This is a genomic window from Qipengyuania sp. (assembly GCF_048550555.1).
Classification (GTDB): Bacteria; Pseudomonadota; Alphaproteobacteria; order Sphingomonadales; family Sphingomonadaceae; genus Qipengyuania.
This window is the reverse complement of the sequence record NZ_JBLYYF010000009.1, coordinates 1-56,846: the sequence shown is the minus strand read 5'-3', so window position 1 is coordinate 56,846 and position 56,846 is coordinate 1. Positions and strand designations below refer to the sequence as shown.

The following is a 56,846-nucleotide window of genomic DNA, read 5'->3' as shown; positions in this document are numbered from 1 at the left end:
TCGACGGGTTCGAGACGGCTTCCGCTGCCGTTCTCGGGATGGCTCAGATTCTCGAAGAGGCGCCCGAATTCATCGCTCCCCTGATTACTCCGCGCGCCGAGCCTGCGCGGGTCGCTGAGTTGCTTGAAGTCGAGGCCCACGTCACCGCTGCGATCGAACTTATCGGGCCGCTGTGCGGGATACTCATTTCGCGATCTGCTATCGGATCGTCCTCGGGCCTGGTCAAAATCGTCGAGGAAGTCGAGGAAGGCAACTTCTTCGCCGCCGATCCCGCGATCGCTTTGCTGGGCGCCTATGGAACGGCCTTGGTCGCCGTGATCGCGCACATGAAGGACGGCGCCGCGCCCGAAGTCTGAGGCCGATCCATGGCCCGAACGGACAGCGTTGCGGGCGCTGGCCACAGGCCTCGCCCCTCGATCGCAACACGGCGCACATTGTCATCGTCAAGGACGAGAAACTTCGCCATTCTCGCAACCCCGAAGAGGTTGCGATCTGCTGGCGCCATTCGCACCGCGCCAAGTCTATTTTTCAAATACAGCACGTACGTCGCAACACCGGAGGCCGTGCGATATTCGTCTCCTCCCGGCGAATTTGCCGCTCTCCGTCTCGGAGAACCGTGCTGGAATATCAGGCCGCCGCGGCGGCGAGTTTCGCGGCGCGGAATGCCGCGGCGATTTCGCGCAGGTCACCGCGCAATTGCGTGATTTTCTGAAGGTCGATGGCGCGGATCGAATCCAGCAACAGGCCCTTCGCCGCACCATAGAACTGCATCAGGCTCGTTGCCAGTTCGGCCTCGCGGTCGATGCCCATCTCCAATGCGGTCAACGCCGTGACGCAGCGCGTCAGCGTGCGGCTGCGCGACGCGCGATCGCCCCGCGATTCGGTGATCTGAAGCACGCCCAGGTTTTCGATGAGATCGTCGAGGCAGATCAGCACAAGATCGTCGCGACCGCTGGCCTTCAGGCGCACATCGAAGTTGCTTTCCCGGTAGGCTTCGCCGGGTCGGGCTCGGGCTAGCATGTCAGTTCTTCTGCGCGTTCCAGATGTCGATCTGGGACTGGAGGAAGGACAGGGTCGACTTCGATGCGGCAACCTGGCTGTCGGCCTTGGCGAAGCGGGCGACCATGGTGGCACGCAGCGTCTCCTGCTGTTCGGCGAGTTTTTCCAACTCTTCCGTCACCTGCTGCGACTGCGTCTGGTAACGGGCGATCGAACCGGCCAGCGAGCCCGGATCGCTCGAAAGACTGTTCGAACGCGCCATCTTGTCGATCGTCGCATACACACCGTTGAGGCCAGTGGTGAACATCGCCGCGACGGCCGAGGGATCGCGCTCCATCACGGCGGTGAGCTTGGCGGCGTCGAAACTGAAACTGCCGTCGCGCCCGATGGCGAGGCCGAGTTCGGCCAGCGTCCGTGGTGCGCCAGGAGCCGCATTGGGCATGATCACCATCGACCCCAGTCCGGAGAGCTTGCGGCTGAGCGAACGGGCGCCGCTGTCTCTCGCGAGATCGCCGGTCATCGGGTCGATGGCACTGCGCAGTTCGCCGATGATCTCGTTGAGCGCGCCGGTGATGTCCTGCATGACGCTGGCGATCGCGCTGCCGGGGTTGCCGAAGGTAATCGTCGCGGGCGCGCCGACATTGGTCCCGGTAAGGTTCAGCGAAAGGCCGGGGACGACCTTGTCGATCTTGTTCGACGCGCTGGTGCGGGCAATGCCGTCGAGCGAATATTCGGCATCGGCGGACGTCTTGACCAGCCGCGCGGGATCGTCGCCGGCCTGCCAAGCGAGCGCCGAGAGCCCGGGATTCGCGCCATCCTCGACCGCCTCGATGACGAAGCCGTTCTGGAGCCCTTCGGCCCCCTTCACCACCAGCTGGGCACCGCTTCCCGTCTGCGCGACATAGGCACTGAGCCCCGCGTTCTTGGCGTTGATGGCCGTGGCAACGTCGCTCAGCGTTGCCCCTGCCGGGATGTCGATGCTGAGCGCCGCATGACCGGTGTCCTCGGTAAAGCCGGAATTGGTGGATTCGCCGAAGCGGATGGTCAGCGTGCCGGCACCGACCGTGTCGGAAGCGCTGGCATAGGTGGGGCCGCTCAGAACCTGGTTGCTCGCCAGCTTGGAAATCTCGAGCGTGTAGCTGCCCTTCCCGACCGAGCCCAGAGGAGAGCTCACGGCGGCAACCGTCGCATTGCTTATCGAGGGCAACGGCGCGAGGTCGCCCGTGCGCAGGCGGTCTCCCATTGCGCTGGCGAAGGCCGCGAAGGTGCTGCGGATCGAACCGGCGAGCGAGATGCGCCGCTCGAGCGTTTCCGACTTGGCAGTCAGGCGCTCGTTGCGCCCGGCGAACTGCGCCTCGGCGAGCTGCTCGGCAATGCCGGTCATGTCCACGCCGCTGCCAATGCCCAGCGAAGTGGCGATCGAGGAGGCGGAAATACTCATCGCTCTGATAACGGCCCGGACGCCGCAGGATTAACCGGCAAGCGCCCATCGACGTCGAACTGAAGTGCAGCGGGCACCTGGACGCTGGGCAACGGCGGGGTTTCGCCGCGCTTGAGCGAGAAGACGTAGGCGAGCACCGCGGCGACGGCACCGTAGAGATCTTCGCAGATCACCTGCCGTTCGCGCGTCGTGTAGTAGAGCGAACGCGCGAGCTGCGGGATCTCGAGCATCGGCAGGTCGTTCTCGCGTGCCAGCTCCTTCATCGCCATGGCCTTGTCGCCGCGCCCCTTGGCAAGGACGATCGGCGCCGAGGCCTTGGCCGGGTCGTAAGTCATGGCGACGGCGAAATGGGTCGGGTTGGTGACGACGAACTGCGCCTCGCGCATCGCGCCGGCGACCGATCCGGTGGCGATATCGCGCTGCCGCTGGCGCCGCGCGGCCTTCATCTCGGGCGAGCCCTCGCTTTCCTTGTTCTCGTCGCGCATTTCCTGATGGCTCATCTTCAGCCGCTTCTGCTGCCGCAGCCACTGGATCGGGAAATCGACGAAGGCGATGATCACGAGCCCGGCGGCCAGGGCGAAGATCAGCGAGATGATGGCGTGCCAGGCAGCGGTTAGCTGGGCCGAGAGGTTGCCCCGGCCGAGCCCGACGATGGTCTCCATACTGTTCCACCACCAGACCAGGGCAATGCTGCCGAGCAAAGTGACCTTGAGCAGGCCCTTGCCCATTTCGACCAGCCCCTGCGGACCGAACATGCGCTTGAGACCCGACAGCGGGTTGATGCGCTGGCCCTTGGCCTTGAGATTCTCGGCCACCCAGCGGCCGCGCCCGAAACCCAGCTGGGTGACCAGCGTGACGATGATCACCGGCACGGCAAGCGTGAGGATTGCGGGGACCCCCAGTAGCAGACCCTGCATCAGCAGGTCGTCGACCCCGAAATCGCGAATGTCGCGCGTATCGAAGCGGAAGGCTTCGCGCGTCAGATTTGCCAGGCCCTCGAGCAACCACGGCCCGGCGAAGGCCAGCCATGCTCCGCCGAACAGCATGACCGCGGCCGTCCCAGCATCCTTCGAGCGGAGGACGTCGCCCTTCTTGGCGGCATCGGCCATCCGCTTTTCGGTTGGCGCGAAGTTCTTTTCACCGGCGTCCTCGCTCATCGTGCCAGCACGCTTTCGCTCTGGTCGAGCGCCACGCCAACGATCCCCGCGAACTGGTCGTAGATCAGCGGGGCGGAAATGATCAGCGCGGCCATGCCCGCCAGGACGCCCGCCGGCAGGCCGAGCGCGAAGAGGTTGAGCGAAGGCGCCGAACGGCTGAGGATCCCGGTCAGCACCTGCACCAGCAGCAGGATGACGGTCACCGGCAGGGCGATCCGCACCGCCGTTTCGAACATGAAACTGCCGAAGCCGACGATCTCGGCCAGCCGCTCCGCGCCGAGCCAGGTCTGGCCCGGCGGGAAGGCGCGGTAGCTTTCGGTGACCAGCGCGATCCAGTGGAGATGCGCGCCGGTGGCGAGGAAGATCAGCGTCAGGACGATCACGAAATACTGGCCGAAGGACGTCGTGGTCCCTCCCCCCATGGCGTCCTGCGAGACGGCCATGCTCATGCCCATGCCCCCGCCGATGACTTCGGCGGCCACGGTCGGCGCGGCAAAGGCCAGCTGCAGCACGAAGCCGAGCGCGAGCCCAACGAGCACTTCGCCGGCGACGGCGAGGAGCCCGGCCAGCGAAAGCAGCGCGTCCGGCGTCTGGATCGCCGGCATCCAGATCGACACGAAGATCGCCAGCGCGCCGGTGATCGACACGCGCACTGACATGGGCACGGCGGTCGCCCCGAAGAAAGGCGCGGCGAGCAGCGCGGCACCGAGCCGGGTCATCAGGAAGACGACCCGCCACATGTCCTGCTCCAGCGCACCGAAACCGAGATCGAGCCCGTTCACCGCGCGTCCCTCAGTGGCCGATCCGCGCAATCTCGGCGAAGATGTCCTGCGAGAAGTCGACCACCAGCGCCATCATCGATGCGCCGAGGATGACCAGCACGAAGGCCACTGCCGCCAGCTTGGGGACGAAGGTCAGCGTCTGTTCGTTGACCGAGGTTGCTGCCTGCACGAGGCCGACGACGAGGCCGATGGCGAGACTGGCGATGAGGATCGGCGCCGCGACCAGCGCGGCGATCCACAGCATGCGGTCGGCCATGGAAAGAAGGATGGCGCTTTCGTCCATGAGATTATCCGAAGCTTGAGGCGAGCGAACCCATCAGCAGCGCCCAGCCGTCCACCAGGACGAACAGCAGCAGCTTGAAGGGGAGCGAGACGATCATCGGGCTCATCATCATCATGCCGAGACTCATCAGCACGCTGGAGACGACCAGGTCGATGACCAGGAACGGCAGGAACAGCATGAAGCCGATCTGGAAGGCGGTCTTCAGCTCGCTGGTGACGAAGGCCGGCAGCAGGATCGAGAAAGGCACGTCCTGCGGGCTGGCGAACTTGCCTGCCTTGGCGATGTCGGCGAACATTTCGAGATCGTATTCGCGCGTCTGGCGGATCATGAAGCCATGGAACTGGTCGCCGGCGCGTTCGATCGCGACTTCGGCCCCGATCGTTCCCGCCGAATAGGGCGCGATGGCGGTTTCGTTCACCTTCTCCAGCGTCGGCGCCATGATGAAGAGCGAGAGGAACAGGCTGATCCCGATCAGCACCTGGTTTGGCGGCGACTGTTGCAGCCCCAGGGCCTGGCGTAGGATCGCGAGCACCACGATGATACGGGTGAAGCTGGTCATCATCAGCAGCAATGCGGGCAGGATGGTCAGCAGGCCCATCACCAGCAGCAGCTGGAGCGACAGGCTCAACGGCTCGCCACCGGCGCCCGCCATCTGGCCAAAGGCGCGGTCGAGCGCGCCCGAGACCGCGGCATCGCCGGTCTGTGCGGCGGCCAGGGCGGGATAGGTCAGCGCGGCCAGCGTGGCCGCAAGCTTGGTCAGGCGTGCGATCACTGGACGGGTTCCTCGATCTGCGGGCGCGCGGGAGCCTCGGCCAGCCGCGTAAGGCCGTTGCGCGAGGTCGAAACGAGGATTTCGCGACCGTGGAATTCGATCACGGCAAGGCGCAGGGTGGGCGACAGCATCGTCGTCTCGACGATTCGCACCGCCTTGCTGCCACCTGCCGGGGCGCCGAACTGACCCTGCATCTTCTTGGCCAGCTTGAGGCTGCCCCAGATCATCGCGCCGATCAGCGGCAGCAGGATCAGCAGTTTGAGAACGTACCAGAACATCAGGCGAGCTCACCTGCGCCGGTCGAGGACACGGTGAGCGGCGGCGCGCGGCGATCGAGCGATGCGTCGCTCGAGGTGGCACCGACGATCTCGAGGACGCGGATGGCGAAGCGACTGCCTTGGGCGATCACCTCGCCACGCGCGATCAGCTTGCCGTTGACGAACATGTCGAGCGGTTCGTCGGTCAGCCGGTCGAGCTCGATGACGCTCGATTCGCCGAGCGCGAGAACATCGCGCAGGCGCATCGACTTGCGTCCGAGCTCGACGGTGAGGCGGACATCGATGTCCTGGATGAGGCCGAAGCCGTCTGCATGCGAAGCCATTGGTATTACTCCGAAAGGAAAGTCTGGGTGAGTTCGAGAGCGACGCGGTCGTCGAGTTCGCCGACGCAACCATGCGCAAGAGTGAGATTGCCGGTCAAAAGCGGAACGTTGCGGTTCACCGCGACGGGGATGACCGATCCCGGTGCGAGGCTGGCGAGCTGCGCGATCGACATCGGCACGTCGACCAGCACCGCGCGCAGCGGCAGGTCGACATCGGCGATCGCCGAACCGTCGAGACCGCGTGCGCCGATGGTGCGGCCCGTCGCGGGGGAAACCGCGCGCGTACCGACGATTTCGGCAATCATCGGACGGCAGACCGCAAGGCGGACCGTCCAGGAGCACGCAGCCTTGATGCTGCTGACTTCGAGCGTGATGGTCCACACGCGATCGCCGGCAGCGAAGGGTGCGACCTGCTCGACCTCTTCACCATTGGCACTCGTCGCGATCTCGCGCCGATCGCTCGTGCGGCGCAGGGCCTCGGCCATGCGATCCTCGAACTGCTGGGCGAAGCGCTTGGCCGATGCCGGCAGGACGGTGCAACCTTCGTCGACTTCGCCCGTACCGCCGAGGATGCGCTCGAACTGCGCGACCAGTTCCCCGATCCGCACGGACACCAGAATGCCGCGACTTTCCTGACCCATGGAATAATAGCTGTGGCGGTTCGCCGTGCCGACCTTGGCGTACCAGTCGCTGACCGGCAGCAGTTCGGTCTCGACGATTTCGGTCAGGAGACCGCGATCGTCACACAGTGCCGACAGCTGCGTGCGGGCCTGGTCGGCAAAGCCACGGGCGAAGCGCGCGAACTCGAGGTCGAGATCGGGCGGTGTCGCCGCACGGCTCAGCAGTTCGTCGCAGTGACGTGCTGCCCGGCCGCTGGGTTCGGGGAGGGACGAAGAGATCATTGGACGATGAACGACCGGAAGTAGACGTTGTCGACGCCGCCGAAGCCCTCGCGCTCCTCGAGCGTCTGGTTGATCGCCTTGGTCAGGCGCTTCTGCAGCTCTTCCTTGCCCTTGATGCTGGCGAGGTCGGCTTCGCTCGTCGCCGCGAGTTCGGCGAGAATGCGCGAGCGAATGGCGGTTTCATGCTCGTCGAGCCACATCAGCACGCGACCGTCGTAATGGGTCGAGGCGGCAAGGCTGACCTGGACCAGCGCGGCACCATCGGCGAGGTTCGAGGTGAACTCGTCGGTGAAGTCGTAATAGGCGGTGCGATACTCGCCGCCGCCGCCACCGTGAACCATCGGTGTCCCTTGGCCTTCCTTTTCCTCGCCGCCCACGGGATAGGGATCTTCCTCGCCCTTGCGGACAAGCTTGGGGTTCTTGTCTTCCTTCTGGGTGCTGTGCGCGCCCAGCATACCGCTGGCGAATGCCGCATAGGTGCCGCCGCCGCCGGCGCCGAGAAGAACAAGGGAAAGGAGCAGCAGCTTGAGCTTGCCGCCTTTCTTCTTCGTCGGCTGGGGTTCGGTAGTGGGTTCTTCGTTCGACATCGTATTATCCTGGCTGGACCTTGAAATTATCGCTTAGGCGTAGAGCGCATCGTCGGACGACGAGGGCTTGCCGTGCTGGGGAGCGGTGTTCGACTGAGCGCTGGCGCGGCCGCGCTGCTCGCCCTGCTGCTGGCGCTGCTCGCCGGTCGCCCCGCCCTGGCCGAAGCCGGTACCCGTCTGGCCCGAATTCGCCCCACGTTCCGCACCCGCCTGGGCGGTCTGGGTCGAAGCGGGGTGCGCTTGGCTGACCGTCTCCTGCTGGCGAACCGGCCCGCGATCCTGCGCCATCGCCGCCGCGAGCGCGCGATGGGATTCGCTGTCTTCGGCGGCGATGCGGACGTTCATGCCGTCGTTCGAGGAATCAAACGTGACCGTCAGGTCACCGAAGTCCTTGTGCGCGACGGCGATCGTCGCCGCCTTGGCGAAATCGACGTGGCGCGCGGCCATGATCTGGTCGACGATGCGTTCGACCTGGGCGAACTGGTCGTTGACGACCGGCCGCGCCGTCGTGGGAACCGCACCCGCGACGGTCGTTCCGTCGTCGATCCGCCCTGCGGCGTGGATCGGGCTCTTCGCTCCATCGAGCGGTGATGCCATGCGCGATACGCTTTCGGCAGTTTCCGAACCGGCGGGCTTAAGCTTGCCCTCGCGGTCGGAAGCCGCCGCCAGTTCTCCGGCTCGCTCGACCCGTGCGCCATGCGTGGCGGGACGCGAATTGTCCTCCATCGAGGTAGTGGCCGCCCGTGCAGTGGGCACGCGCTCGGCCTTGGGCGCAGCATCGGCTTCGCCCGTCGCCAGCTTGGCCGCGATCACCGCCTCACCCTCGGCGAGCGGCTTGGCCGACGCGGCTGTAGTGCGATCGCCCGACAGGTCCTTGCGGAGTTCGCCAACCGTGCGGATCGGACGCGCCCCATCGGGGCGTGCGAGAGCCTCGCCGATGGCGGAAGGGTCTTGCGACTTGCCCGCCGCCGCAGCGGGGGTATCCGACACGGGAAGCTCCATCCTGGCCTTGCCGCCTACCGCCTCCGCGGTCATCGCCGGGGCCTTCGGCGTGCTGGGGTCCCCGGCGGCAGCGATGCGCACCTCGAGCCTCTTGCTCTTCGGTTCGCTCGCAGCCTGGGCGCCGATCGGCAGTTCGGCTGCCTTGCCGGGTGCAAGCGCGGCAGGCATGGCGATCTTGGGGAGATCGGTTGCGGGCATCGGGTCGACACTGGTGCGGCTTGCCGAAACGCCTCCGGCGGGTGCTTTGAGCGCCAGCACCGGCGCGGCGATCGGCGACGCCATGAAGGGTACGATGCCGGAGACAGGAGACGCTTCGTCCGCTTCATCGGAGTCCGGCATTTCCGGCAGCATGAGCGGCAGCCCAGGGTCGGCAACCGGCAAGGAATTGCCGGTCGGCAAATCACCGGCTTGCCGGTCGATCGCTGCCTTGTCTCCGGCGGCTCCCTCTCCGCGCGCGGGAGGGATAACGGACGCCAACTGATTGAGCAGCTCGGCAAAGCCGTCACCACCCTGCGAAGTCGCGGATTTCCGACCGTTCTCGCCCTCGAATGCGGCGACGGGAAGGAGGCTATCCAGCGATTTCGGCAGAGCGAGTGAAAAAGTCATGGCAAGTCCGCTTGTTGTTTGCGGACTTACTATCAAGAAGCGTGCCAAAACGCGTTCCGGGTCAAGCCTTTCCCAAGCCCGCGACGATGGTGCGAACGAGGTCGCGCGTCCCTTCCTCCGCCTTGCGGAGGCGCAGGTCCGATTGAGCGAAGTCTTCACGCCGCGCCTGCGACTGCAGTTCGGCCTCCTGCGCCTGTCGTTCGCTCAGCTCGGAGAGCTTCTGCAATTGATCTTGCATCGCCTTGCCGCTGCGCAGGTCGGCGCCGACGAGATCGTCGTCCCGGCGGGCATAATGGGCAGCAAGGCTGCGCGTCCGTTCGGCCACGCCGGAAAGGCGCATGCGGTTGGCCTCGGCCTCGCTGGCCGCGACCGCCGATTGCATCCGCTCGACCGTCCTGATCCGCTGGATCAGCTGGGCGCGTTTGAGCTTCTTGCGCTCAGGCGCCATTGCCGACCAGCTCGGTCATCTGGGCGAAGGCAGTGGCGACATCGATGCGTTCGGCCCAGCCCTGAGAAAGGAACGCGGACATGCGCGGGTGCAGCGCGATCGCCTCGTCGAGCAGCGGATCGGCGCCCTGGCGATAGGCGCCCATCATGACCAGATCGCGATTGGCCTCGTAGATCGCGCTCAGCGCCCGGAACCGGCGCGCCGTGGCGGCGCATTCGGGCGGGACGATGTCGTTCATCACGCGGCTGAGCGAGGCCCCCACGTCTACGGCCGGATACTGGCCGCGCTGGGCGATCTCTCGCGACAGCACGATATGCCCGTCGAGGATTGCGCGAGCCGTGTCGACCACGGGATCGTTCTGGTCGTCGCCATCGGCGAGCACGGTGTAGATGCCGGTAATGGCGCCGCCCGATTCCTGTGAATTGCCCGCCCTCTCGATCAGCTTGGTAATAGTCGCCAGCGCCGAGGGCGGATAGCCGCGCGCGGCGCCCGGCTCCCCCAGAAGGATACCGATCTCGCGCGCCGCATGGGCCACGCGGGTGAGGCTGTCGAGGATCAGCAGGACGCGCTTGCCCTGCGAACGCAGATGCTCGGCAATCGAGGTCGCGAGCATCGCCCCGCGCAGACGCAGATTGGCGGCGTGGTCGGCGGGCACGGCGACGATCGCGGTATTGGCGGCGCGTTCGCCCGCCATGTGGCGGGTGACGAAATCGGACACTTCGCGCGCCCGTTCGCCGATCAATCCGACGACGACGGCATCGGCCTGGGCCCCGTCGACGATCATGTCCATCAGCACCGACTTGCCGACACCCGAACCGGCCATGATGCCGATACGCTGGCCGATGCCGAAAGTCGTGAGCGCGTTGAGCGAGCGAATGCCGCTGTCGAAGACCTGGGTGACCCGCGAACGGTCGAGTGCGCCGACGCGGTAGCCGCCTGCAGGCCAGCTTGTGGTCGCCCCTATCGGCCCTCGCCCGTCGATCGGTTCGCCCGAACCGTCGACCGCGCGGCCGAGGAATTCGGAGCCGACATGCAGCATGCCGGGGCGCCCTTCGGGGCGGACGATAGCGCCGGGTCGCAACAGCACGGTGTCGCCGAGCATCATCATCATCGTATGGCCGTTGCGGAAGCCGATGGTCTCCGCACGGTGTTCCGTCGACGCGCCCTGGGCGATGCCGCAGATCGTGCCGATCGGCACCCCGAGGCCGGAGACCTCGATCAAGCCGCCATCGCAGGCAACCACGCGACCGAAGCGGCGCGGCGCCAGATCGAGCGAGGCCGACGCGAATCCCGCCAGCGTCCTGTCGATCAGGTCCTGCATGTGTCGAAGATTTCCGCGAGCGCGCGGTGCCACTGCTGCGGGCCGTCCTCGACGCCGCCGTCCTCGGTTTCGACGCGCAAGCCGCCCCGTTCGACGCTGCCATCGGGCACCAGTTCGAGATCGGCGGCGACACTGTCGCGAACCAGTTCGAGATCGTCGGGATGGATATGGATGATGCGGCGATCGTGCTTGCGCTTGAGCATCGCGGCGGCCGCATCGACCCGTCGGGCAAGCCCTTCGGCGTCGAGCGCGAGCGGCAGCAGAGCCTCCTCGCACAGCGCATGCACCGTGGCGAGCAGGCCGTCGCGCAGATTGCGTTCGCTTTCGGCATCGAAACGCGCAAAGGCCAGTTCGATAGCCGCGCGCGCAGCCCGTTCCGCCTTCAGCTGCGCGTCGAAATCGGCGCGTGCCGAAATCTGCCCGTCTTCATAGCCGGCCCTGTAAGCCTTTTCGGCCGCGTCCTCGATTTCCGCAGGCGGTGCCGAGGGAGCTTCGGGCGTGGTGAAGCGGCTGTTGCGCGAGAAACTCCCACGCCGCCCCAATGCAGAGTAGGCGACTCTAGACATAGTCTTCGTCGCCCTCGCCCATGATCAGGTCGCCCTGCGCGATCAGGCGCTTGGCAATCGCAACGACTTCCTTCTGCGCGGTTTCGACATCGGCCTTCTTGACCCTGCCGCGCATCTCGATCTCGTCGCGCAGGCCATCGGCGGCACGCGAAGACATCGCGTCGAAGAACTGGTCGCGCTGATCTTCCTCGATGCCCTTGAGCGCGAGGATGAGCGTATCGCTTTCGACTTCGCGCAGCAGCACCCCGGTCATCTTCGTATCGAGCGCGAAGAGATGCTCGAACTTGAACATCTCGTTCTCGAGTTCCTTGGCGAGCTTCTTGTCGATCTTGTTGATCGTCGGCATCACGCGCTTCTCGAGGCTGCGATGCGAACGGTTGATGATATCCGCCGCATGCTTGATCCCACCCATGGTCAGAGGGATCGTCCCGTGTAATTTCTCGATCTTGGCATTGAGCGTGTGCTCGAGGATCTCGATCGCCTGGCGCGAAACGGGGCCCAGACGGGCGACCCGGTGCAGGACCGGCGTGTGCAGATCCTCGGGCAGCGCCGCCAGCGCGGCCGCGGCGACATCGGTATCGAGCTGCAGCAGCAGGACGGCAATCGCCTGCGGATGCTCGTCGGCAAGGATTTCGCCGATGATCTTGGGATCGAGCCAGCGCAGCAGCCCCAGTGCGGGCAGGTTCGCCTCTTCATGCTCGGGCGCGACCTGACGCATCAGGTTCTCGGTCTTGACCTCGCCCACTGCGCCGCTGAGAATCTTGCGCACGCTGTCGACCCGGCCGTGACCGGAAAGCCCGTTCTGCTGGGTCGAACGCGAAAAGCCGGCAATCGCATCGGCGATCGCATGCGGCTGGACATCGCCGATGCTGCACATGGTGCCTGCGAGCTGGCGCAATTCGTCGGGCGTCAGCTGGCCAAGGATGCGCGAGGCATCCTCTTCGGCCAGCAGCATGACCATGATGGCCGCCTTGTCGGTGCCGCCGAGCAGCTGGCTGGCGGGCGCGGTCATGCCGATGCTCCCTGATGGGCGTCTTCGGCGAGCAGGCGGCGCAAGGCCAGCACGGCGTCGTCGGGATTTTCGCGCGCGATGCGCTGGGCCAGTTCGATCTGCCCGTCGAGCGCCTCTCGGTCATAGGGCGATACGGCGCCGTAGGACGGACCGCCGAGCGCGGGTGTTCCCCCGTCCCCCTGCATATCCGCGCGACTGGCACCTTTCAGCCCGTTGCGCAGGGCATTGACCGCCGGGCGCACCGCAAGCAGCAGCACCAGCAGCACGCCGAGGATCGCCACACCGTTGCGGACGGCCATGCCGAACCAGCTGGTTTCGTAGAAGGGCACGCCTTCGGCCTCGACCTTCTCGAACGCGCGCATCACCACGGTCACCTGATCGCCGCGATCGGCGCGCGCGCCGACGGCTGCGGATACGAGTTCCTTGACCTTGGTGATGTCGGCGGCGCTGGCCTTGGCGAGCGCTGCCTGGTCGATCGCGACCGCGACCGAAAGATATTTGATCGATCCGGGCGAGAGGTTCGAGACCGAAACCTCGCGGCCCAGTTCGTAGACGCGCGTTGCGCTGCTTTCGCCCGCCCCGCCGTTCGCCGACGCATTCTCTGTATCCTGCGGTGCGCCTGGCCGCGCCGTCGGATCGGCCGGAGGCGTATTGGCCAGCACGCCGGGAATTCCGCCAACCGGTGCGGTACTGGTCTGCGACTGCTGGGTCGTCTCGCGGCGGACGGTGCCGTCCTTGTCGTAGCTTTCCCGTGCCGAGGTCACTTCATTCATGTCGAGCTCGACCTGCACCTGGGCGGTAAAGGCATCGGTCCCGAACATGGGCGCGAGAAGATGGTCGACCTGGGCGTTGAGCTTGGCTTCCATCTGCGCCTGCAGGTCGATGAGGCCGCTCTTGGGATCGCGCTCCTGCGTGAGCAGCTTGCCGTGCTGGTCGACGACCTTGACCGCGTCGATCCCCAGTCCCGGCACCGAACCGGCGACGAGGTTGGCGATCGCCATGACCTGGCCATCGCTCAGCTGGCGGCCACGCGCCATGCGCACCATGATCGATGCCGTCGGCGCGATGTTCTCGCGCACGAAGACCGAGCGTTCGGCCTTGGCGATATGGACCCGGACGGCTTCGACGCCGTCGATCTCCATGATCGTCAGCATCAGCTCGCGCTCCTGCGCGGCGCGCAGGCGGTCACCTTCGAGCGTCCGGCTCGCCCCCATCGGAAGGTTCTCGATCAGGTCGGTTCCGCTTTCGGGAGCCGCCAGCGAGCCGTCGGACGCCACCAGCATTCGGGCGCGATAGACATCGTCCTCGCCCACGGTCAGTGTGCCGGTGTTGTTGTCGATCGCATAATCGATGCCCGCCTGGTCGAGCGTCGCGGCGACGCTAGCGCGCTCCGCATCACCGAGCGAGGAATAGAGAGTACGCTGCGGTGCCGGGGACAGCGTCGCCCAGGTCAGGGCCAGCAGGCCGAGACCGGCCGTACCGGCAAACCAGGGTAAGACCTTCTTGACCGGCGGCTGTACGACGAACGCACTCAGCCGCTGGCCGAACGAACCCGACCCGCTCGTGAGCGGGGCCAGCACCCCCTGCGGGGCGCTATTGGCAGGAACCAGACCGCTCATGGATTAGACCCCCATCCGCATGGTCTCTTGATACGCAGCAAGCAGCTTGTTGCGGACCTGAAGTGTGGCTTCGAAGGCGACCCCGGCTTCCTGCCGGGCAAGCATCACCTTGGCGATATCGGTTTCCTCGCCGCGTTCGTAGGCGGCGGTGATACGACCGGATTCGGCCTGGACCGAGTTGACGTTGTCGAGCGCCGTTCGCAGCGAATCGCCGAAGTTCGGCGCGGTCGTCGTCGCTTCCGTCGGCGCAGCCGGCTTGGGCTGATGAAGCTCCTGGAGGACCTTGGAGCGATCGATGATCTGCTGGCGCAGGGCGATGATCTGTTCGATCGAACCGCCGCCCCCGATGCCGCCTACGGGGTTCATCGGCCCGCTCCCACGGCAATACCGGCTTCACGGAAAGATGCCAGTCGATAGCGCAGCGTGCGCTCGCTGATCCCCAGCGCACGGGCCGCGTTGGCACGGTGGCCGCCGACGGCGTCGAGCGCTTCCATGATCGCACGCGCTTCGGAGATCTGGACGATCTTCGACAGCTTGGCGGGCCCCTTGCTTTCACCGATCTGCACGACTTCGGCAGGTTTCTCGACCGCGCGGGCGGTCATGTCGAAGATGATGTGTTCGGCCTCGATCACGCTCTTGCCCTGCGAGAGCAGCAGCGCGCGGCGCATGACGTTTTCCAGCTCGCGGACGTTGCCGGGCCAGGCGTAGTCGATCAGTTCGGCCATCGCGGCATCGCTGATCCACGGCACGTTGGCGCCCTTCGCTGCGTGGCGCAGCAGCATGGCGAAGGCCAGCGGCGCGATGTCCGCGCGACGCTCGCGCAGCGCCAGCATTTCGATCGGGAAGACGTTGAGGCGATAATAGAGGTCGGCGCGGAAACGGCCCTCGGCCACTTCATGCGGAAGGTCGCGGTTGGCGCAAGCGATGATGCGGACGTCGACCTTGACCGGGCGGGTCGCACCGATCGGCACGACCTCGCCTTCCTGCAGCGCGCGCAGCAGCTTCGCCTGCAGCGAAAGCGGCATCTCGGCGATTTCGTCGAGCAGCAGCGTTCCGCCGTGGGCGGCGCGGAAGAAACCTTCGCCCGCGGCATTGGCGCCGGTAAACGAGCCCTTCTCATGACCGAACAGCATGGCTTCGAGCATGGTTTCGGGGATCGCGGCGCAGTTCACCGCGATGAAGGGCTTGTCCGCACGCTCGCTGCGACGATGGATGAAATTGGAGAGGACTTCCTTGCCGGTACCCGTCGGGCCGTTGATCAGCACGGGAATGTCGGTCCGTGCGAGACGGTCGGCCAGTGCAATGATCGAGAGCGACGCGGGATCGGCGGCAACCGGACCCTGGCCGGCATAGGTCAGCGCGACCAGCGCGGCGATGCTGCTTTCGGCAATCGGGTCGCTATAGATCAGCGTTCCGCCAGTGCCGCTCGGCACGATCGCCGGCTCATCGCCCCGCGCGAGAGTGATGGTACGCGCGTCGCGGTTCGCCGCGATATCGCTTCCGTCAGCCAGCGTGACCGGCCGTTCCATAAACAGAGACGACGCGATTCCCGCCAACCGGGCCTCGATGGTCCCGTGTGCACGCGAAAAATTCGCAGTCTTTGTAATCCCGTCCATTTGTGCCCCCACATGGCAAGTCTTATCGACAGACCCGGAAATGCCACCCCCACGTCCAAAGATTGGATAATTTTAGGGTTGGTAGATTTACGAGGTTGGTTAACGGGCCGGCAGCGAACTTTCGGCGACCCACTTAATCCCGGAACATTTCTGCCGGTCTGGTTCTCGGCTGCCGCATCCTGACCGGGGGGCAGTGATCGTAGACCAAAGGGAACTGAGCCATGAACGTCATCAACACCAATATCAGCGCCATGAAGGCGTCGAACGCATCGAACGTCGCCGGCAAAGCGCTCGGCACCGCGATGGAACGCCTGTCGACCGGCAAGCGCATCAACTCCGCCAAGGACGATGCAGCCGGCCTCGCCATCGCCACCTCCATGACCTCGCAGGTCAAGGGCATGAACCAGGGCATCCGCAACGCCAACGACGGCATTTCGATGGCGCAGACCGCTGAAGGCGCGCTCAACGAAGTCACCAACATGCTGCAGCGCCAGCGTGAACTGACCGTCCAGGCTTCGAACGGCACCTACTCGGCCGACGACCTCGCCAACCTGCAGTCGGAAATGACCGCACTGAACACGCAGATCAGCAGCGTCCTGACCAACAGTGAATTCAACGGCCAGAAGCTGTTCGACGGCACCGCAGGCCCGGCTGGCGACGGTTCGGTCACGGTGCAGGCCGGTGCGAATGCTTCGGACACCGTCACCATCGACCTGTCGACCGACCTCACGGCCGACGCCACCATCACCGCCGCTGCTGCGGTCGACGTGACGGCGCTGGCCGGCGACGGCAGCGAACTCGCCGTGTTCGACGATGCGATCAAGACCATCTCGACCTCGCGCGCCAGCCTCGGTGCATCGCAGAACCAGCTCGAATCGGCTGTCAACAACCTCGCCAACAACATCACCAACCTGACCGACGCGCGTTCGCGGATCGAAGACACCGACTATTCGGCTGAAACGACCGCCCTCGCCAAGGCCCAGATCCTGAGCCAGGCTTCGGGTGCGATGCTGGCGCAGGCCAACCAGAGCCAGCAGAACGTCCTCTCGCTGCTCCGCTAAGCCTCCACAAGCCTAGCAACGAGAAGATGGCCCGTCGCTCGCAAGAGCGGCGGGCCTCACTCGTTCGGGCCCCGGTCGGCGCGCGCCGCAACGGGCGGGCCTACCTCGTACATTTACCTAGCCGGGCGATGAGGCAATCTTGCCGAAGATCGGGCATGCAGGCTATTGGAATTCGACATGTTCACAACAGCGTACGATACACCGGAAGCCTTTCCCGATTGCGCCCGTTCGGAGCCGCGAACCAACATGTTCGTCATGGCCGCACTGGTGACCAACACCTCGCGCGAAACGGCCAAGGTCCGCAACATGTCGAGCGGCGGCGCACTGGTCGAGGCTGCACATCTCCCGACTCCGGGCACGGCCTGCCTTCTCCATCGCGGCGAGATCTCGCTCGATGCGACGGTCGTCTGGAAGGGTGACGGCAAGGCGGGTATCCGCTTTCACCACCCCGCCGACGTCGGTCTGTGGCTACCGTCGGGCCGGCGCACCCAGTCAGAAGTCGACGTGGCGATCAAGATGGCCAGGGCCGAACTGGTCGCAGCCCCCGTGGCCAAGGTCGCGGCCCCGCTGTTCTCGACCGAATTGAGCCGCGAGGACATCATCCATACGGCTGCGGCCATGGAGGCGCTGTCCGACGAGCTGGCCGACGATCCGGCCGTCGTCGCGCGCTTCATGACCAAGCTCCAGACGCTGGACATCGCGGCCCAGACGCTCCGCAAGCTCGCCGGGCAGATGCCCTGATCCCGCGTCGACGCGCTGGGCGAAGATGGCGAGCGTCCGGCGATCCGTACCGTGGGTCGCGATAGGCAGGACCTGGCGTTGCGATCGCCGGCCATCTCTCCGTTCACCTTCAGGGTCGCAAGGGCCTCGGCGCTAGCGTGGTGGCTTTTGCATCGCTCGGTCAGGAGTCGGACTGCCTTGAGGCAGCTTGCCCAGCGCGACTGCTATTCCCGGAGCGCAAGCGGCCGCCCGTGGGCGGCATTGGTGTGTGTTGTGGTGGTGGTTGCGGGGCTCGATTGGACCTTTGCAGAACTCGGTTTCGCCTAACCGACCGCTCGGCTGTAGGGAACCGAAGTTGCTAGGCCAATATCGATCTGAATGACCGTCGCTTATGACTGCTATGGGGCCGGTAGCGGATCGTCAGATTCGGGGCGAGCGGGCAACGAATGCAGACGTTCGGATCGGACTGCTTTCTATCGGGATTGCCGCAGCTTGCTCAACCTGGGGAGGTTATCGCACAATCGACCGACACCATATGCGATCAGTGTTCGTAGCGCTCGAGCGCAGTCGCGCGGTCGTAGGGCTTGAGTTCGTCGATCCGCCGCTGCTCGATCTTTTCCAGCCAGTCTGGGTCGGCGAGAAGGACGCGGCCCAGTGCGACGAGATCGAACTCGCCTCGGTCGAACATGTCCACCAGATCGACCAGCCGGTTGAGCATGGGCGAGGAAATGCCCTCGACGAAATCCTCCATCAGATCACGGTTCATGCCGATGGATCCGACGGTGATCACCGGCTTGCCGGTTACCTCCTTGATCCAACCGCCGAAGTTCTTCGTGTCGCCGACGAATTCGGGCTCCCAGAACCGGCGTTGCGATGCGTGGAAGATATCCACTCCGGCACGAACGAGCGGGTCGAGCCAGCGTTGCATCTCGTCGGGATCGTTCGCGAGTTTCACCTCGTAGTCGTAGGTCTTCCATTGCGAAATGCGCAGGATGATCGCGAAATCATCGCCCACCGCCTCGCGACATGCGGCCACGACTTCGGCCGCGAAAGTCGCCCGGTCGGCAATGTCCGGTCCGCCATAGCGATCCTTACGCAAATTGGTCTTGTCCCAGAAGAACTGGTCGAAGATGTAGCCGTGCGCGCCGTGGAGTTCGATCGCGTCGCAACCCATGTCCTTCGCCGCGCGCGCGGATTCGGCGAATGCCGCCACGGTATCGGCAATGTCCTCGTCGCTCATGGCACGGCCACCGGGCACGTCGGGTCCGGCGAAACCCGACGGGCTGACCAGCGGGGCGTGGGGTGAATCGGGGAAATTGAAATCGGAGCAGCCACCCACATGCCACAGTTGCGGTACGAACGTTCCGCCTTCGGCATGAACCGCGTCCACCGCTCTCTTCCACGCAGCCAGCGCTTCGTCGCCGGCGAACAGCGGCACCGAATCCGCGGCAACGCTGTGATCGATTGCAACGCCGGTGCCCTCGGTGATGATCGTGCCGATACCCGCCGCTGCGCGAAGGCGATAATATTCGGCTCCGTCCTCGGTCAGGATGCCGCCGGGCGCGAAATAGCGCGACATCGGCGCCATGCAGAAGCGGTTCGGCGCCTTCAAGGACTTGCATTCGAAGGGTGCCCGCAAGGGTGCGAGTAAAGCGGCGAGGTCGTCGACCACGGAGGAGATCATGCGAGCTTCCTCATAAATTCTATCAGGACGTTGTTGTAGGCTGTGGGGGTCTCGAGCTGGGGCGAATGGCCCGTGTTCAGTGTCACCAGCGTCCCGTGCTGCGCACAGTCGGCCGCGAATCCCGCGATGGCCGGATCGGCGATGGCATCATTCGCCCCCCCGATCGAGAGCACCGGGAAGGGAAAGGACGAGAGCAACACGCGCTGGTCGAGCGTGGCGAGTCCGGCAAGCGTTTCGCTTGCGCGTGGACCGGAGGCGAGGAAGCCGCGCTCGACCCAGCCGATCAGCGCCTCGCTCGCGCCTTCGCCCGCCGCGCCTTCGGCGAGCGTGCGGAAGAAGCCGGGTCGGTCGGCGGTAATCGCGCTGCAAATGCCGAGCACATCCTCGGCGGTTCCGCCATGGGGGAAGCCCTCTCCCTGAACGTAGCGCGGCGAGGCACCGCAGGTCAGGATCAGCCCCGCCACCCGGTCGCCGAGGATCTCGGCGGCCGCGACGACCACGGCCGCGCCGAGCGACCAGCCGTTGAGCACGACACGCTCCGGGCCGCACTGACGGACGATCGCGGCCACGTCGCCGGCGATCGCGCCGATCGACATATCGGCGAAGTCGCGATCCGATCGTCCACATCCACGATGGTCCACGATGATCGCGCCATGGCCTTCCGCCTGCAGCGCCTCGATTGCGGATGCCCAGTATTCGCCCGACATGCCCCAGCCATGGACCAGGACGACGGGAAATTTTTCGCCGCGAAAATGCTCGTAATAGACGTGGCCGCCGCCTTCGGTTTCGAAATAGGCCATAGTTGCTCCTATGCAGGCGGCGTCAGCGTGACGCCAGGCAATGGATTGAAGTGGTACATCTTCACCTTGCGAGTGGCGATTTTCCAGATCCCTCCGCGCCTTTCGAACCGGTCGAAATAGCTCGCACTGACGGTCTGCGCCTGTTTGTCGGAGGTAGTGCCGATGCAGTCGACGTCGCACAGGCCGTTTGCCGCATCCCTGCCATCGAAGGTGATGACCAGATTGGTGGTGAAATGGCTCGAGGCGAGCCAGGCGTCCCACAGGATGTCCTTGGTGACATCCGTGATCTCCTCGATCCCCTGAAACGTGCCGAAAGGCGGGCCGATGTCCCAGATCGCGTCGGGCCACCAGATCGCGGCGAACCGGTCCCAGTCGCGCTTGTCGAAACCGTGGCAGTAGTCGCTCACGAGCTCGTGCATCGCGAACCTGCTCTCGATCCGGTCGAGGCGATGTTCCAACTCCGTACCGTCAGACATGTTCCGCTCCCACGCACTCCAGCCTAGTGTTCGATGAAATCCGCGAATTTTCGCCGTGCCGCCGCCAGGCGGGTCGGCACGTGATAGCTGGGAAAGGGGCCGTCGGCGGGCGCGACTCCGCGTAGGATGTCCTTCGCCACGGCTACCTTGTGCACTTCGGTCGGGCCGTCGACGATCCCCATTTCGGGAACGTACTGCCACATGTCCATCAGCGGCGTTTCGTTCGACATACCCAGCGAACCGTGGAGGTGCAGCGCCCGATAGACCACGTCCTTGAGCACACCCGGCATGGCCGCCTTGATTGCGCCGATTTCGCGTCGGACCCTGCGCGTATAGGCCCGGTCCTGGTCGAGCAGCCAGGCTGCGTAAAGCACGTGAAGCCGGAACTGGAGGATCTGCGTGTAGCTGTCCGCGATCTTCTCCTGAACCATCTGTTTGTCGGCCAGCCGCTCGCCCTTGGTCGTACGGCTGACAACGCGCTCGGTCATGTATTCCATCGCCTTGTTGAGCATGCCGACGGTGCGCATCGCGTGGTGGATGCGCCCGCCGCCGAGCCGCGACTGGGCGACCTTGAAGCCTTCCCCCACCGGACCTAGGCGGCTGGCCTCCGGCACCCGGCAATTCGTGAAGCGCAGATAGCCGTGGACCCCGCTGCCGATCTCGTCCTTCGGCCCGACCGCCGTGTTGCGCACGATCTCCAGCCCGGGTGTATCGTGCGGAACGATGAGCATCGTGGATCCGTGATGTACGGGCACGGCCGAATCGGTGATTGCCATCACGATCAGGAATTCGGCGAGACAGGCGTGGCTGGCGAACCATTTTTCGCCATCGATTACCCACTGGTCGCCATCGAGCTTCGCCGTGCAGGAGAACTCGCCCGGGTCGGCGCCCGCCTGCGGCTCTGTCATCGAAAAGCACGACACGATCTCGCCGTCGAGCAGTGGCTGGAGATACTTGGCCTTCTGTTCGAGGGTCCCGAACCGGGCGAGAATTTCCGCATTGCCGGTGTCGGGGGCCTGCGTCCCGAACACGGTCGGGGCGAACCGGCTGCGACCGAGGATTTCGTTCATCAGGCCGAGTTTGAGCTGGCCGAAGCCCTTGCCGCCGAGATCGGGGCCGAGATGGCAGGCCCACAACCCGCGCCGTTTCACCTCGTCCTTGAGCGGTGCCATGGCGCGGGCGGCGGGAGATTTCGGATCGACATGCGCACCGGGATCCCTGAACACGAGATCCAGCGGTTCGACTTCCTCGGCGACGAAACCGCGCATCCACTCGAGCTGTTCCTCGAACTCGGGGTCGGTCGAAAAGTCCCAGCCCATTAGCGGCTCCGTACGATCTGCTGCGATGGCGACACCGTGTTCATTGCCCGGCGTACCACGCCCCATCGACCCACAGCTCGGCACCCGAGACGTATTTCGCCTCGTCCGACGCAAGGTAGAGGCTGGCATAGGCGATATCCATCGGGTCGCCTACGGTCCCCATCGGGATCGACGCCTTGATGGCGGCATCCTGTTCGGGCGTGATGTCGCCGAGGATCGGGGTCAATATCTGACCCGGAAAAATCGTGTTCACGCGAATGCCGCGCTTGGCGAATTCGAGCGCGCCGGCCTTGCCCATCAACCGGACGGCTGCCTTAGATGCGTGATAGGAAATGGCATTCGGGCTGCCCATCAGGCCATAGAGTGAGCTGATGTTGACGATCGCCGCATTGCCCGATTGCAGCAGGGCGTCGCCCGCCGCCTTCATACCCAGAAACACGCCGGTCTGGTTGATCGCGATCATGCGATCCCAGCCTTCCTTTGTTTCCTCGAGAATGCCGCCCGGATGAAAGATGCCGGCATTGTTGACCAGCGTTGTCAGCTTGCCGAAGCGCGAGACCGCATCCGATACAGCGGTTGCCCAGCTTTCCGGATCGGAAACATCGAGGCGGATGAAGGCTGCCTCACCCCCCTCGGCGCGGATCGTCTCGACGACGGCGTTGCCCTTGTCGCCCTGCAAGTCGCCGACGAGGACGGTCGCGCCCTCCCGCGCAAACAAGGTCGCCTGCGCTTCGCCCAGGCCGCTCGCGCCACCCGAGATAAGCGCCGACTTTCCCGAAAGTCGGCCTGCCATTCACTCTCTCCCGATCGTCGAATTATCCTCTGAAATCTTTTTGCACACTTAGTAGCTTGGAACAAGCAACAATAGTGTTTGCACCGGAATTCAGAATAAAGTCGTTTGGAGTCAAAATCTTAGAATTTTCCAACAGAGGCATATGCGCTTGTCGAAAATATTTGCTTGTCGAGAGCAAGCATGTGAGTCATGCTCTTGTAGCAGCGCAAATCGCGAGAATGGCAATAGCATCCGCGATCAGAAATTGCGCCCAGCGCTGGGAGAGAGAACCATGATCAATCAAGCGACGTACGTGAGCCTGCTTGCGATCGCGGCGGCCACATTCGGCCCCGCCACGGTCGCTCATGCACAGGAAGAAACCGATAGCGAACAGGCCGCCACCTCGGGCGGGCTCGACGTCATCGTGGTGACCGCGCGCAAGCGCGAAGAAAGTATGCAGGACGTGCCCGCATCGATCAGTGCGCTCTCCGCCGGCGAGCTCGACAAGCGGTTCGATTCGGATGTCAGGGATTTTGCTGACTCTTCGCCCAACATCGTGATCGACGATACGCAGCAGGGGCCAGGCGGTGTGGCAGCGGTCTACATTCGCGGAATCGGCGTCGCCGATGTCGAGAAATCGGTCGACCCGGCCGTCGGCGTGGTATTCGACGACATCTATATCGGCCAGAGCTCGGGCAGCCTTCTGAAGGCGATCGACATCGACCGGGTCGAGGTCCTGCGGGGCCCGCAGGGGACGCTCTTCGGTCGCAATGCTACCGGCGGCGTCATCAATCTAGCGCGCTCTCGCCCGACATACGACCTCACGGGCAAAGTGCGCGCGACCTATGGCAGGTTCGACACCTGGAAAATAGAAGGCGTCGCCAGCACCGGCTTATCCGAGAACATCGCGCTGAAGGTGAGTGGAGCCTACGAAGCGTCCGACGGATATATCTACAACCGCTTCTACGACCAGCCGGGACAGCGCTCGGAATTCTACGCCGTCGCGGGCGCTCTGCTGATCGAGCCCACCGAGAACCTCGACATCCTGCTCAGCTACGACCACCAGAAAACCAGACAGGATCCGCCGCAGCTACTGGCAATCAACCGCGACACGGACCTCTTCTGCGTCGCCTACGACCAATGCTCCCCTTCGCCCGGCGTGCCAACTTCGGGCGACCGCTATGTCAGCGTTTCGGACGGCCGCCTGCAGAAGAACGCGACATTCAAGCTCGACATGGCGATCGGCAAGGCGACCTACGACATCGGGGCGGACATGCAGGTCGATTACATCTTCGGCTGGCTCAAGACCGACGAAGAAATCTATCAGGATTTCGATGCGGCCCCGTTCACACTCTATCACACCGACCGGCCCGCCCGCTGGCGCCAGACGACGAACGAGTTGCGGCTGACCAAGGGCGGTAACGGTCCCTTGACCTTCGTGCTGGGCGCGTATCTGTGGGACTCGCGCTACACTATCAACCTGAAGAACTACATCGGCTTCGCCGGCGTGCCATTGCTGACGAGCGCGCAGGACGTTGCACAGACCAACAAGTCGTGGGCGCTCTACGGTGAGGCCGACTACGAGCTTGTCGATCGGCTGACCCTGACTCTCGGTGCGCGCTACACCAAGGACAAGAAGTCGAGCATCGTCAACGACCTGCCGATCTTGCTTTATGGAACCACGGTCGAGGAGGACCCGGTCGCGACCCTTCCCGGCGCGATTTCGATGGCTGCGCCCGTTCGGGAAAGCTGGTCGAAATTCACACCGCGCGTGTCACTGCGCTACGAACTTTCCGACGACGCGATGGTCTATGCCCTATGGTCGCGTGGCTATCGCGGCGGCGGCTTCAATGGGCGACCGGCAACGATCGGTGCGGCGACCATTCCCTACGACCCGGAAACGCTCGACAACTACGAAGCCGGCTTCAAGGCCGAATTCGCGAACGGGCTGGTCCGCCTCAACGGCGCGGTCTTCCTGATGAAATACGACGACATGCAGCAGGACCTCGACGTGCCGGCCCCGGGCACCTCGACCGGACGCGAGAACCGTACGATCAACGCTTCCTCGGCTGAATTCAAAGGCGTCGAACTCGACCTGACCGCCATCCCGGTCGACGGGCTCACGATACGCGGGAACCTCGGCTACCTCGACGCCAAGTACAAGGACTTCATGGGCGATATCTTCAGCACCGGGACGCCGGTGGACGCAACATTCCTCAAGATTCGTCGCGCCCCGAAATGGACCTGGAGCATCGGCGGAACCTATGAGGCGGCAGTAGCGCAGAATGCGACGGCCTGGGTGACCGGCGATATCCACTATATTGGCGGGCACGAAATAACCTTCCTCAACAACCCGAACCTGCGCAATGACGGACAATTCCTGATCGATGCCTCCGTCAACGTCCGGTTCAATCAAACCACGCTCAGCCTGTTCGGCAAGAACCTCGCGAACGAGGACGGCTGGACCATCGGCTACGACGTGCAGGGTGTCTGGAGCTATGCCGCCCCGCGACCTCGGCGGAGTTGGGGCGTCGCTCTGACCCAGACGTTCTAAGACGATCGCGCAATGGCGTCGGGCCCGCAAAGCGAACAGCGAAGATGGATCGTCACGGGGGCATCGCGAGGGTTGGGTCTCGCGATTGCCCAGGTGGCTGCCAGCAACGGCGATCGGGTCGCGCTCGTGTCACGTGGCAACGACATCGAGGCGAGCGCCAATTCGATCGATGGCGACACCATCGGCTTGGCGGCGGACGTCTCGGATCCGAAAGAGGCCAATGCAGTCTGCAAACAGGTAGCCGAGCGCTGGGGCGGGATCGATGTCCTTGTCAACAATGCGGGCCTGCATCGCGGAGGGCTGGTGTCGGCCCTGCCGCAGGAGGATTGGCAGCGCGTGCTCGATACGAACCTTTCCGGTCCGTTCAACTTCGTGCGCGCCGCTCTGCCGCACATGGGCAAGGGCGGATCGATCGTGAACATCGGGGCCGTGGTTGGCCTGCGGGGGTTTGCCGGTGATGCCGCATACGGGGCGTCGAAAGCCGGGTTGGCCGGACTGACCCAGGTGCTGGCGATCGAACTCGCTCGGCAGGCGATCCGGGTAAATCTCGTCATTCCGGGGATGATCTCAACCGATATGACCGACAACATTCCGGAACGCGCGAAGACAAAACTGATCGACGGAATCCCCCTTCGACGCGAAGGCACGCCCGAAGAACTGGCGGAAGTCGTTTGGTGGGTCGCGGGCTCGACTTACATGACAGGCTCCATAATCGCGAACGATGGCGGTCTGATGTGCAAGCTATAGTCGATTTGCCCGAGCGCCTCGTGCGCTGGCTGGACACAGAGGCCGGACTTGGAGATGCTCGGTTGGTGCGGCCCGTGGCAGGAGGCAATGCCAACGTCACCAGCCTGATCGAGACGGCGAATGGGCCAATGATCTTGCGCCACCCGCCTCAAGCAACCATTTCCAAGCTCGCCGGAGCAGGCATTGCTCGCGAATTCCGCTTCATATCCGCCATCGCAGGCTCGGCCCCGGTCGCTGAGCCAGTCCTGTTTTGCGATGATCTCGACCTCATCGGCGTGCCTTTCTCCATCACCCGCTTCGTAAACGGCGAAGCGATAACCGATCGCCTGCCCAAGACCTATCCGGACACCGCGGCCTGCCGCGACGCGATCGGTGCGGCGCTTATCGATGCGCTGGCCAGCGTCCATGCGATCAATCCGCCGTCTGCTGGGCTCGGCAGCATCGATAAGGGGCGCGACTTCGTCCTCCGGCAGGTCGAACGCTGGCGCGAGGAGCGGCGTGAACGCAAGGCGCGCGACCTACCCTTGATCGAAGCCATCGGCGGATGGCTTTCGGAAAACGCGCCGGCACCTGAAACGGTGCGAATCGTCCATTGCGACTACCATCTCGACAATGTGCTCATGGCTTCGGAGCAACCGCGCGTGAATGCGATCCTCGATTGGGAAATGGCAACGCTGGCCGATCCACTGGTCGATGTCGGCCTGGTCACCGCGATGTGGAATCGCGACGAGAGCCAGCCGTTGGGCTTTGCCTTCGTCCAGAGGATGTCCAACCATGCCGGGGTGATCGGGGGCGACGGTCTCGCCTTGCGATGGAGCCGACGGACCGGGCTGTCGATCGACCGCCTTCGCTTCTACCAGGCCTTCGCGCTCTGGCGCCTCGCCGCGATCGTCGAAGGGGCGTACGTGCTCCATCGCCTTGGCTTGGTCGACGGAAAATATGAGCGTGCGCTCGAACACGATGTCCCCTCCCTGCTCGACGCAGCCGCGCGGTTCGCGCGCGAAGAAGGGTTCGCGTGATGGAGGCGACCATGATGCACGAGCCGCTGGGAACGGCCGCCATTTTCGAGCACGGTGAACGCATCCACGCGACGAAACGGATAGGCTGTTTCGACGGCGAAGACATGACGTGGCAAACCTACGCGCAGACGGCCGAACGGGCGCGCCGCCTGGCGACCGCGCTTCGCGCCGTCGGGGTAGCAAACAATACGCGGGTCGCGACGCTGAGCTGGAACGACTTCGCCCATTTCGAGGCCTATCTCGCAGTCCCGGCGATGGGTGCGGTCCTGCACACGCTCAACCTTCGTCTCCATCCCGACCAGATCGGCTTCATCATGGCGGACGCAGAAGATGCGATACTGATTGCGGATAGCGACCTGCTCGGCGATGTGCTCGCGCAGGTCAATGCGCTGTCTGCGCTGAAGCTGGTGGTCGTCACGGGAAATCCCGCGACGCCCAAAGGCCTGACAAAACCCTGGGTGAGCTACGAAGAACTCATCTCAGCCCACGGCCCCATGGTCAATTTCCCGATCCCTGACGAAACCGCTGCGGCGGCCGTGTGCTACACCTCGGGAACGACGGGGAATCCCAAAGGTGTTGTGTATTCGCACAGGACAATCTTCCTTCACAGCCTGGCATCGATGGCGGCCAACGCCTTTGGACTTGGCGACCGCGACACCATCCTGTTGCTGCCGCCGATGTTTCACGCCAACGCCTGGGGCTTGCCCTTTTCTGGTTGGTTGGCCGGGTCGGATTTCGTGCTTCCGGGGCCGCACCTGCAGCCCGTCGCGATCCGCAAAATGATCGCCGTGACGGCACCGACCTTTACCGCCACCGTCCCGACCATACTTAACGATCTGCTGCGCGCGGACGCGGAGGATCCGGTCGACATGACCAGTTTCAGAACAATCGTCGCCGGCGGTTCGGCCGTGTCCGAGAGACTTATTGCCGAGGTTGAACGCTCTTGGCACGTGCCCTTGATCCAGGGATGGGGCATGACCGAAACGAGCCCCCTGTGCGTGCTGTCTCAGCCTGCCGCCGATGTGGTGGAGGCCGAAGCGCGCAGGCTGCGCGCCAAAAGCGGTCGTCCGGTTCCCGGGGTGAAGGTCCGTCTGGTCGACGACGATGGCATGTTGGTCGCCGAGAACGGTGCCGACGTAGGCAGGCTCCAGTTGAGGGGCGCCTGGATCGCAAGTGGTTATCACCGTGGCGTGGGCGACGACGTCCTGACGGTGGATGGCTGGCTCGACACCGGCGATGCCGGGACGATCGACGAGCGGGGCTACGTCCAGGTGACCGACCGCCTGAAAGATCTCATCAAGTCGGGTGGCGAGTGGATCCCTTCGGCGGAGCTGGAAAACCATGTATCGGGCCTGCCGGGCATCGATCTCGCCGCTGTGATTGGTGTGCCCGATCCGCGCTGGGAGGAACGGCCCCTCGCGATCGTGACTACCGTCGATGGCGCACGGCCCGATTTCGCCCGGCTGAGAGGTTCGTTGCGGGACCGGATCGCGCATTTCTGGGTGCCCGAATACTGGGCGCATATCGATGCCCTGCCGTTGACCAGCGTCGGCAAGATAGACAAGCAGGCCCTGCGTGAAGCAGTTGCGGCCGGCGACACAGAGTTTGAAAGGATCGACGAAGTCCAATGAGCGCATCATCGCCAACAAAGGGAAAGGCTTCACTTCGCGAGGTGACGAAATCGCAGGTTGCGAACCCGATACAGAAACCCAAGAAGCCGCGCTCCCGGCGCCGGACGCAGGCGGAACGCACCGCGCTTTCCGATGCGCGCATGTTCGATGCGGCGATGCAGCTGATCGTCGAACAGGGAACGCACGCGACCACCCTCAAATCCGTCGGCGAGCGGGCGGGATATTCACGGGGGCTGGCGTCGAGCCGCTTCGGGTCGAAGGACGCGCTGTTCGGTCAGCTGGTTTTGCATTTCAACACGAGCTGGACGCGCGAACTCGCCAACAAGGTGGGCGAACAGGGCGGTGCGCAGGCCTGTCTCGCCGCGCTGAGCGCGGTCGAAGGGTTCCTGTCGAGCCATAGCGGTTACATGAAGGCAATGTATATATTGTGGTTTGAATCGATCAGTTCGCACAACGACGTGCGCAGGCACCTTGCCGCCTATCACCAGATCTATCGTAGCGACATCGCGCACTGGGTCGAGGAAGGCATGGCGAGTGGGGAGATCGACAAATCGGTCGATGCGCAAAGCTATGCGTTCGGATTTTGCAGCTTCATCTTCGGCACGATCTACCAATGGCTCGTCGCGCCTGAGAGCGTCGATCTCGCCAAGGAATTCACATCCTTCCGTACCTCGACGAAAGCAACCTTCGGCATCGCCGACTGAGCTGCGCGCACTCATGTTTCCTGGCTGACCCCGCCTCGCCAACGGGCATTCACGCTTGATATTACATTTGCTAGACGCTAACAAATAAGATGAGAGCCCCCGCTTTCGTTTGGTGGTGGTAGGAGAGATGGCATGGCACCTGCAGCAGCGCAGCGGCATCTGCGAAGTTGTGTGTTTGCACCGGCGCAAGCGGACTGTCGGCGGCCTTCGTCCTGCGGACCTGACCGGATTGAGGCGAAGCAATAGAATGGGCCGCGCGGAACACCTCGACGACACGTCGCTGCGACCGGTGCTCGATGGCGTACGCGTCATCGAGTTGGCGGGAATCGGCCCGGCGCCGTTTTGCGGGATGATGCTCGCAGATCATGGGGCAGAGGTCATCAGGATCGATCGTCCGGGCGGAAGCGACCCGCTCTCGCAGGACCAGGAACGCGATGTCCTGTTGCGGTCGCGCCGGACCATCACCCTGGACCTCAAACAACCGGACTCGGTCGAGATCGTCGCAAGGCTGGTCGAAACTGCCGACGGCCTCATCGAAGGGTTTCGGCCCGGCGTCGCCGAGCGACTTGGCCTCGGGCCCGAGGCGATGATGGAGCGCAAGCCCTCTCTCGTCTACGGTCGGATGACCGGTTGGGGGCAAAGCGGGCCGCTGGCGGCCAAGGCGGGTCACGATCTCAACTACATTTCGATGAGCGGTTGCCTTGCAACCCTGGGCCCGAAAACGCAGCCGCCGTCGCCTCCGCTCAACCTGATCGGCGACTACGGCGGCGGCGGGATGCTGCTGGCGTTCGGTTTCGTATCGGCCTTGCTCGCGGCTCGGGCCGACGGCCGCGGCCGGGTGATCGATTGCGCGATGGCCGACGGCTCGGCCGCGCTCATGGCCGGAATGTGGTCGCTCAAGCACAACGGCATGTGGAACGGGGCGCGCGGCGAAAACCTTCTCGACGGCGGCGCCCCGTTCTATTCGTGCTATGCATGCGCCGATGGCCGGTTCGTCGCGATCGGAGCCATCGAAGCCAAGTTCTACGCGAGTTTTCTCGAAGCGATGGGCCTCGACGCGGACCCGCTATTTGCCGACCAGCACGACCGGTCGAGGTGGCCGACCATGCAAGCGCGACTGGCGAAGACATTTGCATCCGCTCCGCGCGCAGATTGGATCGATCGACTGGCGAGCGTCGACTGCTGTTTCACCGAAGTCCTCACGATGGAAGACGCCTTGGCGCACGAACATTGCCTCGCCCGGGACATCTTCTGCGAAGCCGACGGGTATGTGCAACCGAAGCCGGCACCCCGGTTCGAGAATACGCCAGCCGTCACGCCCAGAATGTGGCGCCGTGACGCCGACCGCGAGGACCTGCTGGCCGAGATCGGGCTGCCCGATCCTGTTGGAGAATTCGAAACCGGAGGTGCTCGTTGGGCGGGACGTTGACGGACCCGGCAAGAGATATTTGGATTTGTGGAGAGGATGGCAAATGACGACGCAGGAACTCGGTACGGCAATGGCGACTCGCAAAACCGGATCGGATGTGGACTTCGACGCGATCGGGATCGGTGCCGGTTTCGCGGGCCTGGCCTTGATCCATTACCTGCGTCAGGAGGGGCTGTCGGTCCGCATACTCGACCGCGCGAAGGATATCGGCGGAACCTGGAACTGGAACTGCTACCCGGGCGCGGCGACCGATAGCGAAAGCTATTACTATTGCCTGACCTTCTCGAAGGACCTGTTGCAGAAGTGGTCCTGGACGAAACGCTATCCCGGGTGGGAGGAAACGCAGGCCTATCTGAAGTTCGTTGCCGACGAATGCGATATGTGGCCTCACATCCAGTTCGACACCGAAGTGGTCGAGGCGGAATACCTTGCCGACCGGGGATGCTGGCGTGTCACGACGGATGACGGCGAGACCCTGACCTGCAAATATCTCGTCAGCGCGATGGGCATGATCTCGGAGCCGATGATCCCGAAGATCAAGGGCATCGAGCGCTTCGAGGGGCCGATCTTCCATTCCTCGCGCTGGCCGCGGGACCTCGACTATGCGGGCAAGAAGGTGGCCGTCATCGGCGCCGGATCGACGACCGTGCAGATGGTCCCGGTCCTCGCCGAAACCGCCGCCAGCGTCACGGTGTTCCAGCGCACGCCCAACTACATTCTCCCCGCAATGCAGCGACCGATGACCTCGGAATGGGAAAAGGAGATCAAAGAGAATTACGACGCCATCGTGCAGAAATGCCGCAGTCATTCGTTCGGAATGGCGTTCGACAGCCCGACCGGCAGGACCGTCGCAGATACGGCTCCCGACGAGGTGCAACGCGTGTTCGAGGAGAACTGGACGGGCAGCTTCCGCTGGGTCTTCGAAACCTTCGATGACTTGCTGACCAATCCCGAGGCCAATCGCCTGGCTTCCGAATTCATCACGCGCAAGATGAAGGAACAGGTCGACGATCCCGAAACCGCCGACCTGGTGGCACCGGATCTCGACGAATACCCGCTGTTCGCCAAACGCCCGCCGCTCGACCAAGGCTACCTGAAATCACTCAATCGCGACAACGTCACCCTGGTCGACATCAAAGACAAGGAGCCCCTGGTCGAGATCACCGAGGCCGGGCTGCGCACCACGCGCAAGGACCACGAATTCGACATCATCGTGCTGGCCACCGGCTTCAAGGCTTATACGGGCGCACTCGAGGCCTTCCCGATCCGCGGCAGCGAGGGTGAGACACTCAACGAGAAATGGCGCAAGTCGTCCGATTCCATAATGGGGACTTGCGTTGCCGGCTTCCCCAACCTGTTCATCATCACCGGACCGCAAGCGCCGTTTGCCAACCTGCCGACATCGATCGAGCAGAACGTCATCTGGATCGCCCGCTGCGTGCAGAAGATGGAGCGCGAAGGATACGACGTCTTCGAGCCGCGCATCGCGGCCGAGCGCGAATGGACCAAGCATACCGCGGACATCCACAACCAGACGTTGATGGCCCGGGGCGACGAGGTCAATTCCTGGATGATGGGCGCGAACCGCGACGACAAGGCGCCGCGCGTCCTGATCTATTTCGGCGGAGCAAACGCGTACTACGACAGGCTCGATCAATCGGCTGACGCAGGGTTTCCGGAACTGGAGTTCGTGAAATTCGGATGCTAGCGGAATGATTGATCGCGTCGATTTGCGCGGCGAGATGCGTCGCTTGAGGCAGCCCGACAAAGGGCTTCGCGAATTTGCCTGAAGAACGCCAAGCGAGAATGCGGTCAATGCGCGCCAGATACGCGAGGCCTCCATTTGTCCGTGCGAGTTTCAACGGACAAGCGAGGCCGCCAGCGGTGCGAATACGTTTCCCGATCAGATGGGTGGCCCCCGGAAGCAACGGTCGGGAAGAAAGGGCGCAGGTCTCGTCCTCGATTTCCGCAAGCCTGACCCGATTCATCGTGAAGTGTTCGCCCGGCGAGAAATCTGGATCGATGACGTTGCTGTAATCCACCGGATCGCGGTGCCTCTTCCGGGCCATCGGAAGGGATACCGAAAAGCCGAATTGCTGGGTTCCCGCCCGGCAGGCGTTGATTGTCTCCCAGGTTGGGGATGTGGGGTACGTGCTTCGCTCTCACACACTCGCTCGCCGCACCGGGAAGGATTGCCATGGCCGCGGCATTAGCAGGGCATCACAAGATTTGCCCAAATCAATTGGACCAATAATTCTCTTCCAACCTATCGGCGAATTCCTCGTCAGAATTTGTATCCCAGTTCCACGCCAACCAGCCGCCGAGCGCCAGGTGAAATGAAGGAGCCGCCGAACTCGATGGCCGGGATGACTTCGTTGAGATACTCTTCGTCGAGCACGTTGTTGGCGAAGACGGCTGCGTTGAATTTGCCGAAGTCGAGGCCTGCCCGCACGTTCAGCACGCCGAAGGTGTCGCGTTGCGCGACGTCGTAGCGGGCGTTGCCGACGAACGCCGGCAAGCCCAGCGCCGAGATTGGCAGAAGGCCGCTGAACAACGTCGGACGCTCCTGATCCTGGACCGAATGGAACCAGGTCGGGCCGGTCAGGCGATAGTCAGCGCGCAGGATCAGGTCGATCGCGTCGGTGAGCGGCGTATCGATCTCGGTCCCGATGTTGAGCGTCCAGTCGGCCGTATAGGGCGACTTGTTGCCGACGGTATCGGGCCGAGAGCTGTTGGCCGTTATCTCGCTGTCGGTCACGTTGAGCGCACTGTATAGCTTCCACCCGTCGACGATCTCCGCGCCGACGTTTGCCTCGAACCCTTTGACCTTCACCTTGTCGATGTTCGAGACGACGCGCAGCAGGCCGAAGGGGCCGACGAAGAATTCGAAGAACTGCATGTCGTCGATCTCGGTGTAATATCCCGCGAGATCGAATGTCAGACGACCGCCCGCCGTTTCGCCTTTGATGCCCACTTCGATCGCGCTCGAGGTTTCCTTGCGGTACTGGTCCTCGATCGTGACGTTCGAGCCGATGAACTGGTTGAAGTTCTGATCGATGATCGTCGATGAACCTTGGTTGTTGAAGCCGCCCGATTTGAAGCCGATTCCCCAATTCGCATAGAGGTTGAGGTTCGGCATCGGCCGATAGCTCAGGCTGACCTTGGGCTGCAGCTGCTTGAACGTCGCATCCTTGGGGGCCAGCGCGCCGAAGGCCTGCCCCGGATTGATCGGACCGCCGGTGAAGGGGTCCGTGGCGGTCGGGACGAGCGATGCCGTCGAGCGATCCTCGATATCGTAGCGCAGGGCGAGGCCGAGATCGAATTCGGGCGTGATTTCGTAGTCGATCGAACCGAAGGCCGCGTAGACATCAGTCTTGAAGCTGTCGTTGAGTAACAGCGAGGTAGGGTTGGAACTGTTCGGACCGTTGTAAAGCGTCGGCAGGACACCTGCGCCGGTGTCCGCGCCAAGGCTGACGCCTGTCTCGCGGTCGATGTTGAGATAATAGACGCCTAGCTGCCAGTTGAACGGACCGCCGCTGTCCGAGGCGAGGCGGATTTCAGCACTGATGTCGCGCTGGTCGCGCGTCTGAAGCTGGGTGCCGTCGCAAGTCGAAGGGCTGTAGGCGCCGAAGGTCGAGCCGTTGGCGGGAGCGAAGATGAAAGGCACCGGGATCTGCCCGATGAAACCAGGCTGGTTTACCGGGAAGCCGGTCAGGGCTGCGGTAGTTGCGAAGCAGGAATTGACCGCTGTCGCGCCCGCCGGATCGGCGGCGGCGATGTAGCGTGCGAAATCGGCGGATGTGCCGTCCGCCGTCAGACTTTGCTGGATATCAGAGTAAAGCGCCCATGCGGTGAGGACGAGGTCACTGCCGAAACGGTGCTCGACCTTAGCCGAGATGTCGAAGCTGTCCTGCTCGTTGGTCGGGCGAATGTTGCTGTAATAATTGAACTCGTGGCGGTTCACGTCCTCGTAGAAGGCCGGATTCACAGCCGCGAAATTGGGCAGGTGGAAGGAGGCGTTGAAGTTGATCGACGCGCCGCGCAGCTGCGAGTAGCGGGCCTTAACGTCGAGCTCTGTGGCTTCGCCGAGGTCCGCGACGAGCCGTCCATCGACGGTCCAGACCTCTTGGTCGTCGACGACTTTCGCATCGAGGAAGGTGTTCCGATAGAATCCGTCGGTGGTGCGGTAATAGCCGGACAGGACAAAGCCCAGATTCTCGGCAATCGGGCCCGCCACATGGGCGGTCGCTTCGAACGTGTTCTCGTTGGCATAGGATGCTTGCAAGGCGCCTTCGAAGACGTCGCCCGGCTTTAGGGTTTGCAGGACGATCGCACCGGCTGCTGCGTTCCGACCGTAGAGCGCGCCCTGCGGGCCCTTGAGGATTTCGACCTGCTGGAGCGTGCCCTGTGGCTGATTGAGCTGCGCGGTGTTGGTCTTGAGTATGCCGTCGACCACCAGCGCAACCGAACTTTCAGCATCGCGGGCACCGTTGATCCCGCGGATGTTGATCTGCGTGTCGCCCGCTTCGGCGGTACCGGTCACGATCGTCACGCCCGGCGTGAGCTGGGCGAAATCGTCGGCACTGTCGGCACCGGTCTTTTGGAGCGCGTCGGCAGTAAGGACCGAGACCGAGGCCGGCACGTCCTGCAGACGCTCGCTTTGCCTGCGCGCAGTGACGATGATCACGTCGCCACCCGCCTCATTCGCTTCCGTTTCGCTTTGCCCCTGCGCCGAAACTGCGGTGGCGGTGAACGGACTTGCGGCAATGGTGGCAAGCAGAAGCGTCTTGAACGAACGCATACGGAAATCTCCCCGTCTGTCGGCCCGGTAAAATTTTCGGGCGGCAAATGTGACTTGCGACGCAATATCCTTATTGTATACAATTCGAGTCGGTCAAGCCGTCAGGAGAGAACCATGTCGCGCGCATCCGATCGCGCCTACAACGCCATCCGCGAGATGATCATGTCGGGCGAACTCGCGCCCGGCGGGGCGCTCGGGGAGGAGGCGTTGGCAGAACGCTGCGGCGTCTCCCGAACGCCCGTGCGCGACGCTCTGCGCAGGCTCGAGGCCGACATGCTTATAAGCCGTACCGACACGCAGCGCAGCTTCGTCGCCGACTGGTCGCTCGACGATGTCGCCGATGTATTCGAGCTGCGGGCGATGCTGGAGGGCCATGCCGCGCAGCGCGCCGCCGAGCGGATGGGCGACGAGGCCCTCAGGTCGCTGCGCGCCTGCAATGCCGACTTGCGAGACGCCGTCCAGGCCAGCCCGCCCGATGTCGATCGCTTCCTCGAGCGAAACAAGGAATTCCACGCACTGATCATTGAGGCGGCCGGTTCGCGCAAGCTGGTCTCATTGCTCGCCTCGGTGATAGAGCAGCCGGTCGTCTGGCGGACCGCCCATCACTATGGTGCGGAGGAACTCCGCCGATCATGCGGCGAGCATGACGAATTGCTCGCCGCCTTCGCGCGCCGGGACGGCGCGTGGGCCAACTCGATCATGTCGGGCCACATCCGCCGCGCCTTCCACGCCTACGCAGATGCGCATCGTGGCCTCACTGCAATCGACAGGCAGGAGCGCAAGCGCGGGGCATGACCGATAAAATGTATACATCCTCGATCGAAATGGTCGAAGTGAGCCCGCGCGACGGGCTCCAGAACGAGCGCGCAATTGTTGCAACCGCCGACAAGCTGACGCTGATCGAGCAGGCCATCGCGACCGGTGCGCGACGGATCGAGGTGACGAGCTTCGTCAATCCGAAAGCGGTCCCGCAAATGGCCGGTGCGGAGCAGGTCTGCGCGGGACTGCCCCAGCGTGACGACGTGACTTTCATCGGCCTCGTCATGAATCCGCGCGGGGCGGAACGGGCGATCGCCACCGGTCGGATCGACCAGCTCGGCGCGGTCGCGGTCACGACAGACCGCTTCGCTATGGCCAACCAGGGGCAGACAAGCGACGGGTCGGTCGAAGCATCCAAGGACATCATCCGCCGTGCTCAAGCCGCTGGCCTTACCGGACAGGCGACCATTGCTGCGAGCTTCGGTTGTCCCTTCGAAGGCGAGGTGGCGGAAGACAGGGTTCTTGCCATGGCCGAGGCAATCGCTGAAGCCGATCCGGTCGAGATCGCGCTCGCCGACACGATCGGCGTCGGCAATCCCGCGCATGTCGAGCGTCTCGTGACCCGCGTTCGCGATGCGATTGCCCCCCTTCCCGTGCGGGTGCATTTCCACAACACGCGCGGCACAGGCCTTGCCAATCTCTGGGCGGCCATCGGGGCGGGCGCAACCGTCGTCGACGCATCGATCGGAGGCCTCGGCGGGTGCCCCTTCGCCCCCGGTGCTGCCGGCAATGTCGCGACCGAGGACGTCGTCTACATGCTCGAGCGGGCGGGCATTGCGACCGGCTTCGACCTCGACCTGCTGATCGAAACCAATCGCTGGCTCGCCGGCGTCATGGAGAAGCAACTGCCTGCGATGGTGGGCAAGGCGGGCGGCTTCCCGCGCCCAGAAACAAAACGAAAAGAGGAACTGGCCTGATGCGTTACCGGCTTGGCGTCGATGTCGGCGGCACCTTCACCGATCTCCTGCTGTTCGACAACGAGACCGGCCGCTTCTGGCGCGACAAGACGCCCTCCACCCCGCACGACAGTTCGGAAGGCATCCTCAACGGTGTCACCGAGATCACGCAGGCTGCCGGCGTCGATCCGGGCGAGATCGAGTTCTTCCTCCACGGAACCACTGTCGCGACCAATGCTGTGCTCGAAGGCAAGGGTGCGCGGGTCGGCTTGGTAACGACCGAGGGCTATCGTGACATAATGCAGATCGCACGCAGCTTCGTGCCGGGCGGCCTTGCTGCATGGATCGTCTGGCCCAAGCCGCAGCCGCTTGCCGCGCTCGAGGACACGGTCACGATCAAGGGGCGGATGGATGCCGACGGCAAGGAAGTTCGCCCGCTAGACGAAGCGGAAATCCGGCAGAAGCTGACCCAGTTGCGCGATTCCGGCGTGGAAGCGATCACGGTCAGCCTCATCAACGCCTATGTCGACGGGCGCAACGAACAGCGCATCGGCGAGATCGCGCAGGAGATCATGCCCGATATTCCGGTCTCGCTGAGCCATGAAGTGCTGCCCGAGATGCAGGAATACGAGCGCACGCTCTCCACCGTCGCCAACGCCTCGGTGCGGCCGGTGGTCGGGAAATACGTCTCGAACCTGCGCACCAAGCTCAAGCACGCCGGCGTCACCGGCAAGCTGTCGCTGCTGCGCTCGGACGGCGGCTTGATGAGCAGCCAGAAGGCCGAGGAACACCCGGTCAACATCCTCATGTCCGGCCCGGCGGGCGGCGTAACGGGAGCCCTCTGGGTCGCGAAGAATGCGGGCTTCAAGAACATCCTCACGCTCGACGTGGGCGGCACTTCGACCGACGTTGCGCTGATCGAGAACCTCGAGCCGCGCCGGATACGGACGACCGAGGTCGGCCACCTGTCGGTCCGCGCCTCCTCTCTCGATGTGAAGACGGTGGGCGCCGGCGGCGGTTCTATCGCCTATGTCCCTGAACTCACCGGCGCATTGCGCGTAGGGCCTGAAAGCGCGGGCGCGGTGCCGGGGCCCGTCGCCTATGGCAAGGGCGGCGACAAGCCGACCGTGACAGATGCCAACGTCGTGCTCGGCTATCTGCCTGAGGATCTGCTGGGGGGTGCGTTCAAGCTCGATCGCGAAGGCGCCAAACGCTCCGTCCAGACCATCGCCGATGCGCTAGACATTCCGTTGATGGAGGCCGCGCGCGGGATCATCGATATCGTCAACGAGAACATGTTCGGCGCGCTGCGGATGATCAGCGTCCAGCAGGGCTACGATCCCCGACACTTCGCGCTGATGGGCTTCGGCGGAGCAGGTCCGCTGCACGTCAATGCGGTCGCCAAGCTGATGGGCAGTTGGCCCGCAATCAGCCCGGTGTCGCCCGGCGTGCTGTGCGCGCTCGGCGATGCCACCACGCGCATGCGGACCGAGACCGCGCGCAGCTTCAACCGCCTCGCCACCGAAACTAAGGTCGAGGAACTCGTCGCGGTGCTCGACGAAATGGCCGCCCAGACCCGGACCGAACTGACCAATGACGGCATCCCCGAAAGCCAGGTGACCAGCGAATTCGAGGTCGACGTGCGCTATGCCGGGCAAGCTTTCGAAGTGCCGCTCACGATAGACCAAGCGACCCTGCGCGAGAAAGGCATCGAGGGCATCCTTGCTCGATTTGATGAAGAGCATCGCCGTCTCTTCACCTTCAACATGGAAACGCCGCACGAGATTGTGAACCTGCGCGCCGTGGCGCTGGGTGAGGCGCCGCAATTGCCCGCGGCCGAGCTGGAAAAAGGGACCGGCGATCTCTCGGCTGCCAAGATCCGCGACCACGCACTATGGATGGACGGGCGCGAACAGGCCGCGGTGATCTATGACCGCTCGCGCCTGAAACAGGGCGACACGATCCCCGGCCCCGCCATCATCACCGAAATGGATTCGACTACGCTGGTGGAAACCGGCTGCGTCGCCACCGTCGATGCCGTCGGTAATATTCAGATCAACCCTGCCTGAGGACGAAGCCATGCCCGCCCAGATCATCCAGGAAAACACCACGCCCTTCGGCAAGGTCGTGATCGACCCCGTTACGCTCGACATCATCGAGAACGCGCTGCGCAATGCCCGGATCGAGATGGATGCGACGCTGGTGCGTACCGCCATGTCGCCCGGCATTCGCGAACAGGGCGATGCCTTCCCGCTGATCGCCGATCCCGACGGCAAGATGATCGTCGGCCAATTCGGCAGTTTCATCGACGGCTTCCTCAAGGGCTTCGACGGGACGATCGAGGACGGGGATATGATCTTCCTGTCCGATCCCTATTCCTGCGAGGGCGCAATCAGCCATTCGAACGACTGGCTGGTGCTGCTGCCGGTCTACAAGGACGGTCGCCTGCTCGCCTGGACCGCCATGTTCGGCCACCAGAGCGATATCGGCGGCAAGGTCGTCGGCTCCATGCCTATCGATGCCAAGTCGATCTTCGAGGAAGGCGTGCGCATTCCGCCGGTGAAGATCTGGCGCAAGGGCGAATACAACGAAGACCTGATGAAGCTGGTCATGCACCAGACGCGCAAGCCCGACTGGTGCCAGGCCGATCTCAACGCGCTCATCGCCTCCTGCCGCGTCGCCGCCAACCGCGTGGTGGAAATGGCGAACCGCTTCGGCGACGATGTCTATGTCTCGGCGACGAAGGAACTGCTGGCGCGCAACCACCGCGCGATGAAGGCGCTGATCGGGATGGCGGTGGCCGAGGAACCGGTCAGCTTCGAGGACTACATCTGCGACGACGGGCTCGGCTTTGGCCCCTACAGGATCAAGTGCACCATGTGGCGCGAGGGCGACAAGGTGATCCTCGATTTCGAGGGCACCGACCCGCAGAGCGCGGCCTCGATCAACTTCTATCTCAACGAGAACATGTTCAAGATGTTCTTCGGCATCTACATGATCATGGTCTTCGATCCGCAGATCCTGTTCAACGACGGGTTCTACGACCTGATCGAGGTCCGCATCCCCGAAGGATCGCTCCTCAAGCCTAAGTTCCCGGCAGCCCTGTCGGGTCGCACCCATGCTCTCGGGCGTATCTTCGATATCCTCGGCGGACTATTGGGGCAGAAGACCCCTGAGTTCCTCAATGCCGCGGGTTTCAGCTCCTCCCCCCACCTGTTCTATTCCGGCTGGGACAACCGGGAGGGGCGCGAAGGCGAGTGGTTCCAGCTCTTCCAGATCGGCTTCGGCGGCATTCCCGGCAGGCCATTGGGCGACGGGCCGGACGGCCATTCGCTATGGCCCGGCTTCACCAACGTGCCGAACGAATTCCTCGAACGCTACTTCCCGATGCGCATCGAGCGCTACGAGACAGAGCCCGACAGCGGCGGGGCGGGCCTGCACCGCGGCGGCAACGGCATCCACATGACCTACCGCTTCCTCGCCGACGGGCAGATCGGCATCCACGACGACCGCTGGTTCGTGCCCCCCTGGGGCGTCAACAACGGCCTGCCGGGCATGCGGGCGAGAAAGGTCCTCGAACGCGCCGATGGCACGACCGAGATCGTCGGCAATAAGGCCGACGACATCGCCGTGCGCGCGGGCGACCAGCTGCATTACATCACCTGGGGCGGCGGCGGCTGGGGTGATCCGCTCGACCGCGATCCGGCGATGGTCGGGCTGGAGATCAGACAGGGGCTGGTGACGCCTGAAGGCGCGCGGGACTACGGCGTCGTCGCCGATACCAGCGGAACGGTCGACGAGGCTGCGACGGCCTCCCTGCGCGACGCGATGCGGGCTGCGCGCGTGGAGGACAAGTTGTTCGACTACGGCCCCTCGATCGAGGAGCTGCGCGCCAATTGCCAGGCGGAGACCGGGCTCAACGCCCCGGTGCAGCCCGAATGGGCCCACGTCCGGATGGCGGAGGCAGCTGAGTGACCTCGGTTTCGCCCGGTGCCCTTGCCGGCCTGCGCGTGGTCGAACTCGGCCAGCTGCTCGCCGGGCCATTCTGCGGCCAGCTGCTCGGCGACATGGGCGCCGAAGTCATCAAGGTCGAGCCGCCCGGCGCGGGCGATCCCATGCGCGTCTGGGGCCAGGGCGAGGAAAAGGTACAGTGGGAGGTCATCGGCCGCAACAAGCGCTCGGTCACCTGCAACCTGCGCGTTGCCGAGGGCCAGGCGCTCGCCCGCCAGCTGATCATGACCGCCGATATCGTGATCGAGAACTTCAAGCCAGGCACGCTCGAAAAATGGGGCTTGGGGCCGGACGAATTACTCCGCGAGAAGCCCTCGCTCATCATCGCGCGCATGTCGGGATACGGACAGGACGGCCCCTATTCGGATCGCGCCGGCTTCGGCGGCATCGGCGAGGCGATGGGCGGCTGGCGCTATGTCGTGGGCGAGTCCGACCGACCGCCGGCGCGCATGGGCATCTCGATCGGCGATACGCTTTGTGCCACCTACGGCACGATGGGCGTGCTCGCCGCGTTGCATCACCGCGAAAAGACAGGCGAGGGTCAGGTGATCGACACGGCGCTTTATGAGGCCGTGCTGCAGGTGATGGAGGGGCTCGTCCCCGAATACGACTACAACGGCTACATCCGCGAACGCTCCGGGTCGATCCTGCCCGGAATCGCCCCCTCGAACGTCTACACCTGCAAGGACGGCCCGTTCATGATCGGGGCCAACAAGGACGCGATCTTTGCGCGTCTTGCCACCGCGATGGGTCAGCCCGAGCTCGCCGACGATCCACGCTACGCGACCCATCTCGCCCGTGGCGAAAACCAGACCGAGCTGGACGCGCTGGTCAACGCGTGGACAGCGACGTTGACGATCGACGAGGTCGATGCGCTGATGATCGAACACTCGATCCCCGCAGGCCGTGTCTATACGGCGAGGGAGATGCTGGCCGATCCGCATTTCCAGGCGCGCGAGGCGATCATCAAGGTCGAGACCGAGACTCGCGGCCCGATCAAGATGCAGAACGCCTTCCCGAAATTTTCGAAGACGCCGTCGTCGGTCAGGCGACCGGCCCCGTCGCGGCCGGGCCAGGACAATGCAGCGATCTACGGCGAACTACTCGGCATCGATGCTGGGGAGTTGGAGGCCATGCAAGCGCAGGGTGTGGTCTGATGGGAGACGATAACCTCGGCACCAACTACGCCACGACTTATGACGGGCACTTGAAGCCCGGCAGCCTCCCTGCCCTGCTGCTGGTCGACATGGTGCAGGCCTATACGGCCGAAGGGTCGCCGTTCTACTGCCCCAGCGCCGACGCTGCGTTGCAGGTTGCGGCAAAGCTCGCGGACGCCGCGCGCAGCGTAGGCCGACCGGTGATTTTCACCAAAGTGGAATATGAGCCGGGCGGCGCGAACGGAGGCCTGTTCTATCGCAAGGTCCCCGCGCTGAAGTCTTTCGATGTTGGCTCTCCATTGGGAGAATTCCCGCCTGCCTTGCAGCCACATGCCGACGACCTGCTCGTCACGAAGCAATACCCCTCGGCCTTCTTCGGAACCCAACTCGCCAGCCGCCTCCGCGCGCTTGGCATCGGCACGCTCCTCATCGGCGGGTTCTCGACCTCGGGCTGTGTCCGTGCAAGCGCTCTCGATGCGCTCCAAAACGAATTCGCGCCATTCGTTGTGCGCGACGCCTGCGCTGATCGCCACGAAGCTCCGCACGAAGCAAACCTGTTCGACCTGCAGGCGAAATATGCAGAGGTCATAAATCTCGCCGAGGCGCTAACCATCATCCGCGATGGATCGGACTAGGGCCGCGTCCGACAAGAGGTTTGCGCAAACAGGCTCAAGCATTTTCTCCTTCGGAATTATAACGTTTAGGACTATTTACGCCGAGGCGCGCCTAGTTCCAGAAGGAATATTCCAATGGATCCTTCGGATCTCACTGCTGGCTACAAGGTCGCCGATCCTGAGATTGACCCAGTCACGGCCGCGTAACCTGCTGTCGATTGCGAGATCGAACAACGCGCGGTCTCTGGTCCGTTGCTCGCATTCGAGAAAGAAGCTAACCGCCCATATCTGCTACTGAGACAGTGGTCGCTTGGTCCCGACTTTCTTTCCTGCATTCAAAGGTGCTCAATCCTGTATCGGCGGATCATAGTGTGAGTAGCACATGGCATTTCTTCTCTGCCAAGGATTGGCCAATTGGAGAACGCGAAGGCACCCGATCTCAAGCAAATCTTACGACAGCTTCTCGGCAACGGGAAGGATGCTCGCTACGGTCGAAATGGGGGCGCAAAGCCGACGGGCGGCTTTCTACCGGAAGTGGTCAATCAGCTAGTACGGATTCTATGCGGCAGTCATCGAGACCGATAGGACGAAGCAATCGTCTGCTCGATACCTCTATTGGTTCCCCCAACTGTTGGAGAGTGGCTGACGCCGGAAGGTGAAAACACGGCGTTACTTCAGTCATGACGTAATAGGGAGGTTGCAGGCATCTCATCTCCTTGTCAGAGTGAGACCTATGAGCGCAGGTGCGATCCTGGGACAAAGCGCCGAGACCTCCGAACCCAAGCGCGGGGAGCCGCGTCACAGCATCAATCTATTGGTCGGGGTTCATCAGGGACCCGATCACGGCAATGCACAAATCCTGAATATTTCGCGCAGCGGTTTCTTGCCCCCAGGCAGGCCTCTCCGGCGCCTCGCCGCATTTCAGCGCGTCCAACTCGACCCCGGCGAAACCCGGACTGTCACGCTAGAAATCGACCCGCGCCTCCTCGCCGATTGGGACGAAGACCGGAGGCACATTCGAGGCGGTCGCTATCGCTTTGCCCTCGGCACCTCGGCCAAAGCGCTCGGCGAGCCAGTCGATGTCGTGCTTCCCGAAAGCTTCCTGAACCCCTGAGGTGAGAGAATCGCTCGGCGGCGCGTGCCGCAGGATTCACCTCGCGCATTTGACTTCGTCCAGAGACAAGAGAACCGGCCATCAGGAAGGCCAATTCAACGACTCGTTTCGCTTGCAATCCAAAACCGATAGGGTCGCCATCCCGACGAAGGAAACGAGGGGACCCATGCGCGACCATGAACTCCGCAAGGTAGCTGTCTCGGAAATGCATCTGCGGAGATGGCCCGCAGTCGACGTTCCCAGCACGATCCTGCAGTGGGTTGTGATGGTTTCCGACGACGATCGTGCCGAGGAACTGGCGGCGATCGAGTCAAAGTCGGACCCTCAAGACGCCGGCTTCGCCCCCTCTCACCGGTCCGGCTGGGCGGCGAGCGGCCTCCGCTTTGTCTGGGAGCGTCATAGCGAAGGCAGCAGCCTGACCTACTTTTTGAAGGGCGATTCAGCCGCGCCCCACCCCCAACTCGAAAATGACGAGGCGCTGCGGATCGGCCTCGAATGGGCCAGATCGCTCCCGGGCGAAATCGTCAGGAGTACCCGCATCCTTCTGGTTGCAAACGAAGCGGAGGCGGAACGCATTGTCGCCAGCATCGAGTTCGAGCGGGACGAACTGGTGTCATGCTACGTCGGCTCGGGCGAGATGCGGGTGTGGTCGGATTTCCGGATCAAGCAAGACGGTTTCGGGCTGCTGGTCGTCGCCGCCAACGACACGCACGCCAGCGATCTCACCAGGACGCTGCAACAACTGCAGGAGCTCGGCAACTATCGCAATCGCGCCCTCCTGGGCCTGCCGCTGGCGCGCGAATCCTGGCCGCATCTCAACGCGGCGGAGGCGAGCCTGCGCGACCTTTCGAACCGCGTCGCCAACAGCGCGGAGCCCGACGATCACTTGCTCGACGCGCTCTCCAGTCTGTCGCTCGAACTCGTCAGCCTTTCCACTGCCATGCAATTCCGCATGGACGCGACGAAGGCTTACGCCCAGATCGTCGAAGAGCGGCTGGAGCAGCTCGCCCCGCGAGCGATCGAGGGTTTCTCGTCGCTCGACGATTTTACCCAGCGACGCTTTCACCCTGCCATGAATACCTGTGTGGCCAGCACGGAGCGCCTGCGCGAACTGGCTGTGCGTGCGGAGCAGCTGTCCTCATTGCTACGAGCGCGCGTCGAAACCCGGATCGAGAGCCAGAACGCGGACCTCCTCGCGTCGATGGAGCGCAGCAGCTCGATGCAATTGCGCCTGCAGCAGCTCGTCGAAGGGCTCTCGGTCGTGGCGCTCAGCTACTATGCGCTCGGGCTGGTCAAGATGGCGTTGGATGGCCTTCCGCCAGGCGTTCTGGATGGGGAGTCGAACACGATTGTGGGCATCCTCGTCATCCCCGTCCTGCTGGGCGTCTGGCTCGCGACCTCGCTGGTCAAGAAGCGCGTTCTCCGGAGCCCGCCCAACAAGTAACTTGTCCAGACGAACCGATCCGTCCAGAAGGATTGACACATGGCCCGGTTCCCATTCTCGGCAATCGTCGCGCAGGACGAGATGAAGCTGGCGCTGCTGATTGCGGCGACCGATCCCGCTATCGGCGGCGTGATGGTCTTCGGTGACCGGGGCACGGGAAAGTCCACCGCCGCACGCGCGCTGGCCGCATTGCTCCCGCCGATGACCATCGCCGAAGGATGCCGCTACCATTGCCGCCCCGACGAGCGCGGGACCTGCCCGGACCCCTGCAGCTCGCAGCGCAAACGAAAGGTCGCGGTGCCCTTCGTCGACCTGCCGTTGGGCGCGACCGAAGATCGCGTTCTCGGCGCGCTCGATCTCGAACGCGCATTGCGCGCTGGCGAAAAGGCGTTCGAGCCCGGCCTGCTGGCCAAAGCGCATCGCGGGTTCCTCTATATCGACGAGATCAATTTGCTCGAGGACCACCTCGTCGACCTGCTGCTCGACGTGGCCGCATCGGGCGAAAACCTGGTCGAGCGCGAGGGGCTGTCAGTCCGTCATCGCGCGCAGTTCGTCCTCATTGGCAGCGGGAACCCTGAGGAAGGGGAGTTGCGTCCGCAGCTGCTCGACCGGTTCGGTCTTTCGGTCGAAGTGCGCACGCCCGATGCAATCGAGCAGCGCGTCGAGATCATGCGGCGCTGTGCGGCACACGAGGCCGACCCGGACAGCTTCGCGGCCTCTTGGGAGGCCGAAGACGACAAGGTCCTCAGGCGGATCGCGCGTGGGCAGAAGAAACTCACCTCATTGAACGTGCCCGACGATGTCATGGCGGACATGGCCGAGTTGTGCCGCGCGGTCGGTGCCGATGGGCTGCGCGGCGAACTCACGCTGATGCGGGCGGCGCGCGCACTCGCCGCGCTCAATGGCGCGAAATCCGTGCGCAGGGAGCATCTCCTCGAAGTGGCGCCGATGGCGCTGCGCCACCGGTTGCGCCGCGACGTCCTCGACGAAGTCGGCTCGACGGTCCGGATCGAGCGAGCAATTTCAGTGCTGTTTGGATGAGTACGGGCGAGGCCTTCGACGATGCCTCGCTCGCCCTCGACCTGTTTCTCGTTGCGCCCAGTCAACTTGGCGGGCTGGTCCTGCGCGGCCCCGGTCCTGCACGCGAGCCACTGGTCGAGCGGCTGCAACAGGCGATGCCGGTCCGTCGCCTGCCCACGAACATCGACGACGAGCGTCTGCTAGGAGGAATCGATCTCGCGGCCAGCCTTGCAGCAGGGCGGAGCGTTGGGCACGCCGGCTTGCTGGCCGAAGCGCGCGGCGGCGTCTTGCTCGTGCAGCGCGCCGAGCGGCTGAACGATGCCATTGCCGGGCGGATGGCGCAGGCAATGGATGGTCGCGATGGTGGCTTCAGCCTTGTCCTGCTCGACGACGGTATCGGCGACGAACAGGCCCCGCCCTCGGCCTTGGTAGAGCGCGTGGCATTTTCGATCGATCTGACCGGGGTGCGCCTCGCGCCCGTCCGTTCGCCGCCGGCCGCATTGCCGGTCGCACAAGTCGAAGCCGGCGAGGGTGAGGCCTTGGCAACCTTGGCTGGGCTCGCAACCCTCCTCGGCATAGGGTCGGTCAGAGCGCTCATGTTTGCCCTGACGGCTGCGCGAGCGCATGCCGCGCTCAACCGTCGATCCAGCCTTGCCGAGGAGGACCTGAGCGCGGCGGCCCGCCTGGTGCTCGCTCCGAGGGCGACGCGTCTTCCGCCGGCTCCCGAGGCTGAGGAAGAAAGCCAGCCGGAGCCACAATCCTCCGATGCGCAAGCCAAGGGTGGTGAGGACGATAGCGGAAGGTCGGAGTCCGCAGAGGAAAGGATCCTCGAGGCGGTCGTGGCGGCAATACCCGCCGATCTGTTGGCGCGGCTGGCCAACGGGGCCGCGCGTCGCGGATCGAACGGCAGCGGCGGCGGGCGCAGGGCAAAGTCGAAACTGCGCGGGAAACCGCTGGGAGCAAGGCCTGGAATGCCCCGGGGCGGCGCGCGTCTGGCACTGATCGACACGCTACGCGCGGCCGTCCCCTGGCAGCCGCTGCGCAGACGCGAAGCGGGCGAAGCCGCCGCGTCCGGCCTTCTGGTTCGCAAGGTGGATCTCAGGGTTCGGCGCTTCGAGGACCGGTCGGTTGCCGTCACCATCTTCTGCGTCGATGCCTCGGGTTCTGCCGCAATGGCTCGCCTTGCCGAGGCCAAGGGGGCAGTCGAACTGATGCTGGCGCAGGCCTATATCACGCGGAGCGAGGTGGCCCTGATCGCCTTTCGCGCCCATGGCGCGGACCTGCTGCTGCCGCCGACCCGCTCGCTGACGCGCGCAAGGAGAGCACTCGCTGACTTGCCGGGAGGGGGCGGCACGCCGCTGGCCTCGGGAATTACGGCAGCGCGCAAGCTGGCCGAAACCGTCGCCTCGCACGGCGCCACACCCTTTCTCGTCTTCCTCACCGATGGCAGCGCCAATATCGCTGCCGACGGGATCCCGGGACGCGCGCAGGCCCGCGAGGATGCGGAAGTGGCCGCTCGTGCAGTCGCCACGCGGGGCGTTGCCGCGCTTGTACTCGACATAGCGCCACGGCCGCGGCCCGAAGCCGAGGCGCTCGCGCGCACCATGCGCGCTCGCTACCTGCCGCTTCCGGTTGCGGACGCCTCGGCAGTCCGGCGGGCAGTCGAAGCGGCGCGTCCTTCGCCGCAGGCAGCTTGAGCGCGCTGCGCTGGGACCGCGAGGGCCGCGATTGGCCCAACCGCGAGACGAGCCGGTTCATAGAGGCAGCAGGATTACGGTGGCACGTGCAGATCGCCGGATCGGGCCCCGTCCTCCTGTTGCTCCACGGCACCGGGGCATCGACCCATAGCTGGCGCGACATGCTCGGTCCGCTGGCCCAGAGGTTCACCGTCATCGTGCCCGACCTGCCTGGCCATGGCTTTACGTCCGGCAGGCTGTCGAAGGGTCCCACCCTGCCCGCTGTTGCCGACGCAGTGCGCTGCCTGGTCGAGGAACTCGGCGAACAGCCCGCACTGGTTGCAGGTCACTCGGCCGGTGCAGCGATCGCGCTGCAGATGACCGTGCGCTCGTCATGCCCGACGATCGGCTTCAGCCCCGCGCTGATGCCCTTTCCCGGCCTCGCCGCGCGCCTCTTCCCCGCGCTCGCCAAAGTGCTGTTCGTCAATCCCTTCGTGCCTTCGATTTTCGCCCGTATGGCGCGCGGCTCCGGCGAGACCGAGCGCTTCCTCCACCGCGCGACGCAGTCGCGGATCGATGCCACGGGCTTGCGCTGCTATGCGACCCTGCTGGGAAACAGCGAACACTGTGCAGGCGCCTTGGCAATGATGGCCAATTGGGATCTCGCGGCGCTGGCCAATCGGCTGCCGACAATCGACGCCCCGGTCATGCTCGCACACGGGACCCACGATAGCGCCGTACCCCTGTCGTCGGTGGAAGACGCATGCCGATTGCTGCGCGATTGCCGTCTGGTGGGATTCGAAGGCCTGGGCCACCTCGCCCACGAGGAAGCACCGCGTCGGGCAGTCGAGCTTGTCCAGGACTTCGCCGCGCAGCACGCGATCGTCGAGACAGAGGGAGCCTGACCGTGGGCAGTTTTTCGGATCATTTCGGCTGGGTCGAGATCATCTTCACCGCCGTGATCGCGCTCGGCTTCAGTGTCTATCAGTTGTGGTCGGTCAACCGCGAGATCGCCCGTGACCGCGAAGAGAAGAAGCGCGAGTCAAGCGAGACGGGGCATGCGGTAGGGGAGCATGAACTGGACGATCGGTGAGGAGAAGCGGTCGAGATCGAGGCTTTCCTGCACCGCCGTGACCTGCTCCCCGAACAGCCGCGAATGCAGGCGCGATCGGGCGTAGAACGGTGCGTCTTCCCATGTCCTGATGACGCCCGCGGACCCGTGATCTGCCCGCGTCTTGCGCTCCATCTGCCAGAGCGTGTTCGGCAGCGGGGCTACCAGCGGCAAGTCTTCCTGCACCGGGGTGCCATCGGGCTCGAAGCGCAAGGCGCTCGCAAAGGCCGTGCCGTCGCGCCGAATGCCTTCGTAGCAGACCGCCGCACCGCGCCTGGTGTGTGCCCGCGACCAGTGCCAGACCCGAAAGCCTTCTTCGAGCGACTCGCTGCCGAAATTCGAATCCAAATACCCCGCCCCGCACCATCGCAGGCCCGGTTTTTCCATCGTCACTTCCACGCGAGCCCGCGGCGCAATGCAGTGCCAGCTGTGCCGACCGCCGGGGTCGAGCGCGAAGCCGGTCGGGTTGAGTGCCTCGGGGATCACCCGCACGCGGCCGCAGACCCTCCGTTGCCACGGCACGCCAAGTCGCTTGTCGCGCTCCTCAATGTGGATTTCGAGCGCGTCGCCGGTCCAGCACACCGCGCTTGGCCCGATCTGCAGCACGTCGCTCTCCCGCTCGACCGCGCGGCGGCCGCGTTCGGTCATCGTCCAGCGCGCGCGCGGGCCATAGAGGGCGACATTGAGGGCCGAATGATCGACCGGGTCGTGCCGTCCGCTTCGCTTGTAATAGGGGGAGAATACGCTCCCCAGGAAGGCGATGATCGTCAGCCCGTGCCTTCCGTCGTCACTGATCGCATCGACATACCACCAGCCATAGCCACCGGGTGGAATCGCCTCATCGAAGCGAGGTCGCGCATCACCTGCTGTGCCGCGAGGCGCCCGGACAAGGCGGCCATCGGCACGCCCGCTCCCGGGTGGGTGCTTCCACCCGCGCAATAGAGCCCAGGGATCCACGTCCGCGTGCCCTGCCGGAGGAAGGAGGCCGCCCAGCCGTGCGAGGCCCGTCCATAGATCGCTCCTCCGGTCGAGGGCGAAAGGTCCGCGAACTCGTTCGGCGTCACCATCGTATGCGGAAAGGCTTCCTCCAGCTCCAGCCCGCATCGGGCGAGGCTGCGCTGCATGGCCCTGGTGCATCGTTCTCTCTCCTTGGATGAATAGGTGTGCGTATCGCCATTGGCGGGGGCGTTGACGATGATCTGCAGCCTTTCTCGGCCATCGATGGGTTCGCTGCCGGCTGCGCCCCGATCCTGCGCGCAAACGTATACGCTTGGGTCAGCGGGCGGGCAGCCCGCACCAATGTCGGCGAATTCGCGGCGGTAGTCGGGCGAGAAAAACACATTGTGGCGGGATAGGGCAAAGCCGTTGGTGCGCGTACGGGCCAGCCAGACCATTGCCGATAGCGAGCGGTTCGCCGGCTTCATCGGCGATGCCGCGCGTGCCGCCTCCGCTCCAAACGCGCCCGATCCCAGCGCCGCAGGATCGGCGTTCACCATCACGGCGTCGGCGTCGATCCGATCGCCATCGGCAAGGACCACTCCGCAGGCGCGTCCGCGTTCGACGACGATCCGATCGACCGCCTGGCCCAAACGAAAGCGTGCTCCGTGCTCTTCGGCCACGCGCCTCAGGGCATTTGCAAGCGAGTTCATCCCGCCGTCGATGAGCCACACGCCTTGCGCTTCGACATGGGCGATGAGCATGAGAGTTGCCGGTGTGGCGAAGGGCGACGAGCCGCAATAGGTCGCGTAGCGCGCGAACATCTGGCGCAGACGCGAATCCGCAAAATGTTCGCCAAGAACCTTCCACAGGCTCTCGTAGGGACGGATCGCGATCAGATCGCCGACGCGCCACAGGCCGATGCGCCACATCAACGGAAGCGGCCAGCTGACCTTGTCGGCGCGCAGCATGCTGTTCTCGAGGATCGAATAGATCCGGGCGGATTCCTTCCGGAAGGTCCGGTATCCCTGTGCCGCTGCTGACCCGGCGAAGTCGCCGATCGCCTCCTCGCTCTGCAAGGGATCGGCATATAGGTTCAGCCTGTCGTCGGGTCTCCAGGCGTGGCGGGCGATGACGGATGCCTGGTTCACCGTCACATAATCGTCGAGACGTCGGCTGGCGGACCGGAAGACGTCGTCGAAGACGTCGCGCAGCGTGAAGACGGTCGGACCGGCGTCGACCGGCACGCCCTCCACCGGCAATTGGCGGGCCTTCCCGCCGACATGAGCGAGCTTGTCCGCCACGACCACGTCGACGCCCGCAGCAGCCAGCCGGACGGCGCTGGCCAGCCCGCCCATTCCCGCTCCCACGATGACGACGCGACCTGACACACATCACTCCCTTCGCCGAATACATTTGACCTTTACATACACGATGTCCAATCATTTGGACATATGGGCGATGGTGAGGCCTCTGAATTCCGTCAATTTCGCATTCGGCTGCGGCGACGCTGGATTGCCCTGCGAAATGCCGTCATCGGCAGCCCGAGTTTCCAAGGACACGCCGCGCGCAATCCTTTCCTGCGCCCGGTAGCACGACGGCGTTCGGCCGCGCTCTTCGACCTGGTAGCGGGCTTCGCCTACACGCAAATCCTGCGTGCAACCGTCGAGGCCGGGTTGATCGACCTTCTTGCACGCGGCCCGATCGCGACCAAGGACATAGCCGCCGCATGCGAGATGCAGGTCGATGCCGCGCAACGCCTGCTGCGCTCGGCGCAGGCTCTTGAGCTCGTGGAAGACGTCGGCGACGAGTGCTGGATGCTCGGAGAACAGGGCGCTGCGCTCCACGCCAATCCCGGCGCGCAAGCCATGATCAGGCACCACGCCCTGCTCTATCGCGACCTTGCCGAGCCGCTCGAGCTACTGCGCAATCGCCCGGTCGGGCCTACCCATCTCTCACGGTTCTGGGACTATGCAAACCCCGCGATCGATGCGGGCGAGTACAGCGCATTGATGGCTTCCTCCCAGGAAATGGTCGCCGATCAGGTAATTGTCAGTGGGGTGCTGAAGCACTTCGATACGATTCTTGATGTCGGCGGTGGCCTGGGCGTGTTCGCCGGAAAGGTCCTGGCGCAGTACCCCGACAAACGGGTGGGGATATTCGATCTTCCCGAGGTGCTCTCGAAGGGATCTCGGGAAGCCGAGGTCGACTCGGCTGCCGGCCACCTCGCCCTTCACCCAGGCAACTTCTTCACCGACCCACTCCCGGCGGCTTACCAATGCATCACTCTGGTTCGCATCCTGCACGATCACGATGACGACAAGGCGATCGCCCTCCTCCGCGCGGTCCATGCAGCCCTGCCTCCCGGAGGCACTCTCGTGATCGCCGAGCCGATGGCGGGCGTCGCCGGGGCCGAGCGCATGGGCGAGGCCTATTTCGGCCTCTATCTATGGGCCATGCAAAGCGGGCGCCCTCGCCGCACCGACGAAATCGGCACCATGATCGAACAAGCCGGATTTCGATCCTGGCGCAAGCTTGGCACCAACCTTCCGGTGATAACCTCGCTTATTGTCGCTATTGCCTGACAATCTAAACTGTAATGTTGGATTGACACTTAGGGCTAAAGGCCTAAGGTGACACTGCGCCAATGCACCTCTTCGTGCGCTGGCGTCGGGTCAACCAACAATAAGGGGGACGGGCCTGCGAGATGGATGCACTGGCAGTCATAGTAGAGGCACCGCGGCGCCTGGCGCTCCGGACGCTCGACCTGATTCCGCCAGGTCCCTCAGACCTTGTCGTCGAAGCCCATTGGAGCGGCATTAGCAGCGGGACGGAGAAATTGCTCTGGACCGGTGAAATGCCGCGCTTCCCCGGCATGGGCTATCCGCTCGTTCCCGGTTACGAAACGGTCGGCCGCGTCGTGGATGCAGGCGACCAGGTGCGTGGCAGGATCGGCGACTGGGTCTTCGTCCCGGGCGCCAATTGCTACACCGATGCCCGTGGCCTGTTCGGCGGGACCGCGCGCACGCTGGTGGTTCCTTCGGCCCGCGCCTTCCCGATCGCCGAGTCGCTCGGCGTCGACGGCATCCTCTTCGCGCTGGCCGCAACGGCCCATCATGCTCTCGCGGCGGGCAACCCGCCGGACCTCATCGTGGGGCACGGTGTGCTTGGGCGGCTGCTTGCGAGGCTGACGATCGCGGCGGGAGCGCCGCCGCCGACTGTCTGGGACAACAAGGAATGCCGCCGCCAGGGCGCGCGGGGATACGAGGTTATCGCCCCCAAGGACGATACGCGGAGCGACTATCGCACGATCTACGACGTCAGCGGTTTTGCCGACGGGCTCGACTCCCTGGTCGGCAAGCTGGCGAAGGGGGGCGAGATCGTCCTCGCCGGTTTCTACGCCAATCGCCTCAATTTCGCCTTCGCCCCTGCATTCCAGGCCGAAGCGCGCATGCGTGTCGCCGCCGAATGGGGGCCGGACGACCTCGCATCGACCCGCGCGATGATCGAGTCGGGCGATCTCGCGCTCGACGGACTGGTCTCGGACGTGATGCCCGCGGACCAGGCGGAGCAGGCCTATCCCCACGCGCTCCTCGATCCCGACTGCCTCAAGATGGTTCTCGACTGGAGAGAAATCGCATGACGATGCTCGAAACCGATACGGCCCTGCGCGAGGAGGCGGCGATCGAGCCGGACCCCGTGCACACCGGAGAGGTGAAGAAGGAAACGCAGATCATCGCGATCTACGGCAAGGGCGGATCGGGCAAGAGCTTCGCCCTGTCCAACCTCAGCTACATGATGGCGCAGCAAGGCAAGCGCGTCCTGCTGATCGGCTGCGATCCCAAGAGCGACACCACCAGCCTGTTGTTCGGCGGCAAGAGTTGCCCGACGATCATCGAGACGAGTTCGAAGAAGAAGCTCGCCGGCGAGGAGGTGACCATCGAGGACGTCTGCTTCCAGCGCGACGGCGTCTTCGCGATGGAACTCGGTGGCCCCGAAGTCGGTCGCGGCTGCGGTGGTCGTGGGATCATCCATGGCTTCGAGCTGATGGAAAAACTGGGCTTCCACGATTGGGGTTTCGACTACGTCCTGCTCGATTTCCTCGGCGATGTCGTCTGCGGCGGCTTCGGCCTGCCGATCGCGCGCGACATGTGCCAGAAGGTGATCGTCGTCGGCTCGAACGACCTCCAGTCGCTCTATGTCGCGAACAACGTCTGCAAGGCGGTCGAATATTTCCGCAAGATGGGCGGCAACGTCGGCGTCGCGGGCATGATCATCAACAAGGACGACGGCACCGGCGAGGCGCAGGGCTTCGCCGAAGCGGTCGGCATTCCGGTGCTCACCGCGATCCCCGCGAACGAGGACATTCGCCGCAAATCGGCCAATTACCAGATCATCGGCACCCCCGGCGGTCAGTGGGGCGGGCTATTCGAGCAGCTCGCCACCAATGTCGCCGAGGCGCCGCCGCGCCAGCCCACTCCCCTCGACCAGGACGGGTTGCTTGGCCTGTTCTCCCCGGAGGAGACCGGAGGCGACATCAAGCTCGTCCCGGCGACCCAGGCCGACATGCGCGGCGGCAGCTTCGAACCGAAAGCCAGTCTCGAGGTCATCTATGACGAGGTCTGAGGAATGACCGACCTCGGCACCCCGGTGCGTGAGCGCGACAGGCTCGACGTGGGCGAGGCCGACGAGGGTGGCTGCGCAAATTCCGAGACCATGCGCGACGCGGCGCGCAAGGCGGGCAAGAGCGACGTTCTCGATCGCTACGCGGAAGACTATCCCGTCGGTCCGCACGACCAGCCGCAGAGCATGTGCCCGGCTTTCGGGTCGTTGCGCGTCGGCCTCAGGATGCGGCGCACGGCGACCGTGCTTTCCGGCTCGGCCTGCTGCGTCTACGGCCTCACCTTCACCTCGCATTTCTATGGCGCCCGCCGGACCGTCGGCTACGTTCCGTTCAACTCCGAAACGCTGGTCACGGGCAAGCTGTTCGAGGACATCAAGGAAGCGGTCGAGAATCTCGCCGATCCCGCGAACTACGACGCGATCGTCGTCACCAATCTGTGCGTGCCCACTGCGAGCGGTGTTCCGCTGCGGCTGCTCAAAAAGCAGATCAACGGTGTGCGCATCATCGGAATAGACGTCCCGGGCTTCGGCATTCCAACCCATGCCGAAGCGAAGGACGTCTTGGCGGGCGCCATGCTCGCCTATGCGCGCGAGGAGGCCGCTGCCGGCCCCGTCGCAGCACCGCGCGAACGATCGGACAGGCCTACCGTGACTCTCCTGGGCGAGATGTTCCCGGCCGACCCGGTTGGCATCGGCATGATGCTGGCGCCACTGGGCCTTGCGGCAGGTCCGGTCGTTCCCACGCGCGAATGGCGCGAGCTCTACTCGGCACTGGATTGCGCGGCGGTCGCAGCCATCCATCCGTTCTACACGGCCAGTGTCCGCGAGTTCGAAGCGGCCGGTCGTTCGGTCGTCGGTTCCGCCCCGGTGGGCGCGGAGGGGACGGCGGCGTGGCTCGACGCCATCGGCTCGGCCTGCGGTATCAAACAGAGCAGCGTAGATGACGCAAAGGACCGCTTTGTCGCCGCTATCCGTGGTGCCCTCGCCGCCACCCCCATCCGGGGCAGAATCACCGTTTCGGGTTACGAAGGCTCCGAACTGCTGGTCGCGCGGCTGCTGATCGAAAGCGGCGCGGACGTGCCCTATGTCGGGACAGCCTGCCCCAAGACGCGCTGGTCTGATCCGGATCGCGAATGGCTCGAGGCGAAGGGCGTGCGCGTCAACTACCGCGCCAGCCTGGAGGACGACATCGCCGCGGTCGATGAATTCGGCCCCGACCTCGCTATCGGCACGACTCCGGTGGTCCAGCATGCCAAGCAGCGGGCAATTCCGGCGCTCTACTTCACAAACCTGATCTCGGCCCGCCCGCTGATGGGCCCGGCGGGTGCAGGCAGCCTGGCACAGGTCATCAACGGTGCGCTCGCCAACAAGGACCGCATGGCCAGGATGAGCGAGTTCTTCGACGGCGTCGGCACCGACCATGCTGCCGGTGTGTGGGAAGACACCCCGCAGGACCGCCCGCAGTTCAAGAAGAAATACGCAGCACTCAACGAAGCGGCCCGCAAGGCGGCCGAGGCGGTGGGCACATGACGCTCGTCCTCGATCACGACCGCGCCGGCGGTTACTGGGGCGCGGTCTACGTCTTCACCGCGGTCAAGGGGCTGCAGGTCGTCATCGACGGGCCGGTCGGCTGCGAGAACCTGCCGGTCACCAGCGTGCTGCATTATACCGACGGGCTGCCGCCGCACGAGCTGCCGATCGTGGTCACCGGGCTCGGCGAGGAAGAGCTCGGCAAGACCGGCACCGAGGGCGCGATGAAGCGCGCGTGGCAGACGCTCGATCCGGAGTTGCCCGCCGTGGTGGTCACCGGGTCGATCGCCGAGATGATCGGCGGCGGGGTTACGCCCGAAGGGACCAATATCAAGCGCTTCCTGCCGCGCACCATCGACGAGGATCAGTGGCAGAGCGCCGACCGCGCGCTGAGCTGGCTGTGGACCGAGTTCGGACCCAAGAAGGTGCCCGAGCGCAAGCAGCTGAAGGAGGGCGAGAAGCCC

52 protein-coding genes and 1 pseudogene (1 of these 53 running past the window's edge) are annotated in these 56,846 nt (G+C 64.4%); 27 read left to right on the top strand and 26 right to left on the bottom strand.

What is annotated here, in order from left to right:
- Positions 1 to 356, top strand: the 3' portion of a protein-coding gene (locus ACN4E0_RS01640) for a hypothetical protein (RefSeq protein ID WP_419564844.1). Its footprint begins 49 nt before the window's first position; 356 of the gene's 405 nt are visible here — the last part of the coding sequence; the start codon falls outside the window, past its left edge; it ends in the stop codon at positions 354 to 356.
- Positions 357 to 627: 271 nt separating this feature from the next.
- Here the strand turns inward: ACN4E0_RS01640 and ACN4E0_RS01635 are convergent, their stop codons facing one another.
- The 18 genes from ACN4E0_RS01635 to ACN4E0_RS01550 all read right to left on the bottom strand — a co-directional run bounded on the left by ACN4E0_RS01635 (position 628) and on the right by ACN4E0_RS01550 (position 15,714).
- Positions 628 to 1,020, bottom strand: coding sequence for a flagellar protein FliS (locus tag ACN4E0_RS01635; RefSeq protein WP_419564842.1), 393 nt, complete (start codon positions 1,018 to 1,020; stop codon positions 628 to 630).
- Position 1,021: 1 nt separating this feature from the next.
- Positions 1,022 to 2,440 carry a flagellar filament capping protein FliD gene (gene fliD, locus ACN4E0_RS01630; RefSeq protein WP_419564840.1) on the bottom strand — a complete coding sequence of 473 codons (1,419 nt, stop codon included), beginning with the start codon at positions 2,438 to 2,440 and terminating at the stop codon, positions 1,022 to 1,024.
- Positions 2,437 to 3,597, bottom strand: a complete 1,161-nt coding sequence (locus ACN4E0_RS01625) for an EscU/YscU/HrcU family type III secretion system export apparatus switch protein (RefSeq protein ID WP_419564838.1) — start codon at positions 3,595 to 3,597, stop codon at positions 2,437 to 2,439. Before ACN4E0_RS01625 ends, fliD begins: the two co-directional genes overlap by 4 nt.
- A complete protein-coding gene (locus ACN4E0_RS01620) occupies positions 3,594 to 4,379 on the bottom strand; it encodes a flagellar biosynthetic protein FliR (RefSeq protein WP_419564835.1) in 786 nt (261 codons plus the stop codon). The genes ACN4E0_RS01625 and ACN4E0_RS01620 overlap by 4 nt, the downstream gene beginning before the upstream one ends.
- Before the next feature lie 10 nt (positions 4,380 to 4,389).
- A complete protein-coding gene (locus tag ACN4E0_RS01615; protein WP_419564833.1) occupies positions 4,390 to 4,662 on the bottom strand; it encodes a flagellar biosynthetic protein FliQ in 273 nt (90 codons plus the stop codon).
- A gap of 4 nt (positions 4,663 to 4,666) precedes the next feature.
- Positions 4,667 to 5,434, bottom strand: coding sequence for a flagellar type III secretion system pore protein FliP (gene fliP, locus ACN4E0_RS01610; RefSeq protein WP_419564830.1), 768 nt, complete (start codon positions 5,432 to 5,434; stop codon positions 4,667 to 4,669).
- The gene (locus ACN4E0_RS01605) at positions 5,431 to 5,712 is read right to left on the bottom strand and encodes a flagellar biosynthetic protein FliO (protein WP_419564828.1); all 282 of its coding nucleotides are present in this window, start codon (positions 5,710 to 5,712) and stop codon (positions 5,431 to 5,433) included. Before ACN4E0_RS01605 ends, fliP begins: the two co-directional genes overlap by 4 nt.
- On the bottom strand, positions 5,712 to 6,035 hold the full coding sequence (gene fliN, locus ACN4E0_RS01600) for a flagellar motor switch protein FliN (protein WP_247714854.1): 324 nt from the start codon (positions 6,033 to 6,035) through the stop codon (positions 5,712 to 5,714). Before fliN ends, ACN4E0_RS01605 begins: the two co-directional genes overlap by 1 nt.
- Before the next feature lie 5 nt (positions 6,036 to 6,040).
- Positions 6,041 to 6,937, bottom strand: coding sequence for a FliM/FliN family flagellar motor C-terminal domain-containing protein (locus ACN4E0_RS01595; protein WP_419564826.1), 897 nt, complete (start codon positions 6,935 to 6,937; stop codon positions 6,041 to 6,043).
- Positions 6,934 to 7,524: a flagellar basal body-associated FliL family protein gene (locus ACN4E0_RS01590; protein ID WP_419564824.1), complete on the bottom strand. Its 591-nt coding sequence runs from the start codon at positions 7,522 to 7,524 to the stop codon at positions 6,934 to 6,936. The genes ACN4E0_RS01595 and ACN4E0_RS01590 overlap by 4 nt, the downstream gene beginning before the upstream one ends.
- A gap of 33 nt (positions 7,525 to 7,557) precedes the next feature.
- Positions 7,558 to 9,132 (bottom strand): hypothetical protein, encoded by a 1,575-nt coding sequence (locus ACN4E0_RS01585; protein WP_419564822.1) that lies wholly within the window; start codon positions 9,130 to 9,132, stop codon positions 7,558 to 7,560.
- Between the two features lie 61 nt (positions 9,133 to 9,193).
- Positions 9,194 to 9,580, bottom strand: coding sequence for a hypothetical protein (locus tag ACN4E0_RS01580; protein WP_419564820.1), 387 nt, complete (start codon positions 9,578 to 9,580; stop codon positions 9,194 to 9,196).
- Positions 9,570 to 10,901, bottom strand: coding sequence for a FliI/YscN family ATPase (locus ACN4E0_RS01575; protein WP_419564818.1), 1,332 nt, complete (start codon positions 10,899 to 10,901; stop codon positions 9,570 to 9,572). Before ACN4E0_RS01575 ends, ACN4E0_RS01580 begins: the two co-directional genes overlap by 11 nt.
- Complete coding sequence (locus ACN4E0_RS01570; RefSeq protein WP_419564816.1) at positions 10,889 to 11,467, bottom strand: FliH/SctL family protein; 579 nt, start codon at positions 11,465 to 11,467, stop codon at positions 10,889 to 10,891. Before ACN4E0_RS01570 ends, ACN4E0_RS01575 begins: the two co-directional genes overlap by 13 nt.
- Positions 11,460 to 12,479, bottom strand: coding sequence for a flagellar motor switch protein FliG (gene fliG, locus ACN4E0_RS01565; protein ID WP_419564814.1), 1,020 nt, complete (start codon positions 12,477 to 12,479; stop codon positions 11,460 to 11,462). Before fliG ends, ACN4E0_RS01570 begins: the two co-directional genes overlap by 8 nt.
- A complete protein-coding gene (gene fliF / locus ACN4E0_RS01560) occupies positions 12,476 to 14,098 on the bottom strand; it encodes a flagellar basal-body MS-ring/collar protein FliF (RefSeq protein WP_419564812.1) in 1,623 nt (540 codons plus the stop codon). Before fliF ends, fliG begins: the two co-directional genes overlap by 4 nt.
- 3 nt (positions 14,099 to 14,101) lie before the next feature.
- Positions 14,102 to 14,464 carry a flagellar hook-basal body complex protein FliE gene (fliE, locus tag ACN4E0_RS01555; RefSeq protein ID WP_419564810.1) on the bottom strand — a complete coding sequence of 121 codons (363 nt, stop codon included), beginning with the start codon at positions 14,462 to 14,464 and terminating at the stop codon, positions 14,102 to 14,104.
- Positions 14,461 to 15,714 carry a sigma-54 interaction domain-containing protein gene (locus tag ACN4E0_RS01550; RefSeq protein ID WP_419564808.1) on the bottom strand — a complete coding sequence of 418 codons (1,254 nt, stop codon included), beginning with the start codon at positions 15,712 to 15,714 and terminating at the stop codon, positions 14,461 to 14,463. The genes fliE and ACN4E0_RS01550 overlap by 4 nt, the downstream gene beginning before the upstream one ends.
- Before the next feature lie 221 nt (positions 15,715 to 15,935).
- Here ACN4E0_RS01550 and ACN4E0_RS01545 point away from each other — a divergent pair, with 221 nt between their 5' ends.
- The gene (locus ACN4E0_RS01545; RefSeq protein WP_419564806.1) at positions 15,936 to 16,775 is read left to right on the top strand and encodes a flagellin; all 840 of its coding nucleotides are present in this window, start codon (positions 15,936 to 15,938) and stop codon (positions 16,773 to 16,775) included.
- A gap of 177 nt (positions 16,776 to 16,952) precedes the next feature.
- Positions 16,953 to 17,516, top strand: coding sequence for a PilZ domain-containing protein (locus tag ACN4E0_RS01540; RefSeq protein WP_419564804.1), 564 nt, complete (start codon positions 16,953 to 16,955; stop codon positions 17,514 to 17,516).
- Between the two features lie 520 nt (positions 17,517 to 18,036).
- On the opposite strand, the gene ACN4E0_RS01535 is transcribed toward ACN4E0_RS01540, so the two are convergent.
- Genes ACN4E0_RS01535 through ACN4E0_RS01515 form a run of 5 tightly spaced genes read right to left on the bottom strand, consistent with a single transcriptional unit; the run spans position 18,037 to position 22,567 of the window.
- Complete coding sequence (locus ACN4E0_RS01535; protein WP_419564802.1) at positions 18,037 to 19,179, bottom strand: 12-oxophytodienoate reductase; 1,143 nt, start codon at positions 19,177 to 19,179, stop codon at positions 18,037 to 18,039.
- A complete protein-coding gene (locus ACN4E0_RS01530; protein WP_419564801.1) occupies positions 19,176 to 19,979 on the bottom strand; it encodes an alpha/beta fold hydrolase in 804 nt (267 codons plus the stop codon). Before ACN4E0_RS01530 ends, ACN4E0_RS01535 begins: the two co-directional genes overlap by 4 nt.
- An 8-nt stretch (positions 19,980 to 19,987) precedes the next feature.
- On the bottom strand, positions 19,988 to 20,455 hold the full coding sequence (locus ACN4E0_RS01525) for a nuclear transport factor 2 family protein (protein ID WP_419564798.1): 468 nt from the start codon (positions 20,453 to 20,455) through the stop codon (positions 19,988 to 19,990).
- 23 nt (positions 20,456 to 20,478) lie between these two features.
- Positions 20,479 to 21,774, bottom strand: coding sequence for an acyl-CoA dehydrogenase family protein (locus tag ACN4E0_RS01520; RefSeq protein ID WP_419564796.1), 1,296 nt, complete (start codon positions 21,772 to 21,774; stop codon positions 20,479 to 20,481).
- 40 nt (positions 21,775 to 21,814) lie between these two features.
- Entirely contained in the window at positions 21,815 to 22,567 is a 753-nt protein-coding gene (locus ACN4E0_RS01515; protein WP_419564794.1) for an SDR family NAD(P)-dependent oxidoreductase, read from the bottom strand.
- 292 nt (positions 22,568 to 22,859) lie between these two features.
- Here ACN4E0_RS01515 and ACN4E0_RS01510 point away from each other — a divergent pair, with 292 nt between their 5' ends.
- The 7 genes from ACN4E0_RS01510 to ACN4E0_RS01480 all read left to right on the top strand — a co-directional run bounded on the left by ACN4E0_RS01510 (position 22,860) and on the right by ACN4E0_RS01480 (position 32,338).
- Positions 22,860 to 25,100: a TonB-dependent receptor gene (locus ACN4E0_RS01510; protein WP_419564791.1), complete on the top strand. Its 2,241-nt coding sequence runs from the start codon at positions 22,860 to 22,862 to the stop codon at positions 25,098 to 25,100.
- Positions 25,101 to 25,112: 12 nt separating this feature from the next.
- Positions 25,113 to 25,847 carry an SDR family NAD(P)-dependent oxidoreductase gene (locus ACN4E0_RS01505; RefSeq protein WP_419564789.1) on the top strand — a complete coding sequence of 245 codons (735 nt, stop codon included), beginning with the start codon at positions 25,113 to 25,115 and terminating at the stop codon, positions 25,845 to 25,847.
- Positions 25,775 to 26,866 (top strand): phosphotransferase family protein, encoded by a 1,092-nt coding sequence (locus tag ACN4E0_RS01500; protein ID WP_419564787.1) that lies wholly within the window; start codon positions 25,775 to 25,777, stop codon positions 26,864 to 26,866. The genes ACN4E0_RS01505 and ACN4E0_RS01500 overlap by 73 nt, the downstream gene beginning before the upstream one ends.
- Positions 26,866 to 28,497, top strand: a complete 1,632-nt coding sequence (locus tag ACN4E0_RS01495; protein WP_419564785.1) for a long-chain-fatty-acid--CoA ligase — start codon at positions 26,866 to 26,868, stop codon at positions 28,495 to 28,497. The genes ACN4E0_RS01500 and ACN4E0_RS01495 overlap by 1 nt, the downstream gene beginning before the upstream one ends.
- 41 nt (positions 28,498 to 28,538) lie before the next feature.
- Positions 28,539 to 29,201: a TetR/AcrR family transcriptional regulator gene (locus tag ACN4E0_RS01490; RefSeq protein WP_419564783.1), complete on the top strand. Its 663-nt coding sequence runs from the start codon at positions 28,539 to 28,541 to the stop codon at positions 29,199 to 29,201.
- A gap of 247 nt (positions 29,202 to 29,448) precedes the next feature.
- Positions 29,449 to 30,630 carry a CaiB/BaiF CoA transferase family protein gene (locus tag ACN4E0_RS01485; protein ID WP_419564869.1) on the top strand — a complete coding sequence of 394 codons (1,182 nt, stop codon included), beginning with the start codon at positions 29,449 to 29,451 and terminating at the stop codon, positions 30,628 to 30,630.
- A gap of 70 nt (positions 30,631 to 30,700) precedes the next feature.
- Positions 30,701 to 32,338, top strand: a complete 1,638-nt coding sequence (locus ACN4E0_RS01480; RefSeq protein ID WP_419564782.1) for a flavin-containing monooxygenase — start codon at positions 30,701 to 30,703, stop codon at positions 32,336 to 32,338.
- A gap of 576 nt (positions 32,339 to 32,914) precedes the next feature.
- Here the strand turns inward: ACN4E0_RS01480 and ACN4E0_RS01475 are convergent.
- The gene (locus ACN4E0_RS01475; protein ID WP_419564780.1) at positions 32,915 to 35,431 is read right to left on the bottom strand and encodes a TonB-dependent receptor; all 2,517 of its coding nucleotides are present in this window, start codon (positions 35,429 to 35,431) and stop codon (positions 32,915 to 32,917) included.
- 114 nt (positions 35,432 to 35,545) lie between these two features.
- On the opposite strand from ACN4E0_RS01475, the gene ACN4E0_RS01470 reads away from it, so the two are divergent.
- From ACN4E0_RS01470 to ACN4E0_RS01415, 12 genes are all read left to right on the top strand, one after another.
- Positions 35,546 to 36,226 (top strand): GntR family transcriptional regulator, encoded by a 681-nt coding sequence (locus ACN4E0_RS01470; RefSeq protein WP_419564779.1) that lies wholly within the window; start codon positions 35,546 to 35,548, stop codon positions 36,224 to 36,226.
- Positions 36,223 to 37,167, top strand: a complete 945-nt coding sequence (locus ACN4E0_RS01465) for a hydroxymethylglutaryl-CoA lyase (RefSeq protein ID WP_419564777.1) — start codon at positions 36,223 to 36,225, stop codon at positions 37,165 to 37,167. Before ACN4E0_RS01470 ends, ACN4E0_RS01465 begins: the two co-directional genes overlap by 4 nt.
- A complete protein-coding gene (locus ACN4E0_RS01460) occupies positions 37,167 to 39,215 on the top strand; it encodes a hydantoinase/oxoprolinase family protein (RefSeq protein WP_419564775.1) in 2,049 nt (682 codons plus the stop codon). The genes ACN4E0_RS01465 and ACN4E0_RS01460 overlap by 1 nt, the downstream gene beginning before the upstream one ends.
- A gap of 10 nt (positions 39,216 to 39,225) precedes the next feature.
- Positions 39,226 to 41,121, top strand: coding sequence for a hydantoinase B/oxoprolinase family protein (locus tag ACN4E0_RS01455; RefSeq protein WP_419564773.1), 1,896 nt, complete (start codon positions 39,226 to 39,228; stop codon positions 41,119 to 41,121).
- On the top strand, positions 41,118 to 42,314 hold the full coding sequence (locus ACN4E0_RS01450) for a CaiB/BaiF CoA transferase family protein (protein ID WP_419564771.1): 1,197 nt from the start codon (positions 41,118 to 41,120) through the stop codon (positions 42,312 to 42,314). The genes ACN4E0_RS01455 and ACN4E0_RS01450 overlap by 4 nt, the downstream gene beginning before the upstream one ends.
- 50 nt (positions 42,315 to 42,364) lie before the next feature.
- Positions 42,365 to 42,949, top strand: coding sequence for an isochorismatase family protein (locus ACN4E0_RS01445; protein ID WP_419564769.1), 585 nt, complete (start codon positions 42,365 to 42,367; stop codon positions 42,947 to 42,949).
- A gap of 712 nt (positions 42,950 to 43,661) precedes the next feature.
- Positions 43,662 to 44,042, top strand: a complete 381-nt coding sequence (locus ACN4E0_RS01440) for a fibronectin type III-like domain-contianing protein (RefSeq protein ID WP_419564765.1) — start codon at positions 43,662 to 43,664, stop codon at positions 44,040 to 44,042.
- Between the two features lie 166 nt (positions 44,043 to 44,208).
- Entirely contained in the window at positions 44,209 to 45,486 is a 1,278-nt protein-coding gene (locus ACN4E0_RS01435; RefSeq protein WP_419564762.1) for a DUF3422 family protein, read from the top strand.
- Between the two features lie 39 nt (positions 45,487 to 45,525).
- Complete coding sequence (bchI, locus tag ACN4E0_RS01430; RefSeq protein WP_419564759.1) at positions 45,526 to 46,527, top strand: magnesium chelatase ATPase subunit I; 1,002 nt, start codon at positions 45,526 to 45,528, stop codon at positions 46,525 to 46,527.
- Positions 46,524 to 48,203 carry a magnesium chelatase subunit D gene (locus ACN4E0_RS01425; RefSeq protein WP_419564756.1) on the top strand — a complete coding sequence of 560 codons (1,680 nt, stop codon included), beginning with the start codon at positions 46,524 to 46,526 and terminating at the stop codon, positions 48,201 to 48,203. The genes bchI and ACN4E0_RS01425 overlap by 4 nt, the downstream gene beginning before the upstream one ends.
- Positions 48,200 to 49,087, top strand: coding sequence for an alpha/beta fold hydrolase BchO (bchO, locus tag ACN4E0_RS01420; protein WP_419564753.1), 888 nt, complete (start codon positions 48,200 to 48,202; stop codon positions 49,085 to 49,087). Before ACN4E0_RS01425 ends, bchO begins: the two co-directional genes overlap by 4 nt.
- Positions 49,088 to 49,089: 2 nt before the next feature.
- Entirely contained in the window at positions 49,090 to 49,275 is a 186-nt protein-coding gene (locus ACN4E0_RS01415; protein WP_419564750.1) for a hypothetical protein, read from the top strand.
- Here the strand turns inward: ACN4E0_RS01415 and ACN4E0_RS01410 are convergent.
- A complete protein-coding gene (locus ACN4E0_RS01410) occupies positions 49,225 to 49,941 on the bottom strand; it encodes a hydroxyneurosporene dehydrogenase (RefSeq protein WP_419564748.1) in 717 nt (238 codons plus the stop codon). The genes ACN4E0_RS01415 and ACN4E0_RS01410 overlap by 51 nt on opposite strands.
- Before the next feature lie 119 nt (positions 49,942 to 50,060).
- Positions 50,061 to 51,599, bottom strand: a complete 1,539-nt coding sequence (gene crtD, locus ACN4E0_RS01405) for a 1-hydroxycarotenoid 3,4-desaturase CrtD (protein ID WP_419564867.1) — start codon at positions 51,597 to 51,599, stop codon at positions 50,061 to 50,063.
- Between the two features lie 84 nt (positions 51,600 to 51,683).
- On the opposite strand from crtD, the gene ACN4E0_RS01400 reads away from it, so the two are divergent.
- The 5 genes and pseudogenes from ACN4E0_RS01400 to ACN4E0_RS01380 form a co-directional block, all read left to right on the top strand.
- Positions 51,684 to 52,814 carry a methyltransferase gene (locus tag ACN4E0_RS01400; protein ID WP_419564745.1) on the top strand — a complete coding sequence of 377 codons (1,131 nt, stop codon included), beginning with the start codon at positions 51,684 to 51,686 and terminating at the stop codon, positions 52,812 to 52,814.
- Positions 52,815 to 52,936: 122 nt separating this feature from the next.
- The gene (bchC, locus tag ACN4E0_RS01395) at positions 52,937 to 53,872 is read left to right on the top strand and encodes a chlorophyll synthesis pathway protein BchC (RefSeq protein ID WP_419564742.1); all 936 of its coding nucleotides are present in this window, start codon (positions 52,937 to 52,939) and stop codon (positions 53,870 to 53,872) included.
- The gene (locus ACN4E0_RS01390; RefSeq protein ID WP_419564739.1) at positions 53,869 to 54,855 is read left to right on the top strand and encodes a chlorophyllide a reductase iron protein subunit X; all 987 of its coding nucleotides are present in this window, start codon (positions 53,869 to 53,871) and stop codon (positions 54,853 to 54,855) included. Before bchC ends, ACN4E0_RS01390 begins: the two co-directional genes overlap by 4 nt.
- A 3-nt stretch (positions 54,856 to 54,858) precedes the next feature.
- On the top strand, positions 54,859 to 56,382 hold the full coding sequence (gene bchY, locus ACN4E0_RS01385) for a chlorophyllide a reductase subunit Y (protein WP_419564737.1): 1,524 nt from the start codon (positions 54,859 to 54,861) through the stop codon (positions 56,380 to 56,382).
- Positions 56,379 to 56,846, top strand: a pseudogene (locus ACN4E0_RS01380) (chlorophyllide reductase subunit Z); the annotation flags it as partial. The gene bchY and the pseudogene ACN4E0_RS01380, both read left to right, overlap by 4 nt.

Coding starts and splice junctions, on each gene's coding strand:
- fliG (WP_419564814.1), bottom strand. CDS start 12,479: ATGACCGCGCCCGCCAGCCAGCTGCTCGGCGGCACCGACAAGGCGGCC.
- ACN4E0_RS01525 (WP_419564798.1), bottom strand. CDS start 20,455: ATGTCTGACGGTACGGAGTTGGAACATCGCCTCGACCGGATCGAGAGC.
- ACN4E0_RS01505 (WP_419564789.1), top strand. CDS start 25,113: ATGGCGTCGGGCCCGCAAAGCGAACAGCGAAGATGGATCGTCACGGGG.
- ACN4E0_RS01390 (WP_419564739.1), top strand. CDS start 53,869: ATGACGATGCTCGAAACCGATACGGCCCTGCGCGAGGAGGCGGCGATC.
- ACN4E0_RS01550 (WP_419564808.1), bottom strand. CDS start 15,714: ATGGACGGGATTACAAAGACTGCGAATTTTTCGCGTGCACACGGGACC.
- ACN4E0_RS01580 (WP_419564820.1), bottom strand. CDS start 9,580: ATGGCGCCTGAGCGCAAGAAGCTCAAACGCGCCCAGCTGATCCAGCGG.
- ACN4E0_RS01575 (WP_419564818.1), bottom strand. CDS start 10,901: ATGCAGGACCTGATCGACAGGACGCTGGCGGGATTCGCGTCGGCCTCG.
- bchC (WP_419564742.1), top strand. CDS start 52,937: ATGGATGCACTGGCAGTCATAGTAGAGGCACCGCGGCGCCTGGCGCTC.
- ACN4E0_RS01435 (WP_419564762.1), top strand. CDS start 44,209: ATGCGCGACCATGAACTCCGCAAGGTAGCTGTCTCGGAAATGCATCTG.
- ACN4E0_RS01440 (WP_419564765.1), top strand. CDS start 43,662: ATGAGCGCAGGTGCGATCCTGGGACAAAGCGCCGAGACCTCCGAACCC.
- ACN4E0_RS01460 (WP_419564775.1), top strand. CDS start 37,167: ATGCGTTACCGGCTTGGCGTCGATGTCGGCGGCACCTTCACCGATCTC.
- ACN4E0_RS01410 (WP_419564748.1), bottom strand. CDS start 49,941: ATGACCGAACGCGGCCGCCGCGCGGTCGAGCGGGAGAGCGACGTGCTG.
- bchI (WP_419564759.1), top strand. CDS start 45,526: ATGGCCCGGTTCCCATTCTCGGCAATCGTCGCGCAGGACGAGATGAAG.
- ACN4E0_RS01485 (WP_419564869.1), top strand. CDS start 29,449: ATGGGCCGCGCGGAACACCTCGACGACACGTCGCTGCGACCGGTGCTC.
- ACN4E0_RS01595 (WP_419564826.1), bottom strand. CDS start 6,937: ATGATCTCTTCGTCCCTCCCCGAACCCAGCGGCCGGGCAGCACGTCAC.
- ACN4E0_RS01635 (WP_419564842.1), bottom strand. CDS start 1,020: ATGCTAGCCCGAGCCCGACCCGGCGAAGCCTACCGGGAAAGCAACTTC.
- fliD (WP_419564840.1), bottom strand. CDS start 2,440: ATGAGTATTTCCGCCTCCTCGATCGCCACTTCGCTGGGCATTGGCAGC.
- ACN4E0_RS01615 (WP_419564833.1), bottom strand. CDS start 4,662: ATGGACGAAAGCGCCATCCTTCTTTCCATGGCCGACCGCATGCTGTGG.
- ACN4E0_RS01515 (WP_419564794.1), bottom strand. CDS start 22,567: ATGGCAGGCCGACTTTCGGGAAAGTCGGCGCTTATCTCGGGTGGCGCG.
- fliF (WP_419564812.1), bottom strand. CDS start 14,098: ATGAGCGGTCTGGTTCCTGCCAATAGCGCCCCGCAGGGGGTGCTGGCC.
- ACN4E0_RS01495 (WP_419564785.1), top strand. CDS start 26,866: ATGGAGGCGACCATGATGCACGAGCCGCTGGGAACGGCCGCCATTTTC.
- ACN4E0_RS01530 (WP_419564801.1), bottom strand. CDS start 19,979: ATGGCCTATTTCGAAACCGAAGGCGGCGGCCACGTCTATTACGAGCAT.
- ACN4E0_RS01400 (WP_419564745.1), top strand. CDS start 51,684: ATGGGCGATGGTGAGGCCTCTGAATTCCGTCAATTTCGCATTCGGCTG.
- ACN4E0_RS01535 (WP_419564802.1), bottom strand. CDS start 19,179: ATGATCTCCTCCGTGGTCGACGACCTCGCCGCTTTACTCGCACCCTTG.
- bchY (WP_419564737.1), top strand. CDS start 54,859: ATGACCGACCTCGGCACCCCGGTGCGTGAGCGCGACAGGCTCGACGTG.
- ACN4E0_RS01545 (WP_419564806.1), top strand. CDS start 15,936: ATGAACGTCATCAACACCAATATCAGCGCCATGAAGGCGTCGAACGCA.
- ACN4E0_RS01605 (WP_419564828.1), bottom strand. CDS start 5,712: ATGTTCTGGTACGTTCTCAAACTGCTGATCCTGCTGCCGCTGATCGGC.
- ACN4E0_RS01540 (WP_419564804.1), top strand. CDS start 16,953: ATGTTCACAACAGCGTACGATACACCGGAAGCCTTTCCCGATTGCGCC.
- ACN4E0_RS01425 (WP_419564756.1), top strand. CDS start 46,524: ATGAGTACGGGCGAGGCCTTCGACGATGCCTCGCTCGCCCTCGACCTG.
- ACN4E0_RS01465 (WP_419564777.1), top strand. CDS start 36,223: ATGACCGATAAAATGTATACATCCTCGATCGAAATGGTCGAAGTGAGC.
- ACN4E0_RS01625 (WP_419564838.1), bottom strand. CDS start 3,597: ATGAGCGAGGACGCCGGTGAAAAGAACTTCGCGCCAACCGAAAAGCGG.
- ACN4E0_RS01520 (WP_419564796.1), bottom strand. CDS start 21,774: ATGGGCTGGGACTTTTCGACCGACCCCGAGTTCGAGGAACAGCTCGAG.
- ACN4E0_RS01475 (WP_419564780.1), bottom strand. CDS start 35,431: ATGCGTTCGTTCAAGACGCTTCTGCTTGCCACCATTGCCGCAAGTCCG.
- ACN4E0_RS01455 (WP_419564773.1), top strand. CDS start 39,226: ATGCCCGCCCAGATCATCCAGGAAAACACCACGCCCTTCGGCAAGGTC.
- fliE (WP_419564810.1), bottom strand. CDS start 14,464: ATGAACCCCGTAGGCGGCATCGGGGGCGGCGGTTCGATCGAACAGATC.
- fliN (WP_247714854.1), bottom strand. CDS start 6,035: ATGGCTTCGCATGCAGACGGCTTCGGCCTCATCCAGGACATCGATGTC.
- ACN4E0_RS01585 (WP_419564822.1), bottom strand. CDS start 9,132: ATGACTTTTTCACTCGCTCTGCCGAAATCGCTGGATAGCCTCCTTCCC.
- ACN4E0_RS01590 (WP_419564824.1), bottom strand. CDS start 7,524: ATGTCGAACGAAGAACCCACTACCGAACCCCAGCCGACGAAGAAGAAA.
- ACN4E0_RS01470 (WP_419564779.1), top strand. CDS start 35,546: ATGTCGCGCGCATCCGATCGCGCCTACAACGCCATCCGCGAGATGATC.
- ACN4E0_RS01570 (WP_419564816.1), bottom strand. CDS start 11,467: ATGTCTAGAGTCGCCTACTCTGCATTGGGGCGGCGTGGGAGTTTCTCG.
- ACN4E0_RS01480 (WP_419564782.1), top strand. CDS start 30,701: ATGGCGACTCGCAAAACCGGATCGGATGTGGACTTCGACGCGATCGGG.